At 64.4% G+C, this 55,327-nt stretch carries 49 protein-coding genes (1 of these 49 running past the window's edge); 23 read left to right on the top strand and 26 right to left on the bottom strand.

Annotation, left to right across the window (positions count from 1 at the left end; translation table 11 throughout):
- The 4 genes from E8F12_RS07830 to E8F12_RS07845 all read right to left on the bottom strand — a co-directional run.
- Positions 1-1,135, bottom strand: the 5' portion of a protein-coding gene (locus E8F12_RS07830; RefSeq protein WP_280324683.1) for a M20 aminoacylase family protein. The gene continues 32 nt to the left of window position 1, outside the view; only the first 1,135 of its 1,167 coding nucleotides appear in the window; the start codon lies at positions 1,133-1,135; its stop codon lies off the left edge, out of view.
- Positions 1,136-1,149: 14 nt separating this feature from the next.
- Positions 1,150-1,755: an amino acid permease gene (locus tag E8F12_RS07835; RefSeq protein WP_280324684.1), complete on the bottom strand. Its 606-nt coding sequence runs from the start codon at positions 1,753-1,755 to the stop codon at positions 1,150-1,152.
- A gap of 95 nt (positions 1,756-1,850) precedes the next feature.
- On the bottom strand, positions 1,851-3,077 hold the full coding sequence (locus tag E8F12_RS07840) for a diaminopropionate ammonia-lyase (RefSeq protein WP_280324685.1): 1,227 nt from the start codon (positions 3,075-3,077) through the stop codon (positions 1,851-1,853).
- A 77-nt stretch (positions 3,078-3,154) separates the two neighbouring features.
- A complete protein-coding gene (locus E8F12_RS07845) occupies positions 3,155-4,411 on the bottom strand; it encodes a Zn-dependent hydrolase (protein WP_280324686.1) in 1,257 nt (418 codons plus the stop codon).
- Between the two features lie 180 nt (positions 4,412-4,591).
- Between E8F12_RS07845 and E8F12_RS07850 the strand changes: the two genes are divergently transcribed.
- Together E8F12_RS07850 and E8F12_RS07855 are read left to right on the top strand one after the other, a co-directional pair.
- Positions 4,592-5,065, top strand: a complete 474-nt coding sequence (locus tag E8F12_RS07850) for an Lrp/AsnC family transcriptional regulator (protein WP_280324687.1) — start codon at positions 4,592-4,594, stop codon at positions 5,063-5,065.
- A 36-nt stretch (positions 5,066-5,101) separates the two neighbouring features.
- Positions 5,102-5,947, top strand: coding sequence for a D-amino-acid transaminase (locus E8F12_RS07855; protein ID WP_280324688.1), 846 nt, complete (start codon positions 5,102-5,104; stop codon positions 5,945-5,947).
- A 145-nt stretch (positions 5,948-6,092) separates the two neighbouring features.
- Here the strand turns inward: E8F12_RS07855 and E8F12_RS07860 are convergent, their stop codons facing one another.
- From E8F12_RS07860 to E8F12_RS07870, 3 genes are read right to left on the bottom strand one after another with little or no spacing between them, the layout of a single operon-like run.
- The gene (locus E8F12_RS07860; RefSeq protein ID WP_280324689.1) at positions 6,093-7,601 is read right to left on the bottom strand and encodes a tripartite tricarboxylate transporter permease; all 1,509 of its coding nucleotides are present in this window, start codon (positions 7,599-7,601) and stop codon (positions 6,093-6,095) included.
- 24 nt (positions 7,602-7,625) lie between these two features.
- Positions 7,626-8,117, bottom strand: coding sequence for a tripartite tricarboxylate transporter TctB family protein (locus tag E8F12_RS07865; protein WP_280324690.1), 492 nt, complete (start codon positions 8,115-8,117; stop codon positions 7,626-7,628).
- A 1-nt stretch (position 8,118) separates the two neighbouring features.
- A complete protein-coding gene (locus E8F12_RS07870) occupies positions 8,119-9,084 on the bottom strand; it encodes a tripartite tricarboxylate transporter substrate-binding protein (RefSeq protein WP_280324691.1) in 966 nt (321 codons plus the stop codon).
- A gap of 414 nt (positions 9,085-9,498) precedes the next feature.
- Here E8F12_RS07870 and E8F12_RS07875 point away from each other — a divergent pair, with 414 nt between their 5' ends.
- The 3 genes from E8F12_RS07875 (at position 9,499) to E8F12_RS07885 (ending at position 12,160) form a co-directional block, all read left to right on the top strand.
- Positions 9,499-10,950, top strand: coding sequence for an ATP-binding protein (locus E8F12_RS07875; RefSeq protein WP_280324692.1), 1,452 nt, complete (start codon positions 9,499-9,501; stop codon positions 10,948-10,950).
- Complete coding sequence (locus E8F12_RS07880; protein WP_280324693.1) at positions 10,947-11,573, top strand: response regulator; 627 nt, start codon at positions 10,947-10,949, stop codon at positions 11,571-11,573. The genes E8F12_RS07875 and E8F12_RS07880 overlap by 4 nt, the downstream gene beginning before the upstream one ends.
- A gap of 98 nt (positions 11,574-11,671) precedes the next feature.
- Complete coding sequence (locus tag E8F12_RS07885; protein WP_280324694.1) at positions 11,672-12,160, top strand: heme-binding protein; 489 nt, start codon at positions 11,672-11,674, stop codon at positions 12,158-12,160.
- Positions 12,161-12,269: 109 nt separating this feature from the next.
- Here the strand turns inward: E8F12_RS07885 and E8F12_RS07890 are convergent, their stop codons facing one another.
- The 3 genes from E8F12_RS07890 to salA all read right to left on the bottom strand — a co-directional run bounded on the left by E8F12_RS07890 (position 12,270) and on the right by salA (position 16,409).
- Positions 12,270-13,547, bottom strand: coding sequence for an OprD family porin (locus E8F12_RS07890; protein WP_280324695.1), 1,278 nt, complete (start codon positions 13,545-13,547; stop codon positions 12,270-12,272).
- 143 nt (positions 13,548-13,690) lie between these two features.
- A complete protein-coding gene (locus E8F12_RS07895) occupies positions 13,691-15,046 on the bottom strand; it encodes an aromatic acid/H+ symport family MFS transporter (RefSeq protein WP_280324696.1) in 1,356 nt (451 codons plus the stop codon).
- A 73-nt stretch (positions 15,047-15,119) separates the two neighbouring features.
- Entirely contained in the window at positions 15,120-16,409 is a 1,290-nt protein-coding gene (salA, locus tag E8F12_RS07900) for a salicylate 1-monooxygenase (protein ID WP_280324697.1), read from the bottom strand.
- Positions 16,410-16,548: 139 nt separating this feature from the next.
- Between salA and E8F12_RS07905 the strand changes: the two genes are divergently transcribed.
- Positions 16,549-17,451: a LysR family transcriptional regulator gene (locus E8F12_RS07905; RefSeq protein WP_280324698.1), complete on the top strand. Its 903-nt coding sequence runs from the start codon at positions 16,549-16,551 to the stop codon at positions 17,449-17,451.
- A gap of 348 nt (positions 17,452-17,799) precedes the next feature.
- On the opposite strand, the gene E8F12_RS07910 is transcribed toward E8F12_RS07905, so the two are convergent.
- Entirely contained in the window at positions 17,800-18,330 is a 531-nt protein-coding gene (locus tag E8F12_RS07910; protein WP_280324699.1) for a hypothetical protein, read from the bottom strand.
- 36 nt (positions 18,331-18,366) lie between these two features.
- On the opposite strand from E8F12_RS07910, the gene E8F12_RS07915 reads away from it, so the two are divergent.
- Positions 18,367-18,966, top strand: coding sequence for a hypothetical protein (locus tag E8F12_RS07915; RefSeq protein ID WP_280324700.1), 600 nt, complete (start codon positions 18,367-18,369; stop codon positions 18,964-18,966).
- A gap of 198 nt (positions 18,967-19,164) precedes the next feature.
- Here E8F12_RS07915 and E8F12_RS07920 read toward each other — a convergent pair whose 3' ends face one another.
- From E8F12_RS07920 to E8F12_RS07935, 4 genes are read right to left on the bottom strand one after another with little or no spacing between them, the layout of a single operon-like run.
- Positions 19,165-19,926: an SDR family oxidoreductase gene (locus E8F12_RS07920; RefSeq protein WP_280324701.1), complete on the bottom strand. Its 762-nt coding sequence runs from the start codon at positions 19,924-19,926 to the stop codon at positions 19,165-19,167.
- A gap of 29 nt (positions 19,927-19,955) precedes the next feature.
- A complete protein-coding gene (locus E8F12_RS07925; protein WP_280324702.1) occupies positions 19,956-20,828 on the bottom strand; it encodes an SDR family NAD(P)-dependent oxidoreductase in 873 nt (290 codons plus the stop codon).
- 9 nt (positions 20,829-20,837) lie between these two features.
- On the bottom strand, positions 20,838-21,485 hold the full coding sequence (locus E8F12_RS07930) for a Dabb family protein (protein ID WP_280324703.1): 648 nt from the start codon (positions 21,483-21,485) through the stop codon (positions 20,838-20,840).
- Positions 21,475-21,819 (bottom strand): hypothetical protein, encoded by a 345-nt coding sequence (locus E8F12_RS07935; protein WP_280324704.1) that lies wholly within the window; start codon positions 21,817-21,819, stop codon positions 21,475-21,477. The genes E8F12_RS07930 and E8F12_RS07935 overlap by 11 nt, the downstream gene beginning before the upstream one ends.
- A 221-nt stretch (positions 21,820-22,040) precedes the next feature.
- Here E8F12_RS07935 and E8F12_RS07940 point away from each other — a divergent pair, with 221 nt between their 5' ends.
- The 9 genes from E8F12_RS07940 to E8F12_RS07980 all read left to right on the top strand — a co-directional run bounded on the left by E8F12_RS07940 (position 22,041) and on the right by E8F12_RS07980 (position 32,376).
- Positions 22,041-23,045 carry an AraC family transcriptional regulator ligand-binding domain-containing protein gene (locus tag E8F12_RS07940; protein ID WP_280324705.1) on the top strand — a complete coding sequence of 335 codons (1,005 nt, stop codon included), beginning with the start codon at positions 22,041-22,043 and terminating at the stop codon, positions 23,043-23,045.
- 189 nt (positions 23,046-23,234) lie between these two features.
- Complete coding sequence (locus E8F12_RS07945) at positions 23,235-24,449, top strand: CmpA/NrtA family ABC transporter substrate-binding protein (RefSeq protein WP_280324706.1); 1,215 nt, start codon at positions 23,235-23,237, stop codon at positions 24,447-24,449.
- Positions 24,450-24,469: 20 nt separating this feature from the next.
- Positions 24,470-25,048, top strand: a complete 579-nt coding sequence (locus E8F12_RS07950; protein WP_280324707.1) for an ANTAR domain-containing protein — start codon at positions 24,470-24,472, stop codon at positions 25,046-25,048.
- A 544-nt stretch (positions 25,049-25,592) separates the two neighbouring features.
- On the top strand, positions 25,593-26,876 hold the full coding sequence (locus E8F12_RS07955) for a CmpA/NrtA family ABC transporter substrate-binding protein (RefSeq protein ID WP_280324708.1): 1,284 nt from the start codon (positions 25,593-25,595) through the stop codon (positions 26,874-26,876).
- A 14-nt stretch (positions 26,877-26,890) separates the two neighbouring features.
- Positions 26,891-27,748, top strand: coding sequence for a nitrate ABC transporter permease (gene ntrB / locus E8F12_RS07960; protein ID WP_280287273.1), 858 nt, complete (start codon positions 26,891-26,893; stop codon positions 27,746-27,748).
- 77 nt (positions 27,749-27,825) lie between these two features.
- Positions 27,826-28,617 (top strand): ABC transporter ATP-binding protein, encoded by a 792-nt coding sequence (locus E8F12_RS07965; protein ID WP_280324709.1) that lies wholly within the window; start codon positions 27,826-27,828, stop codon positions 28,615-28,617.
- Positions 28,618-29,086: 469 nt separating this feature from the next.
- Complete coding sequence (locus tag E8F12_RS07970; RefSeq protein ID WP_280324710.1) at positions 29,087-30,334, top strand: hypothetical protein; 1,248 nt, start codon at positions 29,087-29,089, stop codon at positions 30,332-30,334.
- A gap of 138 nt (positions 30,335-30,472) precedes the next feature.
- Positions 30,473-31,666, top strand: coding sequence for a methyl-accepting chemotaxis protein (locus E8F12_RS07975; protein ID WP_280324711.1), 1,194 nt, complete (start codon positions 30,473-30,475; stop codon positions 31,664-31,666).
- A 2-nt stretch (positions 31,667-31,668) separates the two neighbouring features.
- Complete coding sequence (locus tag E8F12_RS07980; protein WP_280324712.1) at positions 31,669-32,376, top strand: hypothetical protein; 708 nt, start codon at positions 31,669-31,671, stop codon at positions 32,374-32,376.
- 36 nt (positions 32,377-32,412) lie between these two features.
- On the opposite strand, the gene E8F12_RS07985 is transcribed toward E8F12_RS07980, so the two are convergent.
- From E8F12_RS07985 to gtdA, 5 genes are all read right to left on the bottom strand, one after another.
- Positions 32,413-33,615, bottom strand: coding sequence for a 3-hydroxybenzoate 6-monooxygenase (locus E8F12_RS07985; protein WP_280324713.1), 1,203 nt, complete (start codon positions 33,613-33,615; stop codon positions 32,413-32,415).
- A 54-nt stretch (positions 33,616-33,669) separates the two neighbouring features.
- Positions 33,670-34,311, bottom strand: a complete 642-nt coding sequence (maiA, locus tag E8F12_RS07990) for a maleylacetoacetate isomerase (protein ID WP_280324714.1) — start codon at positions 34,309-34,311, stop codon at positions 33,670-33,672.
- 19 nt (positions 34,312-34,330) lie between these two features.
- A complete protein-coding gene (locus tag E8F12_RS07995) occupies positions 34,331-35,695 on the bottom strand; it encodes an aromatic acid/H+ symport family MFS transporter (RefSeq protein WP_280324715.1) in 1,365 nt (454 codons plus the stop codon).
- Positions 35,696-35,777: 82 nt separating this feature from the next.
- Positions 35,778-36,476, bottom strand: a complete 699-nt coding sequence (locus E8F12_RS08000; RefSeq protein ID WP_280324716.1) for a fumarylacetoacetate hydrolase family protein — start codon at positions 36,474-36,476, stop codon at positions 35,778-35,780.
- Positions 36,477-36,494: 18 nt separating this feature from the next.
- Positions 36,495-37,550, bottom strand: a complete 1,056-nt coding sequence (gene gtdA, locus E8F12_RS08005; protein ID WP_280324717.1) for a gentisate 1,2-dioxygenase — start codon at positions 37,548-37,550, stop codon at positions 36,495-36,497.
- A gap of 154 nt (positions 37,551-37,704) precedes the next feature.
- On the opposite strand from gtdA, the gene E8F12_RS08010 reads away from it, so the two are divergent.
- Both E8F12_RS08010 and E8F12_RS08015 read left to right on the top strand, forming a co-directional pair.
- Positions 37,705-38,637 (top strand): LysR substrate-binding domain-containing protein, encoded by a 933-nt coding sequence (locus E8F12_RS08010; protein WP_280324718.1) that lies wholly within the window; start codon positions 37,705-37,707, stop codon positions 38,635-38,637.
- Positions 38,638-39,071: 434 nt separating this feature from the next.
- Positions 39,072-39,314, top strand: coding sequence for a hypothetical protein (locus E8F12_RS08015; RefSeq protein ID WP_280324719.1), 243 nt, complete (start codon positions 39,072-39,074; stop codon positions 39,312-39,314).
- Positions 39,315-39,515: 201 nt separating this feature from the next.
- Here the strand turns inward: E8F12_RS08015 and E8F12_RS08020 are convergent, their stop codons facing one another.
- Positions 39,516-39,707: a hypothetical protein gene (locus tag E8F12_RS08020; RefSeq protein WP_280324720.1), complete on the bottom strand. Its 192-nt coding sequence runs from the start codon at positions 39,705-39,707 to the stop codon at positions 39,516-39,518.
- A 208-nt stretch (positions 39,708-39,915) separates the two neighbouring features.
- Between E8F12_RS08020 and E8F12_RS08025 the strand changes: the two genes are divergently transcribed.
- The 5 genes from E8F12_RS08025 (at position 39,916) to E8F12_RS08045 (ending at position 48,386) form a co-directional block, all read left to right on the top strand.
- Positions 39,916-40,260: a hypothetical protein gene (locus E8F12_RS08025; protein ID WP_280324721.1), complete on the top strand. Its 345-nt coding sequence runs from the start codon at positions 39,916-39,918 to the stop codon at positions 40,258-40,260.
- Between the two features lie 89 nt (positions 40,261-40,349).
- Positions 40,350-41,606 (top strand): TolC family protein, encoded by a 1,257-nt coding sequence (locus tag E8F12_RS08030; protein WP_280324722.1) that lies wholly within the window; start codon positions 40,350-40,352, stop codon positions 41,604-41,606.
- Complete coding sequence (locus E8F12_RS08035) at positions 41,603-43,090, top strand: efflux RND transporter periplasmic adaptor subunit (protein WP_280324724.1); 1,488 nt, start codon at positions 41,603-41,605, stop codon at positions 43,088-43,090. The genes E8F12_RS08030 and E8F12_RS08035 overlap by 4 nt, the downstream gene beginning before the upstream one ends.
- Positions 43,087-46,245: an efflux RND transporter permease subunit gene (locus E8F12_RS08040; protein WP_280324725.1), complete on the top strand. Its 3,159-nt coding sequence runs from the start codon at positions 43,087-43,089 to the stop codon at positions 46,243-46,245. The genes E8F12_RS08035 and E8F12_RS08040 overlap by 4 nt, the downstream gene beginning before the upstream one ends.
- A 431-nt stretch (positions 46,246-46,676) precedes the next feature.
- Complete coding sequence (locus E8F12_RS08045; protein ID WP_280324726.1) at positions 46,677-48,386, top strand: amidase; 1,710 nt, start codon at positions 46,677-46,679, stop codon at positions 48,384-48,386.
- 363 nt (positions 48,387-48,749) lie between these two features.
- Here the strand turns inward: E8F12_RS08045 and E8F12_RS08050 are convergent, their stop codons facing one another.
- The 5 genes from E8F12_RS08050 to E8F12_RS08070 all read right to left on the bottom strand — a co-directional run.
- Entirely contained in the window at positions 48,750-49,676 is a 927-nt protein-coding gene (locus E8F12_RS08050; RefSeq protein WP_280324727.1) for a LysR family transcriptional regulator, read from the bottom strand.
- Between the two features lie 377 nt (positions 49,677-50,053).
- On the bottom strand, positions 50,054-50,680 hold the full coding sequence (ycaC, locus tag E8F12_RS08055) for an isochorismate family cysteine hydrolase YcaC (RefSeq protein WP_280324728.1): 627 nt from the start codon (positions 50,678-50,680) through the stop codon (positions 50,054-50,056).
- A 91-nt stretch (positions 50,681-50,771) separates the two neighbouring features.
- Positions 50,772-52,358, bottom strand: coding sequence for an MFS transporter (locus E8F12_RS08060; RefSeq protein ID WP_280324729.1), 1,587 nt, complete (start codon positions 52,356-52,358; stop codon positions 50,772-50,774).
- 2 nt (positions 52,359-52,360) lie between these two features.
- Positions 52,361-53,662: an OprD family porin gene (locus E8F12_RS08065; protein ID WP_280324730.1), complete on the bottom strand. Its 1,302-nt coding sequence runs from the start codon at positions 53,660-53,662 to the stop codon at positions 52,361-52,363.
- Positions 53,663-53,731: 69 nt separating this feature from the next.
- The coding region (locus tag E8F12_RS08070) for an amidohydrolase (protein ID WP_280324731.1) at positions 53,732-55,327 on the bottom strand (1,596 nt) is incomplete at its 5' end.

Below are 55,327 nucleotides of genomic sequence, written 5' to 3' on the forward strand. Positions count from 1 at the left end.
CGAAGTAACGGGCACCGATGCCCAGGATGGCGTCGTTGAAGTCGTAACACGCATTGTGCAGCGGGATCGCGCCAGCTTGTCCTGCGGTGCCGTTGCCGATGAATACGAAGTTGCCGGGAACCTTCTGGATGAATGCGCCGAAGTCTTCGGAAATCATCATCGGCGATACCTCGCCATCCACCGCTTGCTCACCCACCACATTCCGCGCCGCCGCCACGGCAATTGCGGTGTGCTCAGCCCAGTTCACGGTCGGCGCGAACTCATGGGTGTACTCGAACTCACAGGTCGCACCATGCATGACGCAGATACCCACGCAAATCTCGCGCATGCGGGTTTCCAGCAGTTGCTGCACCTCAGGGCTGTAGCTCCGCGTATCCCCCTTGATGGTGACGTGGGTGGGGATCGCATTGCGGATGCCGTCGGTGATGAACTCGGTGCAGGAAATCACCGCCGGCAAACTGGGGTCGAGGTTCCTCGATACGATGGTCTGAAGTGCCAGGACAATCTCCGCACCGATCACCATCGGGTCGATACCCATGTGCGGCCTGGCGGCGTGCGTGCCCCTTCCCTGGATGCGAATGACGAAGTTGTCCTCGCTCGCCATGATTCCGCCCTCCCGGGTTGCGATGTGGCCGGCAGGCATACCCGGCATGTTGTGCGCCCCGTAGATGGCGTCGACCGGGAAGCGCTCGAACAACCCATCGGCCATCATCGCCTTCGCTCCGCGCCCATGCTCCTCCGCCGGCTGGAAGATGAAGCGCACGGTGCCATTGAAGTCGCGTCGGGTGCAGAGCAGTTCCGCAGCGCCAAGCACCATCGCCATGTGCCCGTCATGCCCACAGGCGTGCATCTTTCCTGCAATCTGCGAGGCGTGTTGCCGGCCCGGTGCCTGCTCAGCAATGTTCAGGGCATCCATGTCCGCCCGCAGACCTATAACGCCCCCGCCCTCGCCTACCGTAAGGCTGGCCACGAGCCCGGTGCCGCCGATCTCGCGATGTACCGCGAGGCCAAAGCTCTGAAGAATCCTGGCAACTTCTTCCGCCGTGTTGAACTCTTCAAAGCCGGTCTCAGGAAGCCGGTGAAAGGCATGCCGCCATTCTTTGAGTCGCAGCTGAAAATCCTGGTCAACAACCATTTGCTCTTTTGCTCCTATTGCTGGGCTATGGCAGGACGCTCGGTTGCACCTGCGGGATGAATAGATGCCGTTGCATTCTCCTCAGCGGTCATGCGCCAGACGACGCTTTCGTCGAGATAGTGAGTTCGGTAACCACTCCGCACACCGAGGTGGTAGAAGGCCAAGGCCAGTACAGCCACGACCGCCATGTCCCATCCCGCTGGCAATAGGCCGATGCCACCAAATTCCTTGCTCCCCAGGTACAACACCGCAGCCATAACCGGCAGGTAGCCAATCAACCAGGCGGCCGCACGCAGGTCCCGACTGAAGCCTTTCCAACCCGACTTGGCTTGGAAGTAAAAGAAGATCGGCAAGGCAGCCATGAAGCCTACCAGCGAGCCATGTGAGTAACGGGCATAGCGGACCATGCCACCGGACTCGGGAAACATCGCCCCCATTTCTGCATAGGTCAGGGCAATCGCCAGCACCACGACGGCGCCGATGATCCAGGCCAGGATCGCCGCCGGTCCCGCAATCGCCGAAGCGTGCCAGGCGCCGAACAACCAGCCGGAGCCGATGATGGAGCCGAGGCCTGTGAGCATCAGCGACCATGACCCGATGTTTCGTTTTGTGGTTTGCATTTCGCGCTCCATTGTTTTTTTTGTGCGGAGTTGTCCGCGGAGAAGAGACGACGGTCTCTTCTCCGTGGGGCAAGGGATTGCAGGGAGGGTGGAGGTCAGGCCTTGGGCGACCAGGCCTTCTGACGAGACAGGACGGAGTCGGCGGTTTCGCCAACCAGCTCGGCGTAGACGCCCGGAGCGGTTGCGCCTTCGGTGCTGATCAGCAGTACGCGGGACTGCCCATCAATGCCGAGATCGGAGGAGAGACTGTTCGACGCGACGACCCGCACCAATCCGGCGAGCCCGGCCACCGCCGACTCGCCCGCCACCAGTGGAATATCGCGCTGGCTGCCGGCGGCCAGACGGCGCATGGCGCTGACCGCCTCGTCATCCCGGATGGTCATGAAGAAGTCGACGCTGGGTTGCAGGAACTTCCAGGCCAATGGCGAGGTTTCACCACAGGCGAGGCCCGCCATCACCGAATCCACCGAGCCGGTTGCCTTGGCCGCCTTGCCGGCGATGGCGCTCTGATACAGGCAATCAGCCTGTTCCGGCTCGACCACGATAATGGTCGGGCGCTGCTCGCCGCAGAGCTCCCAGAGGTAGCTGGCGATGCCCGCCGCCAGGCCGCCAACGCCGCCTTGCAGGAACACGTGGGTGAACGCCGGGCCGCTGCCCTGACGCTGGGCCGCCGCCTCGATGATCTCGGCGGCGATGCTGCCGTAGCCCTGCATCACGTCGCGCGGGATTTCCTCATAGCCGTCATAGGAGGTATCGGAAACCACCAGCCAATCGTTCTTTTCGGCGAGTGCAGCCGCTTCCTCGACCGACTCGTCGTAGTTGCCACTGATCCGCACTATCTCGGCGCCGTATGCCGCAATGGCCTCTTCACGCTCGATGCTGACGTTGGCATGCAGCACGATGACGCAGCGGCAGCCGACGCTCTGGGCCGCCGCCGCCAGGGCGCGGCCATGGTTGCCGTCGGTCGCGCTGATCACGGTGAAATCGGCCAGGGCCGCGCTGTACTCACCCGCCAGCAGGCCGCGAGCCTCGAAGCGCTGCTCAGGGAACCGGCGAAGGATCAGGCGCACCAGGGCGATGGGCGCCCCAAGGGCCTTGAAGCTGCCCAGCACCGAACGCTCCGATTCATCCTTGACCAGGATGTCCGCCACTCCCAGTTCTGCCGCAAGATCGGGCAGCGAGTAGAGCGGAGTTCCATCGCTGTTCAGCCGTGACCAATCCGAAAGCCAGGCGCGACTCTCATTGGCCTTCTGGATGCTCATGATGTTCTTCAGAGCATCGGGGTAGGTTTCACGTTTTGCGTTGGGGTTGGCGATCAACATAAATGACTCCATTAGAAGGCAAAGCCGGGCCAATGCCGCCGGCATCCGCCAGCGGGTTCGTGGAATAGCGGTTGAAATCAATGGTTGGCGTTCAGGCGGCCGACGACAACGTCAATAAGCACCTCGGCGCCCTTGAGCAACTGATCGTCATCCGTATGCTCACGGGGGTTGTGGCTGATGCCGCCACGGCTGGGCACGAATATCATTGCGGACGGTGCGATACGCGCAATCATCTGTGCGTCATGACCCGCGCCCGAGGTCATGCGCTTGTAACTGAAACCGAAGCGCTTGGCGGAGGCTTCGATTTCATCAGCCAGATCCGCATCGAAGATCACAGGTTGGAAACGCACCAACTGTTCGGTGCTGATCCTTACGCCCTCCTCTTCCGCAATCACGGCCAGGAACTTCTCAAGGCGCTTTTCGGCGGCCACCAGCAGCTCTTCATCGGGATCGCGCAGGTCCACCGTGAAACTGGCCCTGCGCGGAATCACGTTGATCACATTGGGCTCGAAGTTCATGCAACCGACCGTCGCCAGGGTTGTTCCGCCCGAGTCGCGGGCGATCTCCCTCAGTTCAGCCACGATTGCGCTCGCCACATAGCCGGCATCGTGGCGCAAACGGGTCGGGGTGGTGCCCGCATGGTTGGCATTGCCTTGCACGACGACCTGCTGCCAGGAGATGCCTTGGAGGTTCTCGACCACGCCAATAAGGGTGTTCTCCGCCTCCAGGATCGGGCCCTGTTCGATATGCAGTTCAAGGTACTCATGAGGAACGATGGACCCCGGCTCAAGGTCACCGGCATAGCCGATTCGTTGGAGTTCATCGCCCAAACGGGTTCCGTCGGTGCCGATGGTTGCCAGTGCTTCTTCCACAGACATCCCGCCGGCGTAGACCAGCGAGCCCATCATGTCCGGCTGGTAACGAACGCCCTCTTCGTTGGTGAAGGCGCCAATGGTGATTGAGCGCGACGGCAGTGCCCCCGCCTCGCGGAATGCACGGGCCAAAGCCAGCCCGGCCAGCACCCCGTAGCAGCCATCCAGGGCACCGGCGTTGGTCACGGTGTCGATGTGGGAACCCATCATCAGGGGAGCCTGGTGACTTTCATCCGTGGCGGAGCGAAGCGTGCCGAAGATATTGCCGATACGGTCGACCTGGACGTCCAGGTCAAGCTCCTTCATCCAGGCCACGAGTTGGTCGCGGCCCGCCTTCTCCGCATCGGTCAAGGCGATACGGGTACGGCCACCATTGACCGGGTCGGCACCTATCTCACCAAGGGTGCGGATCTGCTGGAGCAGAATCGGGCCATTCAGGCGAAGATCGGGACACTTGCTCATCAGACTCTCCGGTGCGGGACGAGTGGGCGATGCGGCTCAGCCCATAGGTCCCAGGGTTACTGGTAGACGTGTAAATTTTATTCCTGCTGCCTCGCACTAATTTCTTGATTTATGGCTATCTGATGAACTTTTATTACGCTTTCTGGCCAACTACCGATTTTCCATTCAGAGCCGTCCAAAATGAGCCTCGATCAGTTCGACCATGCACTGCTGGAGGCCGTCCAGCAGGACGCCACCACCTCTCAGCAAGACCTTGGCGCCCAGGTGAACCTGTCGTCCGCGGCCGTGAATCGCCGCCTGAAGAAGATGAATGCAGATGGGGTCATACGAAAGACAGTCTCTGTCGTGGACCCCTCGCAGTTGGGCTACGCGCTCACGGTAATCGCCGAGGTGGAGGTGGAAAGCGAGCGCCTGGACTTGCTGGACGCCATGAAGCGCAGCTTCCTCGCGTGCCCCCAGGTACAGCAGTGCTACTACGTGGCGGGTGAATGCGACTTCGTACTGGTCATGCTGGTGAAGAACATGGAGCAGTACACCGAGCTCACGAGGGAGCTGTTCTTCGAGAGCAACAACGTCAAGCGGTTCAAGACGCTCGTGTCGATGAGCAACGTCAAGGTCGGTCTCGATGTTCCGGTAACCGGTGCAGGCCAGTAGCGATAGCGGACGTCCCCAGTAAAGGCATCAGCCAGCATGCGCACTATCTACCTCAATGGCACTTACCTTCCCGAAAACGAAGCCAAGGTTTCCGTATTCGATCGTGGGTTCATGTTCGGAGATGCGGTGTACGAAGTCACCGCGGTCATCGGAGGACGCCTGATCGACTTCGCCGCCCATATGGCGCGGCTGCGCCGTTCGCTCCTGGAGCTGGGCATGGTCGCCAGCTTCGATGAAGCGGAGCTGGCCGCAATCCACGAGCGGCTGGTAAAGCTCAATGCCGTGACCGAAGGCCTGGTCTACGTCCAGGTCAGCCGTGGCGTGCAGGATCGCAACTTCGCCTATCCGGATGCGTCGACGCCCTGTACCTGGGTCATCTATACGCAGGAGAGGACCATTCTGGATAGCCCGATAGCCAAGCGCGGGCTGTCGGTCATCAGCCTGCCGGACCTGCGCTGGCAACGCAGTGACATCAAGACGACCCAGCTGCTCTACGCCTGCATGGCAAAGGAAGCGGCCAGGCAACAGGGCGCGGATGACGCCTGGCTGGTCCGCGACGGACTGGTAACGGAAGGCAGCTCGAACAATGCGTTCATCCTGACCGCCCAGGGCTCGATCGTGACACGAGAGCTGTCTCAGGCCCTCCTTCCCGGGATCGCCCGATCCAGCATGCTGACGGTCATCCAGGAGTGCGGGTACCGCATCGAGGAGCGGGCATTTTCCCTCGACGAGGCGAAACAGGCGGCCGAAGCCTTCGTAACCTCGTCGACCACACTGGTCTACCCCGTTATTTCCATCGACGGGCAGCCCATCGGGTTGGGCAAGCCTGGCACCGTCACACGAATGCTCAGGGCGGCCTATATCAAGCGCCTGGTCGGCTGAGAGAGTCCGCACAGCCACTGCTTTCGGCCCGGGATGCATACATGCCACGCTGCCGACAATCGGAGGGCTACCGCAGACTCACCGCCGGCGCCTGTGCGCGCCTGGCCCCTTGGCACTCGTCAGAAGCGGCGGATGCCCCAGGTCGTCAGTCGTCTTCGTGCAAACGCACACCGCGCGCATGCAACAGATGCGGAACGATAAGAACCACCAGCGTGAGTGCGAGAACCGCAGCTGAGATGGGGTGGGTCACGAAAACGGACCAATCCCCCTGGCTGATTGACAGGGCGTTGCGCAATTGCTTTTCCGCCATGGGGCCCAGCAGCATCCCCACGATCACCGGGGCAACCGGGAAATCGAGGCGGCGCATCAATACCCCGATCCAACCGATGGCCAGCATGAGCAGCAGGTCGAAGGACGATTGCCGCATCCCATATACCCCGATGCTGGCGAACACCAGGATCCCGGCATTGAGGTATGGGCGGGGGATTTTCAGGAGCTTGACCCAGATGCCGACCAGCGGGAGGTTCAGCACGAGGAGGATCGCGTTGCCAACGAACAGCGAAGCCACCAGCGTCCAGACCAGGTCTCCCGAAGTCTGGAAGAGCAGCGGCCCCGGCTGCAGGTTGTAGTTCTGGAATGCAGCCAGCAGGATCGCCGCTGTCGCGGAGGTTGGGATGCCCAGGGTCAGCAGCGGCACAAGTGACCCCGTCGCGCTGGCATTGTTGGCCGCTTCGGGCCCGGCGACTCCCTCGATCGCCCCCTGCCCCTTCCCGGCGGAAAACTCTTGGGGGTAGCGGCTGAGCTTGCGTTCCGCGGAATAGGACAGGAAGGTGGGAATCTCGGCGCCTCCCGCCGGGATGGTGCCGAACGGGAAGCCGATGAAGGTTCCCCTCAGCCAGGCGGGTATCGAGCGCTTCCAGTCCGAACCAGTCATCCACAAGGACGTCAGGCGATTGCGGTCGCCCTTTTCCTCCTTCTGGTACAGCACGCCATACAGCGCCTCGCCGACCGCGAACAGGCCGACCGCCACCAACACGACCTCGATACCGTCGACCAGCTCGGGTACTCCGAGGGTGTATCGGGCAATGCCGGAGATGGAGTCCATTCCGATCAACCCCACGGCCATTCCCAACCCCAGCGAGACGAACCCGCGCAACATGGACGCGCCGAGAATCGCGGATACCGTGGTGAACGCCAGCACCAGGATCGCGAAGTACTCGGCGGGACCGAACCTCAGCGCCAGGTTCGCCACCGTGGGCGCGAATAGGGCCAGCAGTACCGTAGCGATGGTCCCGGCCACGAACGAGCCGATGGCAGCCGTTGCCAAGGCCGGGCCTGCCCGGCCATTGCGCGCCATCAGGTTGCCCTCCAGGGCGGTGACCATGGAAGACGACTCGCCCGGCGTATTGAGCAGGATGGAGGTGGTGGAACCTCCGAACTGGGCGCCATAGTAGATACCGGCGAACATGATCAGGGCACCGGTGGGGTCCACCTTGGCGGTGATCGGCAACAGCAGCGCAACCGTCAGTGCCGGCCCTATCCCCGGCAGCACACCGATCGCGGTACCCAGCAGGCAGCCGACGAATCCCCACAGGAGATTGACCGACGTCAGCGCGGCGGCGAAGCCTGTTGCCAGGCTCGAAAGAATGTCCACCACATGTACCTCCGATGAACCAGTTCAGAGCCATGCATTGACAAGGCGCGGCAGGGAAACCCCCAACCCGGCGGTAAACAGCCAATAGACCGGCAGTGTCAGGGCGATGCCGATGGCCAGGTCGCGAAGCGGATGACGGCTGCCGAAGCCACGCGCCGCACAGGTAAAAAGCAGCGCGGCCGAAAGGACGAAGCCGATGTGGGTGATGAGCAGGGCAATGCTGATCAACCCAGCGGTTATCCAGACAGCCCCGGCCTTGCCGCCTGCCAGCACCTCGACAGGTTCCTCGTCTTCTGCGAGCCCGCGAAATCCCCCGGTCAATGCCTGCATGCTCAACAGCGCGCCCACGCCCACCAGGAAGACGGCAACGGCGTAGGGATAGACATAGGCGCCGAGGATGGTGAAACCCGTCTCCACAGGGAAATGAGATGCTCCAAACGCCAGGATTGCACCGATGGCGATGACACTGACGCCGACCGCCAGATGGGCCGGCACTATTCCCGGAGAGCGGGCCATGTCAGAGCAGTCCTACCTTGACCAGCATTTCACGCAGGCGGGCATGCTCGTCCCCGACGAACTTGGCGAAGTCATCGCCCGTGACAATGCTGGGCGACCAGGCGTTGACCTGGACGTTGTCCTGCCACACCTTGGTCTTGGTAGCGGCCAGGACCGCATCGGTCAGCTCCTTGCGCTGCTCCGGCGTCAGGTTGGCGGCGCCATAGACACCCCGCCAGTTGCCGATGACCATGTCCACGCCCTGCTCCTTCAGGGTCGGGGCATCGAGCGCGGGAATACGCTCGGGCGAACCGATCGCGAGCACCCGGAGCTGACCTGACTTGATGTACGGGGACAGCTCGGCGTATCCCCCCGTGATTGCCGTGATGTGCCCACCCAGGACCGCGGAGACCACTTCACCGCCGCCACCGGAGGCGATGTAGTTCACCTGATTGACCGGAACGTTCAGCTTGCCGGCCAGTTCCGCGATGCCGATGTGGTCCACCGAGCCCTTGGAACCGCCTCCCCATTTGACGCTGGTGGGGTTGGCCTTGAACTCGGAGAGCAGGTCATCCAGGGTCTTGTACGGGGAATCCTTCTGCACCGCGATCACGTTGTACTCGGTGAACAGCATCGCAATCGGCGTCACGTTGGCCATGGTGATCGGTGGTTTGTTCTGCTCCACCGCAGCGACCATTATGGCCCCTACGACGATCAGGGCATTCTGGTCACCCTTGGTGCTATTGGCGAACTGAGCCAACCCCAGCGTTCCGCCCGCGCCGCCCTTGTTCTCGTAAGTGACGGCTTCGGCCACCTTGGCCTCCATCATTGCCTTGCCCAGGACCCGGGCGGTCTGGTCGTAGCCACCACCCGGCGAGCCGGGGGCCATGACCTTGACGGTTTCCAGCGCGAAGGCCGGAGTTGCGAGGGTCGCTGCGGTGATGGCAGCTGCGATGAAGCGACTGAATCGACGATTTGCATGGAACATGGTCTTTCTCCCGAAAAGCAGTTTGTTCTTGTTGAGGTTGCTTGCAGGTTCACCCATGGAGATTTGCTGTTCAGCGGTTGCGTCTGTGTTAAAGCCTAGGCCACAGACTTTTCGTAGGCCTCCTTTCAGAGGTTGATTCGAAGAATGGATTACTCACCGATCGACGGGCATAGTCGCCAAAAGAAACGGGCAATGCCGTCCCGATTCCCGAAGTCAGACTGACCGGATGCAAGCACTCGACAGCTCACACCTGGGCCAATGCAATGGCGCGCCCCATGCGGTTATCGCCGGTACTCGCTCCCTGGGTATCGGACCGCGTGCATTCCCAATCGCCACGCCCCTCGCTCGGCCTGCCGGCTGCCTGCTCCCGGCCTCCGTAGCCCTACGGATGGCGGGCGTCCTGGGCGGCAAGGCATGATGTCGGCCGTGAAGCCCCTGACGAATATCCGCACTTTTCTTCTCTGGCTGGCCCTGTTCTGCCCCATTGCTGCCTGGATCGGTTGGCAGGACCATGCTGACCGGTACGAGCGCTTCTTCCAGGACACCAGCATCGCGCAGCGCATGCTCAGCCAGAAGACCGTACAGCACGAAGCGGTGCTGGCGACCCTGGCCGCGCTGTCGCATCCGCCCATTCCGGAACGCCTCCTCCCCAGCCTGCAGCCATCCATGCCGCAGCTGCTGGGTCTGGGCTACCTGCGCGACGGGGTCTGGGCAGGCAGCACCCTGTTCCCGACGGGCCTGGATGCTGCAGTCGAGCACGCCCGCCAGGAGGGGCGGCCCGTCACACTGCCAGTGGACGAGTCCCGCTACTGGCTGGTTGCCCCATCGGGCTGGAGTCTGTTGCTGGACGCACGGCAACTCATACCGGCCGCCGACTTCCCTCCCTCGCTGGCCATGCTGACACTGGATGTCGGGGCGGGCCCGCTTGCGCTGCTGGCGCGCCAGTCCGCCGCCCGCTCACCGGGCTGGAACATCGACGTGCGAAAACCGCTGGGTGCGGTCAGCCAACCCTTTCCCATGCACAGTTGGCGCACGCTGACGCTCGCCGACTGGCCCTGGGCAGAGTGGCTGGCCTGGGCGGCCGCCAGCTGCCTGCTGGCGGCCAGTAGCGCTGCCTGGCAGCGGTCGCGCGCCGACGCAAGACGCCAGCAGGAGGAGGTCCGTCTGGCGGCGATGACGCGGCTGAGCACCCTGGGTGAAATGGCCGCGGGTATTGCCCATGAGTTGAACCAGCCGTTGACCGCCATCCTCGCGCAGGTGCGTGCCGCCGAACGTCTGCTGGATGATGAGGAGGAGCGCCCCACGGTGCGTCAGGCTCTGCTCGCCAGCGCTGGCCAGGCCCGCCGCGCGGCTGACATCATCAGTCGCATGCGCGAGCTGGTGAAGCCCAGCTCGCCCTCGCCGCGCGCGGCGGTGGACCCCGATGCTTTGGCGGCTTCGCTGTTGTTCCTGCGCGAAGAGGAGCTGGCACGCCGTGGTATCCGCCTGACGTGGCGCAATTCCAACCCCGGCGCCCGTCCTCTGGGTGACCGAGTGGCGCTTGAACAAATCCTGCACAACCTGGTCCAGAACGCCGCCGACGCGCTGGCCGACGCGCCGGGCACCCGGAGTATCGTCCTGAGCGGCGACGTCGAAGGCACGGAATACGAGTTCAGCGTCAGCGATAATGGCCCTGGCATTCCCCCTGAAGCCTTGTCGCGGCTGTTCGAGCCGTTCTACACCACTCGGCCGCAAGGTATGGGGCTGGGCCTGGCATTGTGCGAAACGCTTGCCGGTGCCATGGACGGTCGCATCACTGCCCGCAACCTCGACCCCCTGGGCGCCTGCTTCACGCTGCGCCTGCCCCTCGCCGGAGCCGATGCATGAGCCTCCCCGCCCATTCCCCGCTCGTATACCTGGTCGACGACGACGATGCCGTGCGCGACGGACTGGCGCTGTTGTTGCGCAGCGTCGGGCTGCGCAGCGAGGGCCATGACGATCCCCAGGCCTTCCTCGCCTCGTTGTCGCCACAGTCAATCGGTTGCGTGGTACTGGACATCCGCATGCCGGGGATCGGCGGTCTGGACGTGCTGACAAGGCTGGCGGAGTTTCCCGATCTGCCGGTCGTGATGCTGACCGGTCACGCCAACGTCGACCTGTGCCGCCGCGCCTTCAAGGGCGGCGCCATGGAATTCCTGCAAAAGCCGGTGGACGATGACGTCTTCCTGGATGCCGTCCAGACCGCCGTGCGCACCCATGTCGCCAGTCGTGAGCGCCAGGCGGTGACACAGGCCGCCGTCGAACGGCTGACACGCCTGTCCGGGCGCGAGCGTGACGTGCTCGTGCGCATCGTCCAGGGCATGAGCAACAAGGAAATCGCGCGCGAATTCGATCTGTCGCCGCGCACCGTGGAGACCTATCGGGCCAACGTCTTCGCCAAGCTCGAGGCCGACTCGCTGGCGCAGCTCATCCGCCAATACGCCACCCTGCTGGACTCGCCGTCTCCGTAGCATTACGGAGGCCGTCGCGTAGTCGGGCGCATACCGCGGCAAGTAGGTTCTGGCCACACTGGCTACTCCTGAAATCGATCCACGAAAAGGACCTGACCATGTCGCGTATTTCCATTGCCGCAGTGCTCTGCGCCCTGACCTTCGCGGGCGCCGCCAACGCCGCCGTACTGAAAGAAAGCACTATCTCGACGGCTGATGCCCAGAAACTGGCCGCCGCCACTGTCGCCGCCTGCCAGGCCAAGGGCTACAACGTGAGCGCGTCGGTAGTCGACCGCGCGGGCCTGCTGAAAGCCTTCGCCCGTGCCGACAACGCCGGCCCCCACACCATCGAAGCCAGCCGCGCCAAGGCCTTCACCGCCGCGTCCGCCAAGGTTCCGACCCTGACCATCATGGAAAATGCCCAGAAGAACCCGGGTGCCGCCAACCTGACCGAAATTCCGGGCTTCCTGCTCCTGGGCGGCGGCGTCCCGGTCAAGGCCGACGAGACCGTGATCGGTGCGATCGGCGTGGCTGGCGCCCCAGGCGGTCACCTGGACGCGCAGTGCGCCGACGAAGTTCTGGCAGCCAACGCTGCACTGTTCAAATAAGCGATCGTTGCACTTCCGCTCTTCCGACAAACTCCGCGGCCTGTCATACGACTTCGACAGGCTGCGTGGGCACGAAAACCATCGAGCAAGCGCATGGGCGGCACCGGTATCAGAACACCGTCAGTGTGTAGCTCAGGATCAGGCGGTTCTCATCGATATCGGTGCGATAGTTCGAGCGCGCAGTCGCATTGCGTACCCGCACCGAGACGTTCTTCAGCGGGCCGCTCTGCACGGTGTAGCCGATATCCAGATCGCGCTCCCAGTCCTTGCCCTCGAAGCTTCCCGTGTCGACGTTATCACCCCGGATATAGCGGACGCCGGCGATCAGCCCGGGCACGCCCAGCGCGGCGAAATCGTAGTCGTAGCGCAGCTGCCAGGAGCGTTCCTCGGCAGAGGCGAATTCGTAGGTGGGCACCTCGTTGCCCAGCGGCGAGACGGTGACGAATACGCGGGGGAAGCCCTGGTCACCGAACATTGCCTGGTAGCCCAGGTAGAAGTTATGCCCACCGCGCCTGGCCGAAAGCAGTGAGTAGAAAGCGCGGTTGTCGATCTCGCCGATGAGCTCCCGCCCATCCTCGGCGGAATCGAAGTAGCCGAGGTTCGCCCCCAGCGTCCAGTCACCCAGGGGTTCGCTGTGCTTGAGCCCCAGGAAGCGCTGGTTGTAGAGGTCTTCCAATTGCCCGTACCACGCACTCAGGGTGGTGCGGTTCTGGTTGAAGGCGTAGTCGCCGCCGGCGTAGTTGAAGCGATCGGAGGTGATCAGCCGCGCCCGGGCGTCGCGCTGGGGCGCGAAACCGACAATGGCGCCGATTTCCTCGTCGCCCGCCTCGCTGCGGATACTGGTGGAGCGCAATTGGCCGCCCTGCAAAGTCAGCCCGCTGACTTCCGCCGAGTTGATGGCAACGCCCTGGTAGGTGTTGGGCAACAGGCGGTTGTCGGTCAGGGCCAGCACCGGCACGTTGGGCTGCAGCTCGCCAACCCGTAGTTCCGTCTTCGACACCCGCACCTTGGCCGTCAGCCCCAGGCGGCTGTAGTCGTCCGGCGCGGTCTCGCCAAAGGTGCCGGGCAGCAGGCCGGTGCCCGCGCGATCAGGGCTGCTGTCCAGCTTCAGCCCCAGCGTGCCGATGGCGTCGACGCCGAATCCAACCGGCCCTTGGGTGTAGCCGGATCTGAGGTTGAGGATGAAGCCCTGGGCCCACTCCTCCGCCCTGGACTGCCGGCTCGGCCCGACTATGTCGGAGAAGTCGCGGCTGAAGTAGTAGTTGCGCGCGGTGAGAGTGGCACTGGAGTCGACCAGGAAGCCGCCCTCCTCTGCCTGGACGCCGAACGGCAGGGCGATGAGGGCGGCGGCGAGCAGCAGGTGCGGCCTTTTCGGATTGAAAGTCATTGGGCGTTCTCTTGTTCTTGTCGTGGGGCAGCAAGCCCCCGCCACTGCGCCGTGAGCGGGCGCAGGGAAAAAGGGGGCTCGGGAATCAAGCTGGCGGAGTCCGCGCCCATCGGGCCGGGGCGGACTCTGTGGTACGAGGCCGATCAGCCGGAGCTGGACTCCAGCGGCTTCTCGGCCAAGGCGCCACCATGGGACGGCTGACCCGGCTGGTGCCAGAGGAACACCAGGATGGCGGCGGCGCCGACCAGCCCCGGCAGGGCGAAAGCCAGGAAGCTCGCCTGGATCGGCAACTGCGCGGCATGCAGCGCGCCGCCCAGCAGCGGGCCGATGATGGCGCCGATGCGGCCGATGCCCATGGCCCAGCCAAGCCCGGTGGAGCGGATATGTGCCGGGTAGAACTGCACGGTACAGGCGTTGGCGAGGATCTGGGTGCCGATGGTGCAGGCGCCGGCCACACCGATCAGCAGGTACAGCACCGGCAGCGGGGATTTCAGTGCCAACAGGCTGAGGGACAGCGCGCCAAGGGTGAAGAAGGCGAACAGCACGCGACCAAGGCCGACACGGTCCCCGAGCCAGCCACCGCCGATGGCGCCGAAGATGGCGCCGAAGTTCAGCACCAGCAGGAACGCCAGGCTGGAGTTGAGCCCGTATCCGGCGGCGTTCATCAGCTTCGGCAGCCAGGAGCTCAGGGCGTAGACCATCAACAGGCAGCAGAAGAACGCCACCCAGAGCATCAGCGTGTTCAGGGTCCGTCCGTCATGGAACAGCTGGGAGATGGTGATCGTGCTCGCCTGCCCCTTGGCCAGGTGCAGGCGGTCGCCGGTGGCGGGCACGTACGCCGGCTCCGCGCGGCACAGCAGTGCCTGGGCACGCCCCACATCCCCCTGGCGCAACAGGAAGTTGAGCGACTCCGGCAGTTGGCGCACCAGCAGCGGCAGCACCAGCAAGGGCACCACGGCGACGAAGAACACGGCCTGCCAGCCCCAGGTGGGCATCAGCGCCATGCCCAACCCGGCGGAGAGCATGCCGCCCACCGAGTAGCCGCTGAACATGATCGCGACCAGGGTGCTGCGAATTTTCTTCGGCGCATATTCATTCATCAGCGCCACCACGTTGGGCATCACTCCGCCGATGCCGAGCCCGGCGATGAAGCGGCAGATCGCGAACTCCTCGGGGGTGCGCGCGAAACCGTTGATCACCGTGAAACCGCTGAATAGGGTCACGCAGGTCATGATGGTCTTGCGCCGTCCGATCCGGTCCGACAGCGGGCCGAAGAACAGCGCGCCCAGCATCATCCCCACCAGCGCGCAGCTGCCGAGCAGGCCAGCCTGCAGCGCAGTGAGGCTCCAGGCCTGCATCAGCGCGGGCAACACCACGCCGTAGATGACCAGGTCATAGCCGTCGAAGATGATGATCAGCGCGCACCAGAACAGTACGCGCGCGTGGAAAGCATTGAAGCGGGCCCCGTCGAGCAGGGCGGAAACGTCGATGGCACGCATGGCATGGCTCTTCTTGTCGTTGTTATAGAGCCGGGGCGGCCGGCTGGGCTCGCCCCGGTAGAACGGAGCGGCGTCAGGCGCAGTGGCTGAGGGACTGCCAACCCAGGCGCGCGCGGGCTTCAGCCACATCGGCATCCAGGTCGTGGTTCCACAGCCAGTCGAAGCGGCTGGCCAGGGTTGCGCCCAGGGCCTTCTCGTTGTCGCCCACCGCCGGGTCGCGCAGCTCGTACAGCTCGCCCGCTTCCCAGGAGGTGCGCTGCACACGACAGGCGCGGGGGCGACGCAAGGCGTCGTAGGCCGCCAGCAGCTCGCCGAGGTTGCCCTGGCTCACTTGCGGATCGCCCAGCAGACGGGCCAGGAAGTAGGCATCTTCCAGTCCCTGCCCAGCCCCGGCTCCCTGGTGCGGCAGCATGGCGTGGGCCGCATCGCCGATCAGGGCCACGCGTCCGTGTACGTAGCCGGGCAGCTCGGCCAGGTCGTGCAGCGCCCAGTGGGTCGGCGCGGGGATGCACTCCAGCAGGATGCGCGCGGCATCGCCCCAGCCGGTGAAGGCTTCGAGCATCTCGCGCTGGCTCGCTTCGCGCACCCACGGTGCGTCCTTCGGCCAGACCGGATCGGGGCGACTGCGGTCGGACACGAAGGCCACCACGTTGATGATGCGGCCCTGCTTCACCGGGAAGGTGAGGATGTGACCGTCGAGGCCGAGGTACATCTGCGGCACGTCCACCAGATGCTCGTCGACACCGGCGACGCGATAGGCCTCGCGCAGGCGCAGGCTGTCGATCATCCCGCGATAGGCACAGGTGCCGGTGAAGCGCGGTGCGGCCGGCGCGGCGCCGATGCTGTCCAGTACATGGCTGCGGATTGCGGACTTGATGCCATCGGCAGCGATCAGCAGGTCGCCCCGGTAATCCGTGCCATCGGTGAACAGCACGCGGGTCTCGTCGCCCAACTGCTCCACGCTGACGGCGCGCTTGTTGAACCGCGCCACCCCGTCGGGCAGGCGGCTGGCCAGCACATCCAGGAAGTCCGCGCGATGCACCGAGGACTGCCCCACGCCCGGCGCCACGCTGGCGCCGATGTAGCCGGCATCGCTGCTGCGGCGCCACTCGAACCACACGTCCTGCCAGGGCTCTGGCGTGCGGTCGGCGACCTGCCCATAGGGCTCGGCCAGCCCGAGACCGGCGATGGCCCGCACCGCGTTGGCGCCGAAGGAAACGCCCGCGCCCACTTCACCGAAGGCCGGCGCGGACTCGAAAAGCTGAACGTCGAGATGGGAGTGACGGCACAGGTCCAGTGCCAGGGCGACGCCGGAGATACCGCCGCCGATGATGCCGACGCGCAAGGCAGGCTTCTTGGTCATGTTCGTACCCATGATGGTGTTGTTGTTGGAGTGGAACCATCATGTCGAAGCCAGGAATATTGATAAATGCAGCAAGTCGCATACAGACTATTTCATATATGAATATTCCTACAGACCTGTGCAACCCACGAGATACCTCATGGACCTACGCGACCTGGACCTGAACCTGCTGGTGGTCTTCAACCAGTTGCTCATCGACCGGCGCGTCTCCACCGCCGCCGACAACCTGGGCCTGACCCAACCCGCCGTCAGCAATGCCCTCAAGCGCCTGCGCACCGCCCTGCAGGACGACCTCTTCGTGCGCACCTACCAGGGCATGGAACCGACACCCTATGCGGAGCAACTGGCCGAGCCCGTGTCGCTGGCGATCCACACCCTGCGCGACGCGCTGAGCCGACAGGACAGCTTCGACCCGCTGACCAGCGACCGCACCTTCACCATCGCCATGACCGACATCGGCGAGATCTACTTCACCCCGCGGCTGATGGACGCGCTCGCTCGCCTGGCGCCGAAATGCCGCATCAGCACCGTGCGCAACACCAGCGTGACGCTGATCGAAGCCCTGCAGAATGGCACCGTCGACCTCGCCGTGGGGCTGCTGCCGCACCTGCAGGCGGGCTTCCACCAGCGCCGACTGTTCCACCACCGCTATGTGTGCCTGTGCCGCAAGGACCACCCGGTCACCCGCGAGCCGCTGACCCTGGAACGCTTCTGCGCCCACGGCCACGTGCGGGTGATCGCCGCCACCACCGGCCACGGCGAGGTGGATGCCCACATGGCGCGCCTGGGTATCGAGCGGGACATCCGCCTGGAAGTGCCGCACTTCGTCGCCGTTGGCCACATCCTCCAGCGCACCGACCTGCTCGCCACCGTACCCGAGCGCTTCGCCGACTCCTGCATCGAACCCTTCGGCCTGGTCGCCCTGCCTCATCCGGTCGAGCTTCCGGAGATCGACATCAACCTGTTCTGGCATGCAAAGTACCATCGGGATCCCGCCAACCGCTGGCTCAGGCAGTTGATGTTCGAATTGTTCGCCGATTGAGGGCGAGGCGGGGCTCGCGCTTGTCGATGAATGCCTGCACGCCTTCACCTGCATCGTTGCTCCGGGCGCAGGCCAGCGATGCCGCCGCCTCCAACTCCAGGCGAGTGCCCAGATCGTTCCGGGCGGCCGAGTCGCACAAGTGCTTGTGCGCCCCATCGTCGTGGTCGCGCCCGCCGCCAGCTTGCTCACCAGCCCCTCCGCCGCCTCTTCCAGCTCCACGAGCGGGTGCAGTTCGTCGGCCCCGCATCTGTCCCCCTCTCTTAGCGGGCTCGGGGCCACTTGGCAGAAAGATGTTACGGACTATGAACTTCCGCGACGAAGCTCGGCTCAACCCTACATCGTCAACTTTTAGTCGGGAGGGGGGGTTAACCAAGAGAACTTAGACGGAGGCACATTATGCCTATTAAAAAATGCCTGCTGGCTCTGGCTATTGGTGGAGTCCTCTCGGCATCGACAGTGTTGGTGCCTGATTACATTTCGGTTGGTTCGTACGCGTTTGCCAGGGATGGCAGCAGTGGTGGAGGAGGCCACGGTGGTGACGGTGGAGACGGTGGCGGTCACGGTGGCGATGGTCACGGCGGTGACGGCGGCGGTCGCGGTGGCGATGGTCACGGCGGTGACGGCGGTGACGGCGGCGGTCACGATGGCGATGGTCACGGCGGTGACGGCGGTGGTCACGATGGCGACAGTGGCGGTCACGATGGCGACCATGGTGAGGCAGGCCATGCCGGTGACGGTCATGGAGGCAAGGGACACGGCGACGCTGACGCGGACCATGGCGGTCTTGCCGGGGACAAAGGCATGGGCAAAGACCATGACAACGACCATGACGGAGACCATGACAAAGTCGGCGGCAACCGGGGTCCTGGCAATGCCCATGACGATGATGCAGGCGATCGCGACGACGCGGACGGCATGGCCGATGCTGCAGATGCTGCAGATGCAGCCAGGGATGCTGACAAGGATGCGGCGGATGCAGACAGAGACGCCGCCAAGGGTGCGGCAGATGCGGCCAGAGACGCCGCCAGGGATGCGGCAGATGCTGCACGAGATGCCGCTAGAGACGCTGCAGATGCTGCCCGTGATGCGGCCAGAGACGCTGACAAGGACGGCGCAGATGCAGCCAGAGACGCGGCTAGAGAAGCCGCAGATGGTGCCAGAGAGGCGGCCAGGGAGGCTGCAGATGCTGCCCGAGATGCTGCCAAGAACGAGGCAGATGCTGCCAGGGAGGCTGATAAAGATGCCGCAGATGCTGCCAGAGAGGCAGCCAGAGAGGCCGCAGAGCTAGCCAAAGAGGCTGCTGGCAAGGCTGAAGATGCTGCCAGAGAGGCGGCTGAAGAGGCCGCAGACGCTGCCAGGGAAGCTGCCGAAGACGCCGCAGATGCCGCTAGAGAGGCTGCGGAAGACGCCAATGAAGCCCCTGACGCGCCGGACGTCGATGTCGTCGAGGCAGAGCCTGAACCCAATAACGTACCCGACGCACCGGATGTCGATATGGTCGAGGTACAGCACTAAAGCTGCGGGTTCCGAAAGGAACACGCGGGCATATCGGTAAAGCGTCCCGGGAGCTCCAGGGACGTATCAGAGGGAGTCGCTGGGCCTGAAGTGTCACGGGGCCTGCGGCTCCTTCTCGCATCTGGGCCATTGGCCAGGTTCCCTGCTCGACGGCAAGCGCGTTCGACCAGATCGAGGGCGAGCCTGACTGTGCTCGACTCAGCGCATGTTGACGCCACCGTCAACACTGATGACCTGGCCATTGATCCACTCGCCGTCACCCGACGCCAGGAACGCCACTGTGGCAGCAATGTCCGTCGGCTCGCCAAGGCGCGGACTGCGACCACGTTCGAACACTTCGGCCTTGAACTCCTCCGACGCCCGCGTGCGGATGGTTTCAGTCAGGATCAACCCTGGCGCGACCACGTTGGCGCGAATGCCCTGCTTCCCCCAGGCCGACGCGACGTGGCGCATCAGCGCATGAATGCCGCTCTTGCTGATGCCGTAGCAGACTCGCTCCGGCTCCCCCATGAAAGCAGCTGCGGAACTGGTGTAGACAATTGCGCCACCACCGCGCTGCAGTAGCGCTGGTAGCGCGTGGCGGGTGCACAGCAGGTAGCCGCGCAGGTTGACTGCGATCGTACGGTCGAATATCTCGAGCGGCACATCGAGCACGGTGGTGTCGTGCATGATCGCGCCCATGTCGGCCGCGTTGGCGTGCATCAGGTCGATGCCGCCGAAAGTATCCTGCGCGACCGCCATCAGCGCGGCCACCGCGGCGTCGTCGCTGATGTCGCACTGCACTCCCCGCGCGCGTCCGCCTCCTGCCTGAATGCGCTGTGCAAGCGCGATTGCGCTATCGCCGTCGAGATCACCAATCACAACCGCCGCGCCCTCCATGGCCAACCGCTCAGCGGTGGCGGCACCTATTCCCGAGCCGCCGCCAGCGATCACCGCGACCTTGTCGATCAACCTTTGCATGGGTTCATCCCTCCTTCTACTGGTTCGGCTCATGCGCCGGCGGGTTCTATGCCCGGGTGCGCCCATGTCGGAATCGTCGGGGCCGGCAGCCTGTCACGGCCGTCCAGCGTATGGACCGGCAACTGCTGTGCCAGGGGAAAGTGCAGGCTGTGGGTGATCAGGCCAGTACGGTCGCGGGCCGGCAATTGGCACAACGCCAACGCGGTCTCGACCAGATACTCAACGGGCTCGGTTGGGTAGTCGTCCGGGATGTAACGCCCACCGCCCGGGGTGCGGATCGCGGTGCTCGGCCCCACCGCATTCACCGCGATATTGTCCGCCTCCAGCTCGGCCGCCAGCGCCTGGGTAAACCGGTTGATGGCGGCCTTGGCTGCGGCGTATACAGCGATACCCCCGAACCGTTCGAAGTCATGGTAAGGGCGCAGCGGCGGCAACGCGGTGACTGAGCCCAGGTTCAAGATCCAGCCGCCACCACGTGCCCGCATCAATGGGATTGCTGCCTGGCTGAGCACGAATGGCACCCGCAGGTAGTGATCGAGCGTGCGTTCGTACAGGGTCAGCGGCATCGTTTCGACGCTGCTGTACTCGGCGAATCCAGCGTTGTTGACCAGAATGTCCAGACCGCCGGCCGCAGCGGCGGCGCGTGCCACCAGACTGTCGCGCTCAGCCGGCAGCTCCAGGTCGGCGGTCAATGGGATCGCCCGGCCCCCGGCTTGCGTGATCAGCTCGACCGTCTCGGCCAAGCTGCCTGGCAGGCTGGACGTCTGCTGCAGACTGCGCGCACTGACGACCACTGTTGCACCCTCTGCCGCGAAGCGCTGGGCGATGGCGCGGCCGATTCCACGGCTGGCCCCGGTGACAAGTGCGATCTTGCCGGCCAGTTTTTGCGATGCCTGAGTCATGGGAACTCCTTACTTGCTAGAAGGGAGGCGGGAAAGGGGATGGGTCAGGATGCTCGTTGCAAGCGGGCAGAAAGCATGAGAAAGCGCCTCCACCGTCCACTCGGGAAATTCAGGATCGAACCACCGATCTACCCAACCCCAGTGAAATGGATGGGCCAGATACTCACCCTGGAGATCATCGACACTGGCGAACTCCTGCTGCCAGACGTGCGTCCAGCCACTGCTCGAGGAGACTCGACTCAGTTGCCAGTTGCGGATGCCCGCCATGTACGCCGGCATGCGCAGCAGATCACGCTCCAGCGACGCGACATGAGCGGGGGCTTGATCTTTGCGCACGCGAAACAACAAGGTGCGCCAGATTCCGCCCTGCAGCCCAACGGCGCGCCGACCACCGCCCAGCCGCTCGTAGGCCACTCGATCCACGCGCGAAACGCCCGGCAGCTGCGCCAGGCTGGTCGCGGTGCCGGCCTGGAATGCATTGCTTGCGAAACACAGATCCAGGGTGAAATCGCCGGCCCCCCAACTGCCTTCGAGATTGCGGCCAAGGCTGAAGTGCTTGAGGCCAGCCAAGCCTTGAACCCGGCGCTGCAGTTCGTCTGCGACCTCGCCTGGCCCAGCATCCGGATCGAGATAGAGCTGTGCAGTTTCATGCCACATCTTCCTGCACCTCCAGCGAAGGCAGAGGTTGGTCGGCGCTGCCCAGCACATGCCGAGCGCGGTGCTCGCACACCTTGTCCACAAAGCCCCAGAACTCCAACACTTCGGTCCCGGCGCTGATGCGCATACCGTAATAGCCCCACACATCGGGCACCTGCCACAGCAACCAGAGCCTGTTGTGCTCACCTGGAATGGCAACCGGTGGCGATACCCAGCGCTGCAACAAAGTCAGCCCGCGCGCGGCTGTTTGCGGCATATAGCGCTCGTCCAGCAAAGCCAATACGGTGGGAATTTGTTTGGGGTCCAGAAGGATTTCATCCAGTATCTGGATCATGGCTTGCCCGCCCTCTCATCAGGTGACAGGCTGGTGCGACTCGGCAATCGGATGACGGCAATAATCACGTTATGAATGCTCCACTGATGCGCCCGGATTCGCCGCGACTTGAGCATTAGCCCAAGCGTGTTGACTTGCCTTCATTGGGCCATAGCTGCTGTGGATGCACCGTCACCGAATCGATCACTGACCACTACCGTCGCAATCAACAGGCGAGTTTCATGATGGCCTCCCGATCAGCTCATGCCGTTCGCATTCCCCACGGGCTGGACGCTCGACTACTGGAGGAGTTGCAGCGCCACAGCCTGCTGCCCCCAGGGCAAGACGGAGCGGCTGAGCAACTCTCGGCGGACAGCTTTGTGCGACTGTACCGACAGGCCATCGAGCAACTGGAGGCAAAGGTTGCGCAGGGTGAGGGCCAACCACCGATGCGCAAGAACGAAGTCGACCTGATGTGTCGCTGCCTGCTCAGCTGCGGCACCCTCGGCGAAGCCATCGTCTGTGCCGCAGAGTTCTGCGCCATGCTGCATCCCCGTGCCGGGAAGTTGAGCCTGGAAGTGCAGGGTCAGAACGCCACCTTTCACATGGACTCCTTGCGCCAGAAGCGCAGCTCGGCCGCCTGCCTGGTCGACCTGACCGGATTGTTCTGCTACCTGCAACTGTTCGCCTGGCTGATCGGGCATGCGCTACGTCCGTCCAACGTGTTCCTGGCCCACCCGGAGCGCAAGGACGCCATGCCCTTCCTCGGCCTGTTCGACGCCCCGGTATCCGTCGGCAAGCAGACCTATGGCTTCAACTTCAACAGCGAACTGCTGACACGCCAGGTGATACGCAAACCAGCCGAGCTGGCCTCGTTCCTGGTGGATTTTCCTTTCCGCCTGATAGGCGCGCCGCCGAGCGTGGTTTCGGTCACGCAACAGGTACGGGGCTTTCTCGACGCCGCCATCGCCCATGAACTCGAGGTACCGGCACTCGGCGCGATAGCCGCCGCCTTGGGCACCAGCGAGCCGACCTTGCGCCGGCGTTTGGCAGCCGAAGGGTCCAGCTACCAGTTGCTGCGCCGACTCTGCCTGTGCGAGTCGGCGCAACGCTGCTTGCGCGACACCGACTGGACGATTGGCCGTATCGCCGGCCATCTGGGTTTCAGCAGCGAGGCGGCATTTCGGCGCGCCTTTCTAAACTGGACAGGGCATGCGCCCAGTCGCTATCGCAGCAAAGGCGACTGACCCGACATCCCCCCGAGCGCATTCAGCACGAAATCTCTCCGGTGCGCGGTGGCACATCAATTGCTGACACCGGCATCCAGAGCTAGCTCCAACGGCGGAGTCAGTTCACAGACGATGGCGTCGTTCCCGGTCACCAACCCCATGGTGACTGGGGCGGCGCCTTTTTCGTTCAGTGGTGGGACTAACGACATGACCGACAAGAGTTGCACTCGTAACGACAACCTCGCCTGGGTCGCGGGCAGCGATGCCCCGGAAAAGCGCACAGTGAACCTGGGCTTCATAGCCCTTTCCGATGCCGCCTCGTTGATCGTCGCGGCCACCCAGGGTTTCGCCCAGCCCTATGGCCTGACTCTGAACCTCAAACGACAGACCTCCTGGGCGGCCCTGCGCGACAAGTTATTGAGCGGTGAACTGGATGCCGCGCACTCGCTCTACGGACAGGTCTACGGCATCCATCTGGGCCTGGGCAGCGCGCCTACCGCGATGGCGATCCTCATGGGGCTTTGCCAGAACGGCCAGGCCATCAACCTGTCCGAGCAGCTCCGCCGGGCTGGCGTGACCCGTGCGGAAGAATTGGCCACCCATGTGCGCCAGCATGGAGCAAGACTGACCTTCGCCCAGACCTTCCCCACCGGCACCCATGCCATGTGGCTTTACTACTGGCTGGCGGCCCATGGCATTAACCCCCTGGAGGATGTGAACACCGTGGTGGTGCCGCCCGCGCAAATGGTCCAGCACCTGCGAGCCGGGCGCATCGACGGGTTTTGCGCCGGCGGCCCCTGGGGCGCGCTGGCCGTGGATGAGAAGGAAGGATTCACCCTGGCCACCAGCCAGATGATCTGGCCCGATCATCCCGAGAAGGTGCTGGGCTGCACCCGAACCTTCGTGGAGCAATACCCCAACACGGCCCGTGCCCTGACCATGGCCGTGCTGGAGGCCAGCCGCTTTATCGATGCCAACGACGAGAACAAGCGCAGCACCGCCCAACTGATCTGCGGAAGCGAGTACCTCGATGCACCGCTTTCGGTCATCCAGCCGCGCTTTCTCGGACACTATGAAGACGGCCTCGGTCACGCATGGCGCGATGCTCACCCCTTGCGCTTCTTCGCCGACGGCCAAGCCACCATGCCCTGGCTCTCCGACGGCATCTGGTTCATGACCCAGTTCCGCCGCTGGGGGCTGCTCCGGGAAAATCCCGACTACCTTGGCGTGGCCAGGCAGATTCACCAGCTTGCGCTCTATCGAGAAGCCGCCGAGGCGCTCGGCATTGCTGTGCCTGACCAGGCCATGCGCAGCTCCACATTGGTCGATGGGCGCATCTGGGATGGCAGCGATCCAGCGGGCTACGCCGACAGCTTCGCCATTCACGCTCGTCATTCCCCGTCCGCATCCCTGCCCCTCTGACACCTGGAGATGAACGCACCATGCTTCGTATTCTCCTGATCAACAACACCCCGAAAAAGGTGGGCCGCCTGAAGAATGCCTTGCTCGAATCGGGCTTCGACGTCATTGATGAAACCGGCCTGACTATTGATTTGCCTGAGCACATCGAGGCGACTCGCCCCGATGTGGTCTTGATCGACACCGAATCCGCCGGCCGCGACATGATGGAACAGGTTGTCATGGTGAGCCGGAACCAGCCGCGCCCCATCGTGATGTTCACCGACGACCACGCCCCAGACCTGATGCGCCAAGCGATCCAGGCCGGGGTCAGTGCCTACGTGGTCGAAGGTATCCACGCCGAGCGCCTGCGACCGATCCTGGACGTGGCCATGGCGCGCTTCGACAGTGACCAGGCCCTGCGTGCCCAATTGCTGGAACGCGATAACCAGTTGGCCGAACGTAAGCGGATCGAGCTCGCCAAGGGATTGCTGATGAAGTTGAGGACCTGTACCGAAGACGAGGCCTACACCCTGATGCGCCGGCAGGCCATGGGGCGGCAACAGAAGCTGATCCAGGTGGCCGAGCAGATCATCGCCACGCACGAGATGCTCGGGGTCTGAACCATGGGGCGCACCATGCGCACCACCTCTAGGGGCGAATGAATTTGCCAAAGGTCCGTAGGTTGGCGCTGAGCGAAGCGAAGCCCAACACGGAGTGCGCAGCACTCCCGAGCTTATTGCCAGGGAAAGTTGGGCTTCGCAGGCTCAGCACCAACCTACGGGGCTGCTGCGCAGCCCTTGGCGAATGAATTCGCCCTTACAAGGCAAGGTGCAGCTCCGGGCAGCGGGCGAACCAAAACCGCTCAGGCCGCACCTCCTTCGCACGCATATGGCTCAACCCGCCGGCGAGTACTTCTGTCTCGCCAATCAAGCAAGTTGCTGATTTATAGGGAAAACCCATTCTGCCGAAGCCTGCCCACAGCCAGAACTCGAGCCTACCGCGCAAGCTGGCAAGGCCTTTGCAGATCCCTCAGCAGATTCCAGCGTAGCGCGCCAACGGCGGTGGGCCGCGGATCACGGACAACGGCGTCCGTCAGAGCTCCTTCCCCTATCGGGAGCTCTGGCGCACGCCGTTTTTGTTTTGCCCTCCAACCAGGACAACACCATGAGCGAACGTGATTCCAAAGACCCGGTGAACAACAGCCGCCGCAACTTCCTCAAGCAATCCATCGCCATTGCCGGCACCGTCGGCGGCGTGGCCGCCCTGGGGCTTTCCGCCCCTGGCTTCCTGCGTAGCGCGGCCTGGGCCGCCGGTTCGGATGCACCGGAAAAGGCCGCCCTGAAGGTCGGTTTCATTCCCCTCACCGACTGCGCCTCGGTAGTGGTCGCCGCCACCCAGGGCTTTGCCACCAAGTACGGCCTCTCCATCACCCCCAGCAAGGAAGCCTCCTGGGCCGGCGTGCGCGACAAGTTGAACACCGGTGAGTTGGATGCCTCCCACGTGCTCTACGGCATGATGTACAGCGCCCAGCTCGGCGTGGCGGGCCCGCAAAAGAATATGGCGGTGCTCATGGGCCTCAATCAGAACGGCCAGGCCATCACCCTTTCCCGCCAGCTCAAGGAGGCGGGTGTGACCAATGGCGATCAGCTCGCCGTGCATATCAAGAAGGGCGGCACCCCGCTGACCTTCGCCCAGACCTTCCCCACCGGCACCCACGCCATGTGGCTCTACTACTGGCTTGCCAGTCACGGCATCAACCCGATGAGCGATGTGAAGACCATCACCGTGCCGCCGCCACAGATGGTTGCCAACATGCGCGTGGGCAACATGGACGGCTTCTGCGTCGGCGAGCCCTGGGGCGCGCGGGCGATCTTCGACAAGATCGGATTCACCGCCACTACCACCCAGCAGATCTGGGCCGACCACCCGGAAAAGGTGCTGGGCTGCTCGCGCGAATTCGTCGAGCAGAACCCCAATACGGCGCGGGCCCTGGTGATGGCCTTGCTCGATGCGAGCCGCTTCATCGAGGCCAGCGACGAGAACAAGAAGGCCACCGCGAAACTGATCGCCGGCAAGGCCTACGTGAATGCCCCGGTGGACGTCATCGAACAGCGCTTCCTCGGTCACTACGAGGACGGTCTGGGCAACAAATGGGATGACAAGCACGCCATGGCCTTCTGCAAGGACTGCAACGTGAACTTCCCCTGGCTCTCCGACGGCATGTGGTTCATGACCCAATTCAAGCGCTGGGGCCTGATCAAGGAAGACCCGGACTATGCAGCCGTCGCCGCCCAGGTCAACCAGACCAAAGTGTTCAGCGAGGCCGCCAGCGCCCTCGGCCTGCCGGTTCCGCCCAGCCAGATGCGTAGCAGCACCCTGATGGACGGCAAGCTGTGGGATGGTTCGAACCCGGCCGCCTACGCGCAATCCTTCGCCATCAAAGCCTGACCCAGGAGGCCAGCATGAACGCTCCCGTGAATCCGCCACTGCCGGTGGCCCCGAAGGCTGCGCCCAGCGTAGCTCCGCGCCAGGCCATGCCTGGCGCGGAGGCCTTGCATAATCTGGCGCGGGTGCTGGTTCCGCCGCTACTCGGCATGCTGCTGTTCATCGGCCTCTGGGCCCTGGTGGCAGCGCGCAGCGAAGGTCTCCCGGGCCCACTGTCGACCTGGCATTCGGCGCTGGAACTGTTCGCCGATCCCTTCTACGACAACGGTCCCAACGACATGGGCATCGGCTGGAACATCCTCCATTCGCTGGGCCGGGTCGGCCTGGGCTTCGGCATGGCCGCGCTGGTGGGCATTCCACTGGGCTTCGCCATCGGCCGTTTCACCTTTCTGGCCGGGATGCTCTCGCCCATCATCAGCCTGCTGCGGCCGGTTTCCCCACTGGCGTGGCTGCCCATCGGCCTGCTGGTATTCGAGGCGGCCGGGCCGGCGTCGATCTGGGTGATCTTCATCAGCTCGATCTGGCCGATCATTCTCAACACCGCCGCCGGCGTGGCCAGCGTGCCGCAGGACTACCTCAACGTGGCACGGGTGCTGAAACTCTCCGAGTTCAAGGTGCTCACCCGCATCCTCTTCCCGGCCGTGCTGCCCCATCTGATGACCGGCATCCGCCTGGCCATCGGCGTCGCCTGGCTGGTGATAGTGGCCGCCGAAATGCTCACCGGCGGCACCGGCCTGGGCTTCTGGGTGTGGGACGAATGGAACAACCTCAACGTCGAGCACATCCTCATCGCCATCATCATCGTCGGCCTGGTGGGCCTGGCCCTGGAACAGAGCCTGCTGTGGCTGGCCAAGCGCTTCGATTACAGCAACTGAACATCCCGTAGGAGCGAGCTCAGCTCGCGAACAGCACTCGCGAGCAAGCTCGCTCCTACAAGAGCAGGAGAACCCTGATGGACAAGTTCGTCGAGCTGACCGGTGTCAGCAAACACTTCGATACGCGCAAAGGTCGCTTCCAGGCCCTCAGCAACGTCAACCTGAGCATCGCCCGCGGCGAGTTCGTCTCGCTGATCGGCCATTCCGGCTGCGGCAAGTCCACCGTTCTCAACCTGATTGCCGGCCTGCTGGACGCCAACGAGGGCGGGCTGATCTGCAATGGCCGAGAGATCGACGGCCCGGGCCCGGAACGCGCGGTGGTGTTCCAGAACCACAGCCTGCTGCCCTGGATGACCTGCTTCGGCAATGTCTACCTCGCGGTGGAAAAAGTCTTCGGCGCCCGGGAAAGCAAGGCCCGGCTAAAGGAACGCAGCGCTGCGGCGTTGCAGATGGTCGGTCTGGACCATGCGGCACACAAACATCCCAGTGAAATCTCCGGCGGCATGAAACAGCGTGTGGGCATCGCCCGCGCACTGGCGATGGAACCCAAGGTGCTGCTGATGGACGAGCCCTTCGGCGCGCTGGATGCTCTCACCCGCGCACACCTGCAGGACGAGTTGCTGCGCATCGTCGGCGAGACGCACAGCACCGTGGTCATGGTCACCCATGACGTGGACGAGGCCGTGCTGCTCTCCGACCGCATCGTCATGATGACCAACGGCCCGGCAGCCACCATCGGCGATATCGTCAAGGTCGACCTGGACCGCCCGCGCGACCGCCTGGCCCTGGCCAATGACGCCCGCTATCACGAATACCGGACGGCCGTGCTGGAGTTCCTCTACCAGCGCCAGCAGCGCCCCGCCGCCTGATCCTCCTGGCTCGCCCCCGCAGGGGGCGAATTCATTCGCTGGGACCCCAAGCGCCCTGTAGGTTGGCGCAGAGCGAAGCGAAGCCCAACGCTCCCTGGCACGTCTCATCCCATTTGTTGGGCTTCGCAAGCTCAGCACCAACCTACCTTCCCTTCCCCTTCCCTTCCCCTTCCCTTCCCCTTCCCCTTCCCCTTCCCCTTCCCCACCCTGCCCCGTCACTGCCCTTCGTCAATGCGATCTGGGCAAGGACGGTGCACAGGCTAATCGCCAAAGGTTCTATGTCTTTCTGAAAATCAAAGTTAATCAATAACTTGCATGACATGGCACGACGCCTGCTTTGACCCTCCCCGGTCAGCACAACGGCGTGTCTGCCACTCAACCGACAACGACGTCGCGGAAGCCCCTCCCAATCAGGAGTGCGGGCACCGTGGCGTTTTTTTTTGCGCTTTCCAGACCCAGGAAGACCGCTATGCACACGCTGAAACCCGCTCTGCTGTCGCTCGCCGTGGCCAGCACCAGTCACGCCGCCCTGGCCGCAGAGGACATTGGCAACCTGTTCACCCAGGGCAAGCCCATCCTCGACGCCCGCTACCGCTTCGAAAACGTCGACCAGAACAACAACCTGCGCGACGCCAATGCCCAGACCCTGCGTACCCGCGTCGGCTTCCAGAGTGGCAAGTGGTACGGCCTCTCGGGCCTGCTGGAAGTGGACAACGTCAGTCGCCTGGGCGACGCCGCCTACAACGACAGCCGCAACGGGCAGACCAACTACGCGATGGTCGTCGACCCGGATGGCACCGAGGTCAACCAGGCCCTGCTGCGCTACGACCAGGCCTTCGGCAGCGCCGTGCTGGGCCGCCAGCGCATCAACCTGGACAACCAACGTTTCGTCGGAGGTTCCGCCTGGCGGCAGAACGAACAGACCTACGACGCTGCCCTCGCCCAGTTCAAGCCCCTCGACGGACTGACCCTGACCTACAGCTACCTGGACAACATCAACACCATCTTCGGGCCGGAAAACGGCCGCTTCGACAACCGCACCAATCCGGCGAACATCGAAGGCCACAGCCACCTGTTCAATGCCCAATACCTGCTGATGCCGGAACTTGCGGTGACGGCCTACAGCTACCTGCTCGGCCTGGACAACATCGCCGTCACTGCCACTTCGCCGCTGGGCAGCCTGTCCAGCAGAACCAGCGGCCTGCGCCTGAACGGTGCGCTGGGTGCCTTCAGCTACGCCCTGGAATACGCGCGGCAGCTGGACTACGCGGACAACCCGATGGACCTGGACAGCGACTACTACCTGGCCGAACTGGGGTACGCATTCAAGGGCATACAGTTCAAGGGCGGCTACGAGGTGCTGGGCGGCGACAGCGGCCCGGGCAATCGCGCCTTCCAGACGCCACTGGCGACCAAGCACATTTTCCAGGGCTGGGCCGACCAGTTCCTCACCACCCCGGCCGACGGCATCGAGGACGCCTACCTGGGCTTTTCCGCGCCACTGGCCGGCGGCAGCCTGCAGGCCTGGTACCACGACTTCGACACCGAGCGGAACAGCGACAGCTACGGCAGCGAGATCGACCTTTCCTATGGCCATCCGATTCCGTGGGTGAAGGGGCTGGTCGGCTTGGTCAAGTACGCCAGCTACGACTCGGATGATCAGGCTCGCACGGTCGATACCGACAAGTACTGGGTGCAAGTGCAATACAGCTACTGATCAACCACTGCCCACAGCCTGCAGCGCATCAATGTGCGTCGGCCCGCGCCGCGTACCGATCCTGCCGGCCCGGTCTCAAGGACGAGACAACGGGCAGGACCGAATGAAACCGCCTTGATTTCAGTGGAGCTACCGACCATGAGCAATCTCGCCACCCCTGGTGGGCTGAAGATCGATCGCGCATTCAGCCTCCCTCCAGCACAACGAATCAAGCCCGGGCGGTATGTCGCCTGGCTGCCATTCGAGCCAGGCATCGCCCTGCTCGCCAGTGTCCGGGCCAACACCTGGCCACCTGTAGTCGCGGCACTTGCGGCGGCAACCTGTGCCTACGTCGGCCAGGCGGCGGCCGCCCTGGGTCTGGGTCTCGGAGCGCTCTATCTGGCCGTGGCCCTGCAATTGCACCAACAGCGCCAACGCGGTAACGAGACCTTCTGGTTCAGCGAGTTGGCGCGCCAGCTGCGCAGCAGAGCCGCCAGCGATCAGGCAAGCCTGCTGGTGGCGTGCAGCGAGCGGCTGCGCAGTGGTGAGCGTTTGCACAGCGAAGTGCGTTTCGCCAGCCAGGCCCTCGAACAGCTGGCGCACAAGGCCAATCTGCAGGGCAGCGAGCAGAGCCAACGGGTGAACATGATCGCTGCCGCCAGCGAACAGATCGAACGCAGCCTGGCCAGCGTCGAGGAAATGGCCGGCGCTGCCCGTTCGTCTTTCGCCGCCGCCCTTGACCAGGGAGAGGAAGGCTGTCGGGCTGCCCAGCAACTGGGCATGGGCATGATCGATATCCGCGACAGCCTGGGCGACACCGCCCTGGCCGTGAAGCAGCTGCTGCAAAGCACCGCCCTCGTCGAGCAGTCGGTGCAAGGCATCCAGGACCTGGCCAAGCAGACCCAGCTCCTGGCCCTCAACGCATCGATCGAGGCGGCCCGAGCGGGTGAACAGGGCCGCGGCTTCGCCGTGGTGGCGGACGAAGTCCGGCGGATGGCAACCGCCACGGACCAGACAACCCGTGGCATCACCTCTGCCGCCACGGCCATAGCCGCCGCCGTAGGGCGGGTGGACCGGGAGGTCGAGCATCACCGCGAGCTATTGGAGCGCGGCAGCGGACAAAGCAATAGCCTCGCGGAGAGCCTCGACCGGCTGGCGCGCAAGAGCCAGGAAAACCTCCAGCGCTTCGGCGGCATGCAACAGGCGCTGGGCGAGCATCAGCAGGCGAACCAGGCCCTCAGCGAACAGCTGCAGCAGATCAGCGAGAGTCTTCAGGTACAGAGCAGACAGACCGGCAGCCTCCATGACCTGACCCGCTACCTTTCCCGCCTGACCGACGAAGCGAGGCCGTGACCATGCAAAGCCTGCCCACACTGGCCATTCTCATCGCACTGGCTCTCAGCGGAATTACCCTGCTGAGGCTCGACCGGCAGCGGCAGCGTCGCCGGGATCAGGAGCTGACCGCGAAGCTGCTGCTGGGTCTGGACCTCATGCAGGGTGTACAGCGCCACCGCGCACTGGGCGCACAGTCCGGCAGTGACGCAACACGCAACCGCCAGGCCCTCGAGGCGCAACTGGCGCGTGCCTGGAACGCTTGGGCTGATTCGGGCGACCTTGCTGACTGGCACCGTCTGCTACGGGCCCCGGAGGATTTCGACGGTCACTGCCGGCTGCTGGAAAGCTTGCTGGGTCAGATTCGCTACCTGGAACTGCAACGTTGCCATCTGCTCGGCACCACCCCAGAAATCGCAGATCGATGCTGGACGGTAGAAGATCTCGGCCGGCTGAGAGGGCTATCCATCCGGGCAGCGGCCCATCAACAATGCCGACTGGAACTGCAGGTCCAGTTGCTGTATCTGCGCGACCGCCTGCTGACCGATGCGGACGAATCCTTGCGGGGCGCCCTGGCCCAAGTGACCGACAACCTGCTCGGCGGACAGCGAACGACCATTCAGCCTGCCGAGCTCTACTCATTGCTCACACCTCTGATCGACAAGCGGATCGAGGCCATACGAAGCACCCTTTCTACCGAGAGGCTGGATGGACTTCACCGCGCAGCCTAAGCGGATGTGCTTGTACAGCCCCCCCTCAAACCCTGCCTATCTGCGCCCCATGCAGTTATCCATATTCCAGCCATAAAGCCACTGGATGGCATCGTAGAACTGGTCCTGACTGCGCCCTTCCCAGAGTTGATTGCGCACCAGGCGCTCGACGCCCTTGGCATGGTAGAGGCGGCCCATCTCCCGTGCGGACCAGAGCACCCGGGCAGTGCGCGGGATGCGAATGGACTCGTAAAGACGGAAAGCTGCCGCCAGGTCGTGGTCGCAGGCATTCACCGCCTGCCCCAATACCACCGCGTCCTCCAACGCCATGCAGGCACCCTGGGCCAGGTACTGGGTCATGGGGTGGGCGGCGTCGCCGAGGATGGTGGCGCGGCCTTCACCCAATTTCTCCACCGGGTCGCGATCGGCAGTGGCCCAGCGGCGCCAGGAGGTGGGTCGATCGAGCATCTGCCGCGGCCGCTCGTGGATCCCCTCGAAGTAGGACAGCACTTCCTCCTTGCTGCCGTCGGTGACGCCCCACTGCTCCTCGTTGCGGCTGTGGAAGGTCACCACCAGGTTGTACTGCTGGCCGCCGCGCAACGGGTAATGCACCAGGTGGCAGCGCGGTCCTGCCCAGAGCATGGGCGCGTTGACGCGCAGGTCCGCGGGCATGTTCTCGGCCTCCACCACCGCACGGTAGACCACATGGCCGGTGACGCGAGCGGCATCGCCCACCAGCTTCTCGCGGATCACCGACTTCACCCCGTCGCAGCCGATCACCGCGTCCGCCTGGTAACGGTTGCCGTTGCTGTCCACCAGGGTTACGCCCCGGTCGTCCATCTCCATGGAATCGATGCGGGTGGAGGTCTGGAAGCGGATCAGCGGGTTGCGCTCCACCGCTTCCAGGATCGACAAGTGGATATCCGCCCGGTGAATCACGCCGTAGGGGTTGCCGAAACGCTGGCGGAAGCGTTCGCCGACGTCGACGCGTGCCACTTCGTGGGCGTCGATGGCGTCCATCATGATCAGGTGATCGGTGAACACCGAACGCTTGCGAGCCGCCTCGCCGACGCCCAGGGCATCCAGTGCCGCGTAAGCGTTCGGGCCGAGTTGGATACCGGCGCCGATCTCGCCGATCTGGCAGGCCTGCTCCAGCAGCAGCACTTCGATGCCTTGCTGGGTCAGGGCCTGGGCAGCGGCGAGGCCGCCGATTCCACCACCGACGATGATGATCTTCTGTTGTTGGCGTTGGGCAGTCATGGTTCGGTACTCCACGAAGTTCAGATCTGGGCCCGCGCCTGGCGGACCCGCTTCTTATTGAATGAAATCGGGTTGCTGGCCCGGCGCGGCCAGCTGGAAGGCGGTCTGCGCCTGGCAGTGCCGGTACACGGCAAGTACCAGCGGGAAACCGCTGAGTTCGCAGCCTACGCGCTCGGCGTTCGCCACCTGGGGCACCAGGCAGCAGTCGGCCAGCGTCGGCGCGTCGCCAAAGCAGAAAGGCCCGCAACCATGGCGGCGAAGCAGTTCCTCGACCGCCGCCAGACCCTGCTGGACCCAGTGCGCATACCAGGCGTTCTTCTGCTCGGCGCTCGCGCCAAGGGTCTGCTGCAGGTAGCCAAGCACGCGCAAGTTGTTGATCGGGTGGATGTCACAGGCGATCAGGTTGGCCACTTCCAGCACTCGGGCACGCTGCAGCGGCTCGCGGGGAATCAGCGGTACCTCGGGATGGCGTGCATCGAGGTAGTCGATGATGGCCAACGACTGGGTCAGCGTGGCGCCGTCGTCGTCCACCAGTACCGGCACCCCGCCCACCGGGCTCAGCTCCCGGTGCTGGGCGCTGCGCTGCTCACCGGCGCGCAAGTTGACGCCGTGGTAGTCCGCCACCAGCCCCTTGAGGGCCAGGGCGATGCGCACACGGTAGGAGGTGGAGCTGTTGAAGAAACTGTAGAGCTGCATGGCGGTGGTTCCACTGAGTTCAGAGAAGGGCTGGGGACGCGGCGCGCGCCGTGGCTGTCGCCCGTGCCCCCTTGAGGAAGATGGCAGAGGCGGCCAGTGCAGCGGGCAGCATCAGCACCGTGAAGATGCTGCTGAAGTCCAGGCCCAGTCCGAGCATGAAGCCGCCGCCGAGGGTTCCGCAGACCGAACCGATGCGCCCCACGCCGTGGGCCCAACCCACCCCGGTGGCGCGGCTGGCCGTGGGGTAGAAGGACGCGGCCAGGGCGTTGGCGCCCACCTGCGAGCCGCTGATGCAGAAACCCATGCCGGCGACGCACAGGGTCAACAGGCCGTAGTGGGTGTGGTACTGACCGATAGCGAAAAGGCAGACGGCGCCCAGCAGGTACGCCGCCACCAGTACGCGGTGCGGCTCGAAGCGGTCCATGGCGGCACCCAGGCATATGGCGCCGGCAGTCCCACCGATCTGGAACATGGCGCTGATCATGGCCGCCTGGCTGAGGGTAAGGCCGGTGTCCTTGATCAGCAGCGGCAACCAGTTGGTCATCATGTAGATGATCATCAGGCTCATGAAGAAGGTGACCCAGAGCATCAGCGTGCCGACGCGCAGGGGGCGGCTGAGGATCAGCCGGATCGGCGAGGCAGCGCCCTGCCCCCCTTCCCCCTGCTGGATGCTGAAGCTTCCATCCCAGCTCGCCGGCAGCGGGCCGATGCGGCGCAGAATGCCGGCCACACGAGCGCTGTCGGCGCCGCGTTGTACCAGGAAGCGCGCCGACTCCGGAAGCAGCCACAGTAGCAGGGGTAGCAGCGCCAGGGGCAGCACACCGCCAAGTGCCAGCACGCTGCGCCAGCCGAAGGCCGGTACCAGGTGCGCTGCCACCACGCCGCCCAGGGCCGAACCCAGCGTGAAGCCGCAGAACATGCTGGTGACCATCAGCGAACGCCGCCGCTGCGGGCAGTACTCGGAAGTCAGCGTAATCGCGTTGGGCATGGCACCGCCGAGGCCGAGGCCCGTGAGCAGGCGCAGCAGGGCAAGCATCTCGACATTGGGGGCGAAGGCGGCCAGAAGGCTGAAGCCACCGAAGCAGGCCACTGACAGCATCAGGACACGCTTGCGGCCGAAGCGATCGGCCAGGGGGCCAGCGATAAAGGCACCGAGCATCAGCCCGACCAGGGCGGCGCCGAGCACTGGGCTGAGGGCGCTGGCGCCAAGCTGCCATTCCTCGCGCAGCGCCGGGGCGATGAATCCGATGGCGGCGGTATCCAGGCCGTCGACGGCGGTGACCAGGAAACACAGGATCAGGACCAGCCACTGGAACGGGGCGACGGCCTGTCCGTCGATGAAGTCCTGTACATCCACGCTGTTGTTCTTGTGTGTGGAAGACATGCGGGAACCCTCCGGGCCGGCGCGAGTGCGGCGGCCGGTTTGTCGGTATGGGGAAGCGGGCCGGGGTGCCGGCCCACGGAGGTCAGATCACGCGGGCATGGATCTCGCCGAGACCGTCCACGCCGCCGGTCATCAGCTCGCCGGCCACCACTGGGCCGACCCCTTCAGGCGTGCCGGTCATGATCAGGTCGCCTGGCTGCAACTCGAAGAAGCGCGAGAGGTAGGCGATGGTTTCCGGCACCGACCAGATCAGCTTGTCGATGTCGCTGCGTTGCCTGTCGGCGCCATCGACCTGCAACCAGATACCAGCACTGGTCGGATGGCCGACGGTGCTGACCGGCTGCAGCGGCGCGATGGGCGCGGAAGCGTCGAAGGCCTTGCCGATTTCCCAGGGGCGACCCATTTCGCGCATCGTCATCTGCAGGTCGCGGCGGGTCATGTCCAGGCCCACGGCATAGCCCCAGACGTGCTCATTGGCACGCTCCTCGGGAATGTCGCGGCCGCCCTTGCCGATGGCCACGACCAGTTCGATCTCGTAGTGGTAGTTGCGGGTCTCGGCCGGGTACGGCAGCTCCAGGGTCTGGCCGTCGGCCACCGGCACCACGGCGTCGGCCGGCTTGCAGAAGAAGAATGGCGGCTCGCGGTCCGGATCGAAGCCCATTTCGCGGGCATGGGCGGCGTAGTTGCGGCCCACGCAGTAAACACGGCGGACCGGGAATCGCGCGTCGCTACCGGCTATCGGCAGGCTGGTCGGCGCTTGCGGCGGGAATACGTAGGTCATGGCAGTCGGTTCCTCGGTTCAATGGGTTTCGCGGGCTTCGCGCAGGAGCCCCAGGGCTTCCTGGATCGGGCGGTCGGAGTAGCTGAACAGCACGCAGTCCTCATCGGCATGCAGACTCACCGGCGCCCAGCTGGGCACGACGAAGATGTCCTTGGCGCCGAAGAGAAAGGTCTGCCCGGCGATCAGCGCTCGGCCGCTGCCCTCCACCACCGAGAACACGGTGGCGTCGGTGCTGCGCCAGGTCTTGCCGGAAAATCCGCGTGGCAGCAGTTGCATGCAGGTGCCGATGGTGGGCATGGCCCAGCCGCCAGTGGCCGGGTTCACGTAGCGCAACTTCACGCCGTCCCACTCGTCCAGCTCACCCTGGCGCAAGAGGGTGTCCAGCGCCTCGCGGGTACGGGCGTAGGGGTAGTTGAAGATCGGTGACGTGGCACCGCGTACCTCATGGCGCAGCGGCAGCAGGTTGGCGCCGTAGCGCGCATTGCTGTTGCCTTCGGGCCGGGTGACGGGCTGCACCGCTTCCGGATAGTTCTCCGCAAAGCCGGCACCGAAGAAGCGCACGGTAGGAATGTCCAGGCCGTCGAGCCAGATGACCGGCTCGCCACCCTCGGCTTCGCTCGGGTTGCCGTGGTCATGCCAGGTCCAGGACGGCGTGATGATGAAGTCGCCCGGTTCCATGGTGGTGCGCTCGCCGTCCACCGCGGTGTAAGCGCCTCGCCCTTCCACCACGAAGCGCAGGGCCGACTGGGTATGGCGATGGCTGGGGGCGATCTCACCGGGAAGGATCAGCTGCAGGCCGGCGTAGAGGCTCGGGGTGATGGATGCCTGGCCACGGATCCCAGGGTTCTCCAGTACCAGCACGCGGCGTACCGCCTCTTCCGCGCTGATCAGTTGGCCGGCTTCCATCAGGTAGGGGCGCAACTCGCTGAAGCGCCACAAGGCGGGCACGCAGTCGCTTACGGGTTGGCGGGGAACCAGGTTGTGCAATTGCTCCCAGAGCGGAAACAGCGCCTGGGTATCGATGCGCTGGTAGAACTCGGCGCGCGCATTACCGATGTTTTCGTTGTTATTCATCGCTTCACCTATGACGGGCTGTGAAGTGGCTGGCAGGGCACGTTTGCTCGGGCAGCGGCCCCCGTCGTTGGAGCGATTAAACTCCCGCAAGGCATACACTAAAAATGATATTTTCAGATAGAGTCATACCCTAAAACGTATGGGAGATCCCGCCATGCATTGGACCCGTCGCCTGCGCCCGCGCCACCTGCAGCTCCTGGTGAACCTGGCCGAGACCGGCAGCCTGAGCGATACCGCGCGCCAGGCGTTCACCACCCAGCCGGGCCTGTCGAAATGGCTCAAGGAGCTGGAAGAAGACGCCGGAGCGGTATTGTTCGAACGCCACGCCCGGGGCCTGCGGCCTACCCCCGAGGGCACCCTGCTGGTGGGGCACGCGCGTCGCATCCTCAGCGAGATGGAGCGGGCGCAGAGCAACCTGGAGGCCCTGCGCGAGGGCAATACGCCCAACGTCGCCATCGGCACCTCCCCCGCCTCCGCCCCCAGCCTGGTACCCGACGCCATCCTCTATTTCCTCAAGCGCCATCCGAAGGCGCAGGTCTCGCTGCAGGAAAACACCATGAATGTGCTGCTGGAGCGCCTGGAACTGGGGCAACTGGATGTGGTGGTCGGACGGGTCGACAACTACCAGCCGAGCGCGAGCCTCAATAGCGAAATGCTGTTCCGCGAACCCATGCAGGTGGTAGCGCGGCCGGGGCATCCACTGCTGCAACGCAAGGCCCTGCGCTGGCCGGATCTCTACCAGTACGACTGGCTGCTCTGGCCACAGGGAACGCCGATCCGCACCCGCCTGGACACGGCCCTGAGCAATGCGGGCCTCAAGCCCCTGCCGTGTCGGGTGGAGTCTTCATCGCTGATGGCCAACCTCTGGCTGATGCAGAACAGCGACATGCTCTCGGTGGCCTCAGGTCGCGTCGCCGAACACTTTCACGGCCGCGGCCTGCTGCGCCGCCTGGACTTCGAGCTGGAGGCCGAAGGCTCTATCGGTATGTGCTGGCGCGACGAGGATCACCCGGAAAGCGCCGTGCTGGATTTGCTGGACAGCCTGAGGGAGGCTGCACGTAGCCCGATTCGGCGAGCGGATGCGTGAGCTGCGCGGGTATCGATCAACTCCAGGTTCGCCACCCCGAGCCCCGGATGAGTGCTCGAAAGTCCCTCTGACCTTGGACTCGCGCCACATCGCCGTCCCCGTTGGCCCCGAAGATGGGGTTATCTCATCCAGGATTGGGCCTCAATGCCCACTTGCGTATTTCCATGATGCTTTGCATCGACTCGTTTCGAAGTGAATTCACCAGCTTTGCTGGAGCGGAAGAAACGCTCGGCACTGCGCTTAGCCCGCCGCTCCCAGCCAGCCGACGCGGCCGCTGTCATTCGCACGTCCCGGCGCCTCCTCACTGGCCGTTTCAGGCGCGTCCCTTGCATCGGTCGCAGCAGCGCCTTCAGGGTTTCAGGTAGTCCAGGCGTGGGGAGGCGATGGCGGTAACCCGACATCGAAGTAGGACATTCGCAACAAAGGGCAAAACCATGGATAGAGCAACCTTGGTCCTGCTGGATGAACTGTTCGAACGAGCTGCCGCAGAGTTGCAAGCCAATGGCCTTGCGAGAGAGAGCATCAGGCTCGCGAAGCCTACCCCTGAGCGGATTCGCCTTGCGGGGGAGTTGCTGGTGGAGCGGGCCGCGGACAGGTTCCCGACACTTGATCCTTACGTCTCATCAAGTGCCGATGGAACCATCACCCTGGTGTTGGATAGCCAGAGAGCGAGGTGATCACTGAGCCCCTATGGCGCTCCGTGTATCGATGCGTTCTGCGGGTGCCTCCGGGTGGCGGATCTGCCAGACCAGGCGTGTCGATTTCGGCCGATTCTGTTGAAAAACTCGAATCCGAGCCACGCCGTCCTATGACTACGTCGACGCCGGCCTCATCCACTGGCCCTGATCGATCTGTTCAATCAGACGAGCTGAATCAGGTCAGTCGATGGAGCCATGAAGAGCCCAGATGTATCCGAAAGGATCAACAAGGATGCCAAGCTCCATTCCGTCTTCGGATTGATGCGTGAGTTGGTCACGTAACCTTTGAGATGCCCCTAGCTGTATCGCCCGATTCATGACGCCACAGAGGTCGTCGACCATCTCGATCTGGACGAGCATGAAGCCGCCCATGGGTAGCTCGGCACCGGAGCGCTAGGTTGAAGCCCAGCCTGGGGACCGGAAGTCGTACGGCGCGCCACCAATTCCTGTGAGCCCCGAGCGGAGCTTCAGGTCGCGTAGACCGGCTGGCGAGGGCCATTCCCGGAACCATGAAAAACATACTTGCATCCAGGCATTCGGCAATTGCTCCAGCCGCGAGCCAAGGACTAAACTCCGCAGCATGCAACGCCGCATTCGGTTTCTCCTCATCCTTCTGATCAGCCTTGCGCTACCCCTGAGCGGGATGGCGGGCATCGAGGCGCCGACCGAACCCTGCCCCATGCAAGCTGCTGGCATGAGCCAGATGGCGGACATGGATCACGACTGCTGCGATGACATGGGCAAGATGGGAGAGCATGGCAAGAAGGCCTGCAAAACCGGTCAGGAATGCAAGACCAGCACCATGCTCCAGGTTTCAATCGTGAAGCCGCCGGCCCCCTGGGCCGGACCTGTTCCGGCCGACACCTATCCCGGCATCTTCCCCGACCTTTCCCCTGACGATCTCTGGCGACCTCCCACCGCCTGATTCCTCTCCCTACCTGAACTCCCACCTGCGTCGCTTGCGGCTGCGGGAGGGTATGCGCCTATGCGCTGGTAATTCAGAGGAATCGTCTGATGACTTCCGTCAGTCTTTGCTTCGGGTGGCCCATTCCTGCCGCCCTGGCAATGATGCTGTTCGCCTTGCCGAGCCAGGCTGCATCGCTATCGCTGGACGATGCCTTGCAGCTGGCCGAACGAAATGCGCCCTCCCTGACGGCACAAGCGGCCAAGCTGGATGCGGCGAAAAGTGCTGCGATACCGGCCGGCGAGCTGCCGGATCCGAAACTGGCCCTGGGCCTGCAGAACGTGCCCATCGAGGGCGACGACCGCTGGAGCCTGGATCGCGACTTCATGACCATGCAGATGGTCGGCGTGATGCAGGAAATGCCCAATCGCGACAAGCGCAAGGCACGAGTCGAAACGGCCCGGGCGTCGATTGATCGAGCCTCTGCCGAGGCGGAGGCCGAGCGCGTCAAAGTCCGCCGGGAAACCGCCCTGGCCTGGATCGCGACCTACACCGAGCAACGCAAGCTCGCCCAGTTCGACGAGTTCTTCAAAGAGAACCGTCTCCTGGCCGAGGCAGTCCGCGCTCGCCTGGCAGGAGGACGAGGCCAGGCTCTGGACGCCGTCGAACCCAGACAAGAAGCGGCCCAGCTGGCGGAGCAGCAGGACGAACTGACGCTTCAAGTGGCCCAGGCGCGAGCGGCGCTCAAGCGCTGGGTTGGCCAGGAAGCCGCCCTCCCCCTTGCCGGCGACTTTCCGCACTGGCCCATCGAGGCCTCCAGCTACCTGCACGCCCTGCATCGCCACCCGGAACTTGCGACCTACGAGCCCATGACGCGGGAAGCCGAAGCCCAGGTGCGCGAGGCCGAAGCCGAGAAGAAGTCGGACTGGAGCTGGGAGGTCGACTACCAACGTCGGGGGCGCGAGTTCGGCGACATGATGACCGTGCAACTCACCTTCGACCTGCCGCTCTTCGCCGGCTCTCGCCAGGACCCCAAGATTGCCGCGCGCCGGGCCCAGGTCAATCAACTGGAGGCTGAACGCGAAGCGCTGGTGCGCGAGCACGCCCAGCAGCTGGAAACGGATCTGGCGGACTATCAGCGCCTGGACCGCGCCGTTACCCGCAGTCAGTCCACCCAGGTCCCCCTGGCCGAAGAGAAGGTGAGTCTCGCATTGGCCGGTTACCGCGCCGGGAATACCGAGCTGGCCAGCGTCATCGCGGCGCGCCGCGAGCTTGTCCAGGCCAGGCTCAGGGCACTCGATCTGCAAGGGCTGAAAGCACTCGCCGCTGCCCGCCTCTACTTCACCTACGGGGAGGGCCGCCCATGAACCGTGCAGCGTGGAAACTTCTGGCGCTGCTGGCACTGGTCCTGCTCGCGGGCGCGGCAGCGGGTTACTGGTTCGCGATGCAAGGCCGTCCGACAAGTGCCTCCATGGCCGTTCGCGGCCATCCCGACTCACCGCCGACCGACCGCCAGCCGCTCTATTGGTATGACCCGATGTTCCCCCAGCAGAAGTTCGACAGCCCCGGCAAGTCGCCCTTCATGGAGATGCAGCTGGTTCCCAAATATGCCGATGAGCCGGGTGAAAGCACCTCCGTCCGCATCGACCCCGGCGTCCAGCAGAACCTCGGTGTGCGGCTGGCCAGGGTAACCAGGGGAAAGCTGGAGCGAACCCTGCAGGTGACCGGCGCACTGGCCTTCAATGCGCGCGCGGTCGCCCAGATACAGGCCCGGGCCGGTGGTTTTGTCGAGCGGACCTATGCGCGCGCTCCTGGTGATCTGGTGGTAGCAGGCGAGCCCCTCGCCGACCTGCTGATCCCCGAATGGGCCGCCGCCCAGGAGGAGTTCCTGGCCCTGCGCCGCACCGGCTCCCCTGAGCTGGCTGCTGCCGCCCGCCAGCGTTTGCGTTTGCTCGGAATGCCGGCGGAGCTGATCGATCAGGTTGAGCGCGGTGGCAAGGCCAAACCCGTCATGACACTGACCAGCCCCATCCGCGGCGTGATCCGGGAGCTCGACGTGCGTACGGGCATGACCCTGTCAGCCGGGCAGACCCTTGCCAGCATCAATGGGGTGGAGCGCATCTGGCTGGACGTGGCCATCCCGGAATCCCAGGCCGGGGCGCTGCAGGTCGGGCAGACAGTCGAAGCCCGGCTGCCGGCCCTTCCGGGGGAAGTGATCCACGGGGCGCTCGCCAGCGTGCTTCCCGAGGCAGACCCACAAAGCCGTACGTTGCGCATACGCATCGAGCTGGACAACCCGGACGGCCGTTTGCGCCCGGGCATGACCGCACAGGCGCGGCTGAACCAGCATAGCCGGACGGAAGTTCTGCAGTTGCCCAGCGAAGCCGTCATCCGCACGGGCAAACGTGCCCTCGTGATGCTCGCCGAAGACAACGGCCGCTTCCGCCCGGTCGAGGTCCAGCTGGGTCAGGAAAGCGATAGCCAGGTGGAAGTGCTGAATGGATTGGACGCCGGCCAGCAGGTCGTCTCTTCCGGGCAATTCTTGATCGATTCGGAAGCCAGCCTGAAGGGTATCGAAGCCCGCGCCCTTGCCAAGGCGCCTTCCGCGCCGGAACCGCCCGCCTTGCATGAGGCAGAGGGCAGCATCGTCGAAATCGGCGACCAGCAATTGACCATCTCCCACGGTCCGTTCAAGACCCTGGGCATGCCCGGCATGAGCATGAGCTTCCCGTTGGCCAGGCCCGAACTGCTCCTTGGACTCAAGGTGGGCGACCGTATCCGTTTCAAGGTGCGTGAAACCGACGCCGGACTGCAGATCGAGCAGCTGCAGAAGCTGGAGGCCGCGAAATGATCGAAAAACTCATACGCTGGTCGGTGGCCAACCGCTTCCTGGTGTTGCTCGCCACCCTGTTCGCGGTGGCATGGGGCCTGTGGTCACTGCGCAGCACACCCATCGATGCCCTGCCCGACCTGTCCGATGTACAGGTGATCGTCCGCACCAGCTACCCGGGCCAGGCGCCGCAGATCGTCGAGAACCAGGTCACCTATCCCTTGGCGACCACCATGCTTTCCGTACCGGGGGCCAAGACAGTCAGGGGCTTCTCCTTCTTCGGCGACAGCTTCGTCTATGTGCTCTTCGAAGATGGCACCGACCTCTACTGGGCGCGCTCACGGGTACTCGAATACCTGAGCCAGGTGCAGGGGCGCCTGCCTGCAGCCGCCAAGCCTGCCCTGGGTCCGGATGCCACGGGGGTCGGCTGGATCTTCCAGTACGCGCTGGTGGACCGCAGCGGCGCCCACGACCTGGCGCAACTGCGAGCCCTGCAGGACTGGTTCCTCAAGTTCGAGCTGAAGACCCTGCCCAATGTGGCCGAGGTCGCCACGGTGGGCGGCATGGTCAGGCAGTACCAGGTGCAGGTGGACCCGATCCGCCTGGCAGCCCTGGGAATTACCCAGGACCAAGTGACCGAGGCCATTGGCAAATCCAACCAGGAAACCGGGGGTGCGGTACTGGAGCTTGGCGAGGCCGAATTCATGGTCAGGGCGACCGGCTACCTGAAAACCCTCGCCGACTTTCGCGCCGTGCCGCTGAAGCTGACGCAGGAGGGCACCCCGGTCACACTGGGCGATGTGGCGACCATCCAACTCGGACCGGAGATGCGACGGGGCATTGCCGAACTCGATGGCGAAGGGGAAACCGTCGGCGGCGTGGTGATCCTGCGCAGCGGCAAGAATGCCCGCGACACCATCGCCGCCGTGAAGGCCAAGCTCGAAGAGCTGAAGAAAAGCCTCCCCGACGGCGTGGAGATCGTCACCACCTACGACCGAAGCCAGCTGATCGAGCGGGCCGTGCTCAACCTGAGCCAGAAGCTGATCGAGGAGTTCATCGTCGTCGCCCTGGTCTGCGCCGCGTTCCTCTGGCACCTGCGTTCGTCCATGGTCGCCATCGTCTCGCTGCCGGTGGGAGTGCTGATCGCATTCGCAGTCATGCGCTACCAGGGCATCAACGCCAACATCATGTCCCTTGGCGGGATCGCCATCGCCATAGGCGCCATGGTCGACGCGGCGGTGGTGATGATCGAAAACGCCCACAAGCGCGTCGAAGTCTGGTACGCCAACCACCCCGGCGAAACCTTGCGCGGCGAGCAGCACTGGCGCGTGATGACCGATGCGGCGGTCGAAGTGGGCCCGGCGCTGTTCTTTTGCCTGATGATCATCACCCTGTCGTTCATACCCGTATTCACCCTCGAGGCCCAGGAAGGTCGCCTGTTCGGACCGCTCGCCTTCACCAAGACCTACGCGATGGCGGCAGCGGCGGGTTTGTCGGTGACGCTGGTTCCGGTCCTGATGGGGTACTGGATACGGGGCCGGCTGCCGCCCGAACAACGCAATCCGCTCAACCGTGGGCTGATTCGCCTGTACCAGCCGGCGCTGGATGCCGTGCTGCGCTATCCCAGGGCTACCCTGGTCGTGGCCCTGCTGGCCTTCCTCACCACGCTCTGGCCCCTCTCACGCCTGGGCGGCGAGTTCCTGCCACCGCTGGATGAAGGCGACCTGCTCTACATGCCCTCGGCTCTACCCGGCCTGTCCGCGCAGAAGGCGTCCGAACTGCTGCAACAGACTGATCGCCTGATCAGGACCGTCCCCGAGGTTGACCGGGTCTTCGGCAAGGCTGGACGAGCCGAGTCCGCCACCGACCCGGCACCGCTGGAGATGTTCGAGACCACGGTACGCTTCAAGCCCAGGGATCAGTGGCGCGCAGGGATGACCAGCGAAAGACTGGTCGAGGAGCTGGATCGCGTGGTCAAGGTGCCGGGTCTGACCAACATCTGGATTCCACCGATTCGCAATCGGATCGACATGCTGGCTACAGGTATTAAAAGCCCTATCGGCGTGAAGGTCGCCGGAACGAACCTCGATGAAATCGACCAGGCGACCCAGGCCGTCGAGCGTGCCGCCAAGACGGTTCCGGGCGTGACCTCCGCCCTTGCCGAACGCCTGACTGGCGGACGCTACATAGACATCGACATCGATCGCCAGAGCGCCGCCCGCTATGGCATGAACATCGCCGACGTGCAAGCGATCGTGGCCAGTGCCATCGGTGGCCAGAACATCGGCGAGACCGTGGAAGGACTGGCTCGCTATCCCATCAACCTGCGCTACCCGCGCGAGTGGCGAGACTCGGTCGATGCCCTCGAGCGGTTGCCGATCTATACCGCCCAGGGCGGCCAGATCACGCTGGGGGCGGTGGCGCGGATTCGGATAGTCGATGGCCCGCCGATGCTCAAGAGCGAGAACGCCCGCCCATCAGGCTGGGTGTACATCGATGTTCGCGGACGGGACCTGGCCTCGGTTGTGGCCGACCTGCGTGAGGCGGTCGAGGGCGAGGTCAGCCTGGCCCCGGGCATGAGCCTCAGCTACTCAGGGCAGTTCGAGTTCCTGGAACGGGCCAATGCGCGCTTGAAACTGGTGGTGCCTGCCACCCTGGCGATCATCTTCGTCCTGCTCTACCTCACCTTCGGTCGTTTCGATGAAGCGCTGCTGATCATGGCCACCCTGCCCTTCGCGCTGACCGGAGGTGTGTGGCTCCTCTACCTGATGGGCTTCAATCTCTCGGTCGCGACCGGCGTCGGCTTCATCGCCCTGGCCGGCGTAGCCGCCGAGTTCGGCGTGATCATGCTGCTCTACCTGAAGAACGCCTGGACGGAACGGCAAGACACCGGCCAAACCACGAACGCCGCCCTGCAGGACGCTCTCCGGGAAGGTGCGGTACAGCGCGTTCGGCCCAAGGCCATGACCGTCGCCGTCATCATCGCTGGCCTGCTTCCCATCCTCTGGAGCGGCGGCACCGGCAGTGAAGTGATGAGCCGGATCGCCGTCCCCATGGTCGGCGGCATGGTCACCGCACCTCTGCTATCCCTTTTCGTCATCCCGGCGGCGTACTGGTTGATGCGCCGTCGCAGCCAGTTCCATTCCAGTCCCCATCATCAGGGAGAACGCGCATGAAACAGATGCCTGCAGGAGAACAAGTCGCTTTCGAGTTCAAAGCGGTAGCTTCGGCAGATCGCCAGAAGCGACATCGGGGACGAACCGTCATACTGATTCCTCTGCGACCAGCTTGGTGCAAAATAGAAGGCTCTGTCCTGGTTGAGTGTTGCAACTGACCGGAACTCTTGTAGGAGTCGGTTTGCTGGCGAAGGGGCTCATTTCGCGAGCAAGCTCGCTCCTACGGAGCTTCAGGCTCGTCGGTTGATAACTAGCAACACCTGACGCAGACATAACCAAATGGAACGCCCAGCGACTTCGCTAGCCCAGGTAGCAAGTCCTGAACCAGTCGCATGATGCAGTGAAACGAGGAGCAATATGAGAGCCGAGCCCAAGGTGCCGTGTGATGGAGACATCCACTGCCTGACCCACCAGCAACCGGCGGTGACAGCATGATCGAGGTAACCGAGGTTTCCATAGCCGAACTGCGCGCTGCGCTCGAGTCTGGCCGAGCGACCGCGATCGAGCTTGTCCAGGCCTATCTCGCCCGGATCGATGCCTACGACGGACCCGACACGCCCACCGCCCTCAACGCGGTAGTGGTTCGAAACCCCGATGCTCTCAAGGAAGCGGAGGCGTCCGATGCCCGTCGGGCCCGGGGCGAAACCCTTGGCCCGCTCGATGGCATCCCCTATACGGCCAAGGACAGTTATCTGGTCAAGGGGCTCACGGCGGCCTCCGGTAGCCCCGCGTTCGCGAACCTGGTTGCCTATCGCGATGCGTTCACCATCGAACGGCTTCGTGCCGCCGGGGCGATCTGCCTGGGCAAGACCAATATGCCGCCCATGGCGAACGGCGGCATGCAGCGCGGGGTCTATGGACGCGCCGAGAGCCCGTACAATGCTGGCTATCTCACCGCCCCCTTCGCATCGGGATCATCGAACGGTGCAGGTACGGCGACGGCAGCCAGCTTCGCGGCATTCGGACTCGCTGAAGAAACCTGGTCGAGCGGACGCGGGCCTGCATCGAACAATGGCCTGTGCGCCTACACCCCTTCCCGTGGGGTGATCTCGGTGCGCGGGAACTGGCCATTGACTCCGACCATGGACGTCGTCGTGCCCTATGCCAGGACTATGGCAGACCTCCTCGAGGTGCTGGACGTGGTGGTGGCGGATGATCCCGACACACGGGGAGACCTGTGGCGGCTGCAGCCCTGGGTGCCCATTCCGAGTGTCGCCTCGGTTCGTCCCGCCTCCTATCAGGAGCTTGCCGCGAAAACCGACGCACTCGCCGGAAAGCGCCTCGGCGTTCCCCGTATGTATATCAACGCGGACCCCGAAGCGGGCACCAGCGAAGCGCCCGGCATCGGTGGTCCGACCGGCCAGCGAATCAACACCCGGCCCTCCGTGATCGCGCTCTGGGAAGAGGCTCGCAAGGCGCTCGAGGCCGCCGGTGCCGAAGTGGTCGAGGTCGACTTCCCACTGGTCTCGAATTGCGAGGGCGACCGTCCCGGGGCGCCGACGGTGTTCACCCGTGGCCTGGTGTCCAAGGAGTTCCTGCATCACGAGTTGTGGGACCTGTCGGCCTGGGCGTTCGATGACTTCCTGCGCGCCAACGGCGATCCCAAGCTGAACCGTCTGGCCGATGTGGACGGACCGCAGATCTTCCCCCACGACCCGGGGACCCTGCCGAATCGCGAAGGCGACCTGGTCGCCGGCATGGACGAGTACGTGCGGCTGGCCGAGCGCGGCATCACCCCGTGGGATCAGATCTCCACGCTACCTGACGGGCTGCGCGGGCTCGAACAGACACGTCGCATCGACCTCGAGGACTGGATGGAGCGCCTGGGGCTCGATGCGGTGATCTTCCCGACAGTGGCCGACGTGGGGCCGGCGGATGCGGATGTGAATCCGGAGTCTGCGGATATCGCCTGGAGTAACGGAATCTGGGTTGCCAACGGCAACCTCGCGATCCGCCACCTGGGCGTCCCCACGGTAACCGTGCCGATGGGCGTCATGCCGGACATCGGCATGCCAGTCGGGCTGACATTCGCTGGTCGCGCCTATGACGATTCGGCCCTGCTTCGCTTCGCTTCGGCGTTCGAGTCGACCGGGACGAAGCGGCTGGTCCCTCCGCGAACCCCACCCCTGCAGCACGACTAGGGCTGGAAGTGGCGGGATTGGGGCTGGACCGGCCTCAATCCCGCTCGGTCACGGCAAGACCGGGCAAATGGCGCCGTATTTGAAGATCTCCGCTCGCCCGGATGATTTGTGGCCGGTCTCGCCAGGGTCAGCTTTCGCCAAAAGTAGCCATTGGATGGCTACAAAATCAGGAGCTATTAAATGACGCACTGGAGATGTCGGAACAGACCGACGTCTGAACATCCGTAGCAGTGATCTAGGTTAGGCCGTTGCTATCCAACCCGAAGCACTCATGCATCGATCTTGTGCTATCAGCAGCCTCCTCGGTATTCGCGGAGGATACCTATCGGCTGCTCAGTATTCTGCCAAGAAATAGCGCACCGCTCATTCTATGCTCGCACCGTAACCGTCTTCACTCAGGAAGCGAACAATCTGCCCGCGCAGCCAGCGCTCGGCGACATCGCAGTCCTGCATGCCACTCCATACCATTGACAGCTTCGCTGGCACTATTTCGAAGGGTGGTGGCTCCGCGCGCAACTCCCCGCCCGCGATCAGCTCGTCGGCGGCATAGTCCGGCACTGTGGCGATCATCTCGGAGTTGGCCAGTAGCGCGCGCAGACCGTTGAACTGGGGCACGGCCAGCGCCACCCGGCGCGTGCGGCCGATCCGGGCGAGGTCCTGATCGATATTGCCGCACAGGTCGCCAGAGAAGGACACCAGCGCGTGCGGTCGCGAGCAGTACTCGTCCAGGGTGAGAGGGCCGAGGCGGTCGTCGGCGCGTAGCACCCGCGTGTGGATGCGCCGCAGCGTGCGGCATTTGGCGTTGGCTGGCAGTTCGGTGGTGTAACTGACCCCGACGGATATCTCCCCGGAGGCGAGCATGCCCGGCAGCAGCAGAAAGTTGGTCCGACGCACCACCAGAACGACGTGCGGGGCCACGGCGCGCAGGTGTTTAAGTAACAGCGGCAGCAGCCCACATTCGACATCGTCGGAGAGACCGACCCGGAACACCAGGTCGCTGGTGGCCGGGTCGAACTCCTTGGCATGACTCAATGCGTTGGACATGACATCCAGGGCGGGCCGCAACTGCTCGATGATCTCCAGCGCACGCTTGGTCGGTTCCATCGTCCGCCCCGTGCGCACGAACAGCGGGTCGTTGAAGTACTCGCGCAGGCGCCTGAGCGCGGCGCTGATGGCCGGCTGGCCAAGAAACAGCTTTTCCGCCGCGCGGGTGAGGTTGCGTTCGTGCATCAGCGTCTCGAACACGATCAGCACATTGAGATCGACACGGCGCATTTCGGTCCGGTTCATGGGCTGGTTTTCTCCATACTGCTGAAGGCTCGACAGCAGAGCCAGGAACGATCATTAGGCGCCGGCGAACTGGGCGCATATGCTCCGCCCGGGAATCACCTGGCGATTAACATGGGCGAGTTTTCCCAGCAATCAGATGCACTGAAGCAGGACTGGACCGCGAGGCCTTATGGTCTCGACATTGAGGTTATCCACCACCGGGGCGTCTGCTGCGTAGCTCAGCTTCTTCATCATCAGGTTTTTCAACGACTGAATCGCGGGCGTAGTCGCTGGCACGGCGGTCTGCTGGCGCAGTGGTCAATCCGGCCGCCAACGGGCGGACCGAGGTCTCGCGCGGTGGCGCGCCTGGCCGATTCAAGCCAGCCAGGCGCCCTCTGCTACTTGGTTAGCGCCGCGTAGCTGTTCATCAGGTTGCGATAGTTGGGGATACGCTCGGAGAGCAGGTTGCCCAGCCCTTCAATGTCGTTGCGCCAGTCGCGGTGCAGTTCGCAGGCCACCGAGAACCAATTCATCATCTGCGCGCCGGCGGCGCTCATGCGTGCCCAGGCCGCCTGCTGCACGGTTTCGTTGAAAGTGCCAGAGGCATCGGTGACAACGAACACCTCGAAGCCTTCGGCCAGGGCGGATAGGGTCGGAAAGGCCACGCACACGTCGGTGACCACACCGGCGATGATCAATTGCTTGCGGCCGGTGGCCTTGATCGCCTTGACGAAGTCCTCATTGTCCCAGGCGTTGATCTGCCCGGGCCGTGCCACATAGGGCGCGTCTGGGAACATGGCCTTGAGTTCCGGCACCAGCGGGCCATTCGGCCCCTGCTCGAAGCTGGTGGTCAGGATGGTCGGCAACTCGAAGAACTTGGCCAGATCGGCCAGTGCTAGCACGTTGTTCTTGAACTCGTTCGGCGAAAAATCCTGAACTAGGGAGATAAGGCCCGTCTGGTGGTCGACCAACAGGACTACTGCGTCATTCTTATCCAGTCGCTTGTAGGGCGTTACGGTGCTCATGGGTGACTCCTTTGGGATTTTCGATGTGTGTTGCCGCCGGCGGTCACCCGCCAGCGTTCTGCTTCGCCCGTCTCATCGAGCGAAATTGGGGTCAGCCAGCCTGTCCGGACAACAGGTGGCGGATCTGAATCGCAATGCCTTCGGTTTGGTAACGCCTGGCCCGCGCCTCAATGCGTTGTTCGGCACGGGTGACCCGGTTGTGGTGGCGCAGATGTTCTAGCCAGGACTCGTCGAAGAAGAACTCCGACCAGCGCCGCGGGTTCTCCGTGTCCTGCATCAGCCCCCAGGAAAATGAGCCGTTGCGCTGGCGCATGCGCTGTACCTCGGCCATGGCCGCCTGGAAGGCCGACCAGTGCTCGGGGGCGATGTTGTATTCGAGGGTAACCATCACCGGCCCGCGGTCAGGGTCTTGGCCGGCGACCAGCACTGGTACCGGCCAGTGCAGCGAGGGAGCCAGGTCTTCCGCGTCGGTGACCGGCAGCTTGAACCAGGCCGTGGTGCCGACACCTAATAGCAAAGCCGTGGCGGCGACACAGAGCGCCAGCGGGATCGAGCTGTGACTGGCAATGAAGCCCCAGAGCATGCCTCCGGCGGCCATGCTGCCGAAGAACACCAGGATGTACACCGACAGCGCCCGGGCCCTGACCCAGCTCGGCACCGAGGTTTGCGCCGCAACCTGCAGGGTCGACAGCACCGCGATCCAGGCCGAGCCGCTGAGCAGCATCACCGGAATCAGCAGGCGCAAGTCGCGCACGAAAGCCAGGGCGACTATCACCAGCGCGTACACCAGGCTGGCCAGGGCAACCATCCAGTCGGCGCGGATCAACGGGCGCAGACGCGGCAGTAGCATGGCCCCAGCGATCGCGCCGACGCCGACGCTGCCGAGCAACAGCCCGAAGTCGGTGGCGCTGCCCGCCAACTCGGTGCGCACGATCAGCGGCAGCAGCGACATGCCGGCACTGGCACCGAAGAAGAATGCCAGGGCGCGGACCATCACTGCCTGCAGCGGCTTCGAGGCGCGGCTATGGCGCCAGCCGGCGCGAATCGCACCGAACAGCCGCTCCGCTGGCAAAACCGCCGGAGCCACCTCACGGCGCCAGAAGAACAGCACCGCGATCACAGCGAAGAACGATAGGGCATTCAGGGCGAACGTCGCCCAGGGGCCGCTCAGGCTGACCAGTACCCCGGCGATCGCCGGTCCGACAGCGCGCGCCACGTTCACCCCGACGCTAGACAAGGCGATGGCGGCCGGCAACTCGTTCTTGTCCACCAACTCGGGGGTTAGGGCAGACCAAGCGGGCATCATCAAGGCGGTGCCGATGCCCATGCCGAGCGTCAACAGCAGCAGCAGCGGTGCCGTGATCAGCCCGCCCAGGGTCAGCAGGGCCAGTCCCATGGCGACCAGCGCCATCCACAGCTGCACCCGCAGCAGGTAGTGGCGCCGGTCGACGATATCAGCCAGGGCCCCGGCCGGTAGAGCCAGAAAGAACATCGGCGCGGAGCCGGCGACCTGGACCAGCGCCACATGCATCGGGCTGGCGGATAATGAAGTCATCAGCCAGCCGGCGCCCACCTCGTGCATCCAGGTGCCGATGTTCGAGGCGATGCTTGCCAGCCACAGCCAGCGAAAGGTGGCATGGCGCAGTGGACTCCAGGGGGAGGTAGCAGGTGGGGTCATGGTCAGAGCCAGCCTTTCAGAGGGTATTCGAGAATCAGATAGAGACGGTCGATATCATCTGCGGCCTGAGCATCGTTGCCGCGATGGATAACGTGCGACAGGTTCAGCATGAGGTCCTTTGCTGGACCGGAAGGGATGACGTAACGCAGGTCAAGATCGCGCTCCCAGTGACGTCCCCCCTTGCCTTGCTGTGGGATGGGCAGGCCGCTGACCGGATCCAGCGAGTTGTAGGCACCACCGACGGGAGCCTTGCTGCCATTGATGCCACGCCCACTGACGTAGCGAGCCATAAAGGTCAGGCCGGGGATACCGAGGTCGCCCAGGTCCAGGTCGTAGCGGGCCTGCCAGGAACGTTCGTGCGGGCCGTTGAAGTCAGCGTATTTGATCGAGTTGGCCAGGTAGATCGAATCACCGCCGACGAAATCGAACGGCGTGTCGCCCTGGACGTGCTGGAATGCGAGGGTAAAGGCCTGGCCACCGATCTGGTACTTCGCCAGCGCGCTGTAGGCCAGGACATCGATGTCGCCGGCGCGGGCATCGCCTTGATCGCCTGCCTTGTAGAGGTTTCCGTCTAACGTCAGGGCATCCTGCTGAAAGTGCAGGTTGAGGTAGGCCTGGCGCCAGATGTCGTCCAGTTGCGAGGCATAGAGCGCGGCGCCGAACGGTGCCTCGGTAGTGAGAGACGCGCCTACGAAGCTGATCGCGCTGCCTCGCGTGGACACCCCATAGCCAGTGAACTCGTCGTGCCCCGAGCTGCCGTTCTGGTTCTTAAAACGGGTGAAGCGTCCGGCCTGGACATGCAGGTTCAAGAGGTCGCGGCTGTCGAGCAGGACGCCAGTGGCGTATTCCGGTTGCAGGCGCTTGTCTGCCGTGTCAAATACCGGTGTCTCGACGGTCATCTCGCCATACCTGATCTGGCTTTCCCCCAGACGCATCTTCAACGCGGCCCCGGCGCTGGAGAAGTTGTCGGCGGCGCGGCCTTCGGCATCGCGTGGCAACAGGCCGGTACCGGCATGTCCGCGACCGCCGTCCAGCTTGAGACCGAGAAAACCGTGGGCGTCGATACCCACGCCGATGGTGCCGGGCGTGAACCCGGACGTAACTTCGGCGATAAAGCCTTGTGCCCATTCCTGCTGGTAGCTCTGGCCAGTATGAGATGAACCACGAAAATCGTTATGCAGGAAGTAGTTGCGGCCAAGCAGGGACCAAGCTGCATCCCCAGGCTGGCGCGCCGTTTCCGCCCTGGCTTCGAGCGTATCGACCAGAATTGCCAGCAGAGCCAGACGTGCCAGTGTCAGGGCCATGGCTGCCGATCTCCTCGACAAGAAAGCGAACCGGAGACCCGGCTCGCTCGTGGGGGCAGCTTAACCAGGTCAGAAGGCAAAGCAGGAACAACCGAAGGCACCCCAGAAACCCTGGAAGTCACTCACCGGCACGCTCGACTGGCGCGCCCGCTCGTGGCTGTGGGCATGCACGGCGCAGGCGCCGACGCACTGATGCACCTGGGCAGCGAGTGGCGCGGTGGGTTTCCAGTGGCCGGGGACCTTGGCCACCGGCGACCACTCGGGCAACACCGGCAGTTGCGGAGGGCCGAGCTTGTCGAACTCGCCGGCGGCATACACCACCTTGCCATCGACCACGGTCAGCACCGACTCGATCCACTTGATGGCTTCCTCCTCGACACTGAAGAAGTCCGCCGACAGCGCCGCGAGATCGGCCAACTGGCCCACCTTGATCTGGCCCTTCTTGCCCTGCTCGCTGGAGAACCAGGCGCTGCCGTGGGTGAACAGCTGCAGCGCGGTCTCGCGGGAAAGGCCCTGGGGGTACAGCTCCATCCCGCCGACAGTGCGGCCGCTGACCAGCCAGTAGAGCGAGGTCCAGGGGTTGTAGCTGGACACCCGGGTGGCGTCGGTGCCGGCGCCCACCGGCACGCCTTCGGCCAACATGCGCTGGATCGGCGGGGTCTGCTCGGCGGCCTTGGCGCCGTAGCGGTCGACGAAGTACTCGCCCTGGAAGGCCATGCGGTCCTGGATGGCGATGCCGCCGCCGAGGGCGCGAACGCGCTCGATGTTCTTCGGCGAGATGGTTTCGGCATGGTCGAAGAACCAGGGCAGGCCGTTGAACGGGATGTCGCGGTTGACCTTCTCGAACACGTCCAGCATGCGCGAGATGGATTCGTCGTAGGTGGCGTGCAGGCGGAAGGGCCAGCGCTGCTCCACCAGGTGACGCACCACCGGCTCCAGTTCCTGCTCCATGGTCTGCGGCAGGTCCGGGCGCGGTTCGAGGAAGTCCTCGAAGTCGGCGGCGGAGAACACCAGCATCTCGCCGGCGCCGTTGTGGCGCAGGAAGTCGTCGCCCTGGCCGGGCTTGACCAACTTGCTCCAGGCCTGGAAGTCGGCCAGCTCTTCCTTGGGCTTCTGGGTGAACAGGTTGTAGGCGATGCGCACGCTGAGCTGGCCCTGCTTGGCCAGTTCCTCGATCACCTGGTAGTCGTCCGGGTAGTTCTGGTAGCCGCCGCCGGCATCGATGGCGCTGGTGAGGCCCAGGCGATTGAGCTCGCGCATGAACTGGCGAGTGGAGTTGACCTGGTACTCCAGCGGCAGCTTCGGCCCCTTGCTCAGCGTCGAGTAGAGGATCATCGCGTTGGGCCGGGCGACCAGCATGCCGGTGGGCTCGCCATTGGCGTCGCGCTGGATCTCGCCGCCGGGCGGATTGGGGGTGTCCTTGGTGTAGCCGACCACCTTGAGTGCGGCGCGGTTGAGCAGGGCGCGGTCGTAGAGGTGGAGGACGAACACCGGAGTGTCCGGCGCGGCCTTGTTGAGCTCGTCCAGCGTGGGCATGCGTTTCTCGGCGAACTGGAACTCGTTCCAGCCGCCGACCACCCGCACCCACTGCGGCGAGGGTGTGCGCTCGGCCTGCGCCTTGAGCATGCGCAGGGCGTCGGCCAGGGAGGGCACGCCTTCCCAGCG

This window comes from Pseudomonas sp. BN102 (genome assembly GCF_029871245.1).
GTDB lineage: Bacteria > Pseudomonadota > Gammaproteobacteria > Pseudomonadales > Pseudomonadaceae > Metapseudomonas.

Bases quoted from the DNA above. Each gene is read 5' to 3' on its own strand.
- E8F12_RS07935 (WP_280324704.1), bottom strand. From the start codon at position 21,819: ATGATCCAGATACTGGATGAAATCCTTCTGGACCCCAAACAAATTCCC.
- E8F12_RS08015 (WP_280324719.1), top strand. From the start codon at position 39,072: ATGGATAGAGCAACCTTGGTCCTGCTGGATGAACTGTTCGAACGAGCT.
- E8F12_RS07915 (WP_280324700.1), top strand. From the start codon at position 18,367: ATGGCCGATGCTGCAGATGCTGCAGATGCAGCCAGGGATGCTGACAAG.
- E8F12_RS07965 (WP_280324709.1), top strand. From the start codon at position 27,826: ATGGACAAGTTCGTCGAGCTGACCGGTGTCAGCAAACACTTCGATACG.
- E8F12_RS08020 (WP_280324720.1), bottom strand. From the start codon at position 39,707: ATGGGCGGCTTCATGCTCGTCCAGATCGAGATGGTCGACGACCTCTGT.
- E8F12_RS07970 (WP_280324710.1), top strand. From the start codon at position 29,087: ATGCACACGCTGAAACCCGCTCTGCTGTCGCTCGCCGTGGCCAGCACC.
- E8F12_RS07930 (WP_280324703.1), bottom strand. From the start codon at position 21,485: ATGTGGCATGAAACTGCACAGCTCTATCTCGATCCGGATGCTGGGCCA.
- E8F12_RS07910 (WP_280324699.1), bottom strand. From the start codon at position 18,330: ATGGGCATTGCCAGGACCCCGGTTGCCGCCGACTTTGTCATGGTCTCC.
- E8F12_RS07985 (WP_280324713.1), bottom strand. From the start codon at position 33,615: ATGACTGCCCAACGCCAACAACAGAAGATCATCATCGTCGGTGGTGGA.
- E8F12_RS08035 (WP_280324724.1), top strand. From the start codon at position 41,603: ATGAACCGTGCAGCGTGGAAACTTCTGGCGCTGCTGGCACTGGTCCTG.
- E8F12_RS08050 (WP_280324727.1), bottom strand. From the start codon at position 49,676: ATGAACCGGACCGAAATGCGCCGTGTCGATCTCAATGTGCTGATCGTG.
- E8F12_RS07870 (WP_280324691.1), bottom strand. From the start codon at position 9,084: ATGTTCCATGCAAATCGTCGATTCAGTCGCTTCATCGCAGCTGCCATC.
- E8F12_RS07835 (WP_280324684.1), bottom strand. From the start codon at position 1,755: ATGCAAACCACAAAACGAAACATCGGGTCATGGTCGCTGATGCTCACA.
- E8F12_RS07890 (WP_280324695.1), bottom strand. From the start codon at position 13,547: ATGACTTTCAATCCGAAAAGGCCGCACCTGCTGCTCGCCGCCGCCCTC.
- ntrB (WP_280287273.1), top strand. From the start codon at position 26,891: ATGAACGCTCCCGTGAATCCGCCACTGCCGGTGGCCCCGAAGGCTGCG.
- E8F12_RS07905 (WP_280324698.1), top strand. From the start codon at position 16,549: ATGGACCTACGCGACCTGGACCTGAACCTGCTGGTGGTCTTCAACCAG.
- E8F12_RS07980 (WP_280324712.1), top strand. From the start codon at position 31,669: ATGCAAAGCCTGCCCACACTGGCCATTCTCATCGCACTGGCTCTCAGC.
- E8F12_RS08040 (WP_280324725.1), top strand. From the start codon at position 43,087: ATGATCGAAAAACTCATACGCTGGTCGGTGGCCAACCGCTTCCTGGTG.
- E8F12_RS07895 (WP_280324696.1), bottom strand. From the start codon at position 15,046: ATGCGTGCCATCGACGTTTCCGCCCTGCTCGACGGGGCCCGCTTCAAT.
- E8F12_RS07925 (WP_280324702.1), bottom strand. From the start codon at position 20,828: ATGACTCAGGCATCGCAAAAACTGGCCGGCAAGATCGCACTTGTCACC.
- E8F12_RS07920 (WP_280324701.1), bottom strand. From the start codon at position 19,926: ATGCAAAGGTTGATCGACAAGGTCGCGGTGATCGCTGGCGGCGGCTCG.
- E8F12_RS08045 (WP_280324726.1), top strand. From the start codon at position 46,677: ATGATCGAGGTAACCGAGGTTTCCATAGCCGAACTGCGCGCTGCGCTC.
- E8F12_RS07865 (WP_280324690.1), bottom strand. From the start codon at position 8,117: ATGGCCCGCTCTCCGGGAATAGTGCCGGCCCATCTGGCGGTCGGCGTC.
- E8F12_RS07840 (WP_280324685.1), bottom strand. From the start codon at position 3,077: ATGTTGATCGCCAACCCCAACGCAAAACGTGAAACCTACCCCGATGCT.
- maiA (WP_280324714.1), bottom strand. From the start codon at position 34,311: ATGCAGCTCTACAGTTTCTTCAACAGCTCCACCTCCTACCGTGTGCGC.
- ycaC (WP_280324728.1), bottom strand. From the start codon at position 50,680: ATGAGCACCGTAACGCCCTACAAGCGACTGGATAAGAATGACGCAGTA.
- E8F12_RS07955 (WP_280324708.1), top strand. From the start codon at position 25,593: ATGAGCGAACGTGATTCCAAAGACCCGGTGAACAACAGCCGCCGCAAC.
- E8F12_RS08030 (WP_280324722.1), top strand. From the start codon at position 40,350: ATGACTTCCGTCAGTCTTTGCTTCGGGTGGCCCATTCCTGCCGCCCTG.
- E8F12_RS08000 (WP_280324716.1), bottom strand. From the start codon at position 36,476: ATGACCTACGTATTCCCGCCGCAAGCGCCGACCAGCCTGCCGATAGCC.
- E8F12_RS07945 (WP_280324706.1), top strand. From the start codon at position 23,235: ATGACCGACAAGAGTTGCACTCGTAACGACAACCTCGCCTGGGTCGCG.
- E8F12_RS08060 (WP_280324729.1), bottom strand. From the start codon at position 52,358: ATGACCCCACCTGCTACCTCCCCCTGGAGTCCACTGCGCCATGCCACC.
- E8F12_RS07875 (WP_280324692.1), top strand. From the start codon at position 9,499: ATGATGTCGGCCGTGAAGCCCCTGACGAATATCCGCACTTTTCTTCTC.
- E8F12_RS08065 (WP_280324730.1), bottom strand. From the start codon at position 53,662: ATGGCCCTGACACTGGCACGTCTGGCTCTGCTGGCAATTCTGGTCGAT.
- E8F12_RS07940 (WP_280324705.1), top strand. From the start codon at position 22,041: ATGATGGCCTCCCGATCAGCTCATGCCGTTCGCATTCCCCACGGGCTG.
- E8F12_RS07845 (WP_280324686.1), bottom strand. From the start codon at position 4,411: ATGAGCAAGTGTCCCGATCTTCGCCTGAATGGCCCGATTCTGCTCCAG.
- E8F12_RS07950 (WP_280324707.1), top strand. From the start codon at position 24,470: ATGCTTCGTATTCTCCTGATCAACAACACCCCGAAAAAGGTGGGCCGC.
- salA (WP_280324697.1), bottom strand. From the start codon at position 16,409: ATGACCAAGAAGCCTGCCTTGCGCGTCGGCATCATCGGCGGCGGTATC.
- E8F12_RS07880 (WP_280324693.1), top strand. From the start codon at position 10,947: ATGAGCCTCCCCGCCCATTCCCCGCTCGTATACCTGGTCGACGACGAC.
- E8F12_RS07975 (WP_280324711.1), top strand. From the start codon at position 30,473: ATGAGCAATCTCGCCACCCCTGGTGGGCTGAAGATCGATCGCGCATTC.
- E8F12_RS08010 (WP_280324718.1), top strand. From the start codon at position 37,705: ATGCATTGGACCCGTCGCCTGCGCCCGCGCCACCTGCAGCTCCTGGTG.
- gtdA (WP_280324717.1), bottom strand. From the start codon at position 37,550: ATGAATAACAACGAAAACATCGGTAATGCGCGCGCCGAGTTCTACCAG.
- E8F12_RS07855 (WP_280324688.1), top strand. From the start codon at position 5,102: ATGCGCACTATCTACCTCAATGGCACTTACCTTCCCGAAAACGAAGCC.
- E8F12_RS07995 (WP_280324715.1), bottom strand. From the start codon at position 35,695: ATGTCTTCCACACACAAGAACAACAGCGTGGATGTACAGGACTTCATC.
- E8F12_RS07850 (WP_280324687.1), top strand. From the start codon at position 4,592: ATGAGCCTCGATCAGTTCGACCATGCACTGCTGGAGGCCGTCCAGCAG.
- E8F12_RS08025 (WP_280324721.1), top strand. From the start codon at position 39,916: ATGCAACGCCGCATTCGGTTTCTCCTCATCCTTCTGATCAGCCTTGCG.
- E8F12_RS07885 (WP_280324694.1), top strand. From the start codon at position 11,672: ATGTCGCGTATTTCCATTGCCGCAGTGCTCTGCGCCCTGACCTTCGCG.